Here is a 48,357-nt window from a genome sequence, read left to right as displayed (position 1 = left end):
AGCACAACGCGCACTCTCCAACCAACTCGATAGAGTTTTTTCTTTCTTTGTATGAAACCACCCTGCTCCCCGCAAGCGGGGAGGGGAGACAAAGCATAGCTTTGGCGGGGTGGGGTTCTTCGGGTTTAATAAGTAATCAAGCGGACATGATATTACTCTTATGAGCGATCGCTTTGGGACAATTAAGCAATAAAATGCTCTCCAAGAAGAGAAAATTAGGAAACAGTTATGCCACTTGATAGGTGTATGGAGTTGTATCTGTATATTACATGGTGAAATATGGTAGCTGCTGTGAGGCAAAGCCAAATGACACTTATACAATTGTGGCGATTTATCACAATAATGCTGGCTTCCTTTAGTCTAGGCTTGTCTATGGCTCATTTGCTAGAACTACCGCGAAGAATGCAATTTGACCAACAACTCTGGGTAAAAGTAACCGTTTTTGAAAATGTTTATCGGTATTTTGGCTCAGTTGGTGCCGCATTTGAAATTGGCTCAGTTCTAGCAGCAATTGTGTTGGCGTTCCTCGTCCGCAAACGCGGCTCAACATTTTATTGGACGTTAGGAGGAGCAATTTTTCTAGTCCTGGCTATTGTTAGTTGGATAATATTTGTAGCCCCCATGAACGCGGAATTTGCAACGTGGCTGACTAATCCCGTCCCGTCAAACTGGACGCGATATCGTAACCAATGGGAGTATACACATGCAGTAAATGCCTTGCTCAAAATAATTGGCTTCAGTTCACTAGTAATTTCTGTGCTGGTTGAAACAGCAAAACGAAAGGTTGCTCATTCTAATCACTTGTAGGTGACTGTAGCGATCGCAAATCCAATTGCTAAAAATAGAAAGTAAAAGCCTAGTCATTAGGTAAATCAGCGATGTTTATTTTAAAGGTACTGATCGCAATTGTTTGGAATATTGCTATCTTTGGTGGTTTACTATTCTTGCCAGCAGGAACGTTCGACTGGTGGCGTGCTTGGTTATTCCTCGGCGTTGTCGAAATTGCGACGATCGCAACGATGATTGGTGTTTTCCGAGATAATCAGGACTTGCTCGATGAACGGTTCAAGCCTCCTATCCAAAAGGAACAACCACTTCCCGACAAGATCATCACCAGTTTGTTGCTGATCGCGTTCCTCGGTTTGGTTGTCTTCATTCCTTTAGATGTGTTTCGATTTCAGCTGCTGGTGAAGCCAGGAGCGATCGCTTCGGCTGTGGGATTGATCTGTTTTATTGCAGGTTGGTGGATTATCTCTGCTTCCTTCAAAGCTAATACATTCGCGATCCCTGTGGTGAAGCATCAGGTAGATAGGCAACAAACGGTCATCGATACGGGGGTCTATAGCATTGTACGGCATCCGATGTATGCAGGAGTAACTCTGGACATGATTGGGATGTCTCTGTGGCTGGAGTCTTACGCTGCGGCATTGCTAGCGATCGTTCCCATTAGTCTACTAGTTGTGCGGATTGCCTTTGAAGAACAATTTTTGAAGCAAGAACTCAAGGACTACGACGCTTACACCGAAAAAGTTCGATACAAGCTGTTACCGTACCTCTGGTAACTCAGAATTTCAGGTGCATCGTGAGTGTAAAGTCACTGTACAAGAGGGAGCAAATTGTTGAAAGTCAGCGTCAGGAGTAGATAATTCAACTAAAGTTTTAGGTGTAAATAGATGCACAATGGTTTTAGGAGTAAACTGCCACTACTGCTGACATTCTGCTTATTTACTAGCTTTTTGCCTGCCTCTGGTTCAGTTTTATGTCCAGCCGTTGCCTCTGACGAATACTATAAAGTAGCTAGAAATTATGGCAGAGATGGACGCACAGGAACCGATGGGCGATCGGGTAGAGATGGTAGCAGCGGTGAAAACCAAAATATTTTTGTCAATGGTTCACCTGTAAATCTTGACTTGTCGGGTAAAGATGGTGAAGACGGGGAAGACGGGGAAGATGGTTATCAACCTGACTGTGGTTTCCAACGCAATCGCGTCAGCCATGATATAAACGCACCAGACGGTGGTAGTGGCGGTAATGGTGGCAAAGGAGGAGATGGGGGAAATGGTGGTTCCCTCACAGTCTATTACAACAATTTGGCAGACTTAAGGAATATTTCTGTTCGGGCAACTGGTGGGGAAGGTGGGCGCGGCGGTAGAGGTGGCAACGGTACGGAGGGTTGTAACTGTCACAGACGGAGATGGGAAGTAAAAACCTGCGAGGGAACTCCTGGTAGCCCTGATTATAAGTGTATTGAAAAGGTTTATCGATGTAGCGATGGTAGCGATGGGCGAGATGGCAGCGATGGTAGCGATGGTAGCCAAGGGCGCTTAGGAACTTTGAGTATTGTCAATAGCAAGGAACCTTTGGCAGCTGATACTCCAACTGTGCAGCTAGCAATTTCGGAACTAATAAACAAACAGTTCAAACTCTCGAAGAATAAGTGGAATCAACGCATAGGGGCAGCTTCTCTACTTGCGCCTGGTTCTGCGATCGCCGATGATTATCGAGAGTTTGAACAGCGTCTAGAAGAGGCTTTTCAAATAGTTTGGCAAGAAAGACAACCCATTACCAGCTTTGGCAATCAAGCCGTAACACTAAATTTAACTGATAACAAACAAGTAGAAATTACTTTTTCTGAGGAATTATGGGTTGACGGTAACAGCAAAAGTGAGGCTAACTTAACAACATTTACCGTTAACCATGCCATTCCCAAAAAAGATGTCACTCGGTTAGCTGTGGCAGAGTTTGCCGATGCCGGACAAAATCTCAACTTAAAAATAGTTGATTTGGCAGCCAAGTCTGATGCTATTAATACTCAGTTTCGCGTGAAATTCCGCGCCCAAGATAGCTCGCACGGTTTTTCTGCCTTCAAAACTGAATTTGAAGGGGATATTCCCACAGAACTTGTGACTCGTGACTACAACCGTTTTATTCTAGCTTTGGGCAAGCTCAAAATTCCTGACGAAGCTTTACGCCCTGGTGTCAACGTTGATATTGAAGTCGTAGCAACTCGTTCTTTAGGAACACGTTCTGCCAAGCAAACTATTAGCTGGCAGGGTGCAATCCGCAAGGCGGAATTAAAAATTAAAAATTAAAAATTAAAAATGAATACAGCATAAGCATTTCATTGATTTGGAATGGGTGGTTTATTTCTGCCGTGTTGTACTAGATAAAGAAGAATTCAGAATCAAGACGCTGCGCGATCTCCTTTTGGGAGAAGAGAAGGCTTTACGCTGCGCTACCCGCCAGTCGTACACAATTCATTCTGACTCCTGACTCCTGAATTCTGTTCGATAAAGTTTAAGAAGATTTTTTCCCATCTGAAACCATTTGTGAGAGAAGATAGGCTGCAAAATCTAGTAACTGATCCAGCAAAAAGCCAATAATACCGATGTATAAGATTTCCTGGATTATATAATCAGTATTGCCAGCTTTATAAGCATCCCACAGGGTAAATCCAAGTCCTCTTGGGCCTGTTAACATTTCTGTGGCAATAACGATAAACCAGGCTACCCAAATGCTAACTTTCAAAGCATGAAATATGTGAAAAATAGCTACTCGAAAGTTATTATTCTGTCTCTTAAAATGCTGCATCCCTATTGCGGTATTAATAATCATCGTCCAGAGAGTTCCCAGAAAAACTACTACAATAGCAGCCGAGTCGCTCTCTTGAAACGCAATTAGAGCAATAGGTAGCAAAGCGATAGGAGGGATACTATGTGGTACCTGAAATATCAGCCGAAATAGCTGATAAATCATGCTATTTATCCCGATGAAATATCCGATAAAACTACCCAATACAGCGGCTGGAATATAACCAACAAATAACCGTTGCAGGCTAGCTAAAATGTCTAAAAACATATTATTTTCTCTGCCTCAGTTCTCATGGAAAACATTCGGTAAATACTGCGGCAACAACACAAAACAGGGCTGAGAAAAATGTATTGGATTACACATTCTATTTTGTTACTAAAAGATTTTTTATATCTTCTCCTCGTTAATTTTTAATTAAACAACTTAGGTATTATTACGATGTGATAGTAGTAGTACAAAGAAGAGGTAAAGCTTGACTTTACTAAACTTTATCAGAAAAGCAAATTTTAATTAGTAAATTAAATACAATTTCTAGAATTTATCAAAGAAGGCAATTATGACTAGAGCTTATGTGCGTAGTTTACCGCCGTAGGCATCGCTCCTTAATTATCTAAGCTGATAGAACGAACCGAAAAAAGCCTTGAACGTCATGTAAAAACCAATTGGATGGGTATTCAAACCCCAACCAATTGTAGACGCTTGTAAATAATGACACAGTTCGCTAGTTATCTTTAATAAAAGACGCGATCGCCTTTTTTATCGGAGAACCGGAATCGTCTCTGGTGTAATACGTAAGACCCTGATCGATGAATGCAGAGGTAGTATCTATTAACTGCTGAAGAATCTCGGAATTAGTATTATCTATTTCTTCAGTGACTTTTTCCCCTGTAAATTTATTTTTCCGCTCTTCTGGAGGTAAAACAATGCGAGGATCTTTATAAGTCTCTTTTGGCTTAGGTTTAAATGTCTCATTTAAGTCAAATTGAAGACGTAAGTAACGTTTAGACTCATATCCACCCATAATTTGTCGGCAAATCGTACTATCAATCTCAGATGTAGGTTCCATGAAGATGTTAGTAAGATTTTTGATCCAGTCTAAGCCTCTCCATTTGCTTATTTGCTTATATTGATATGGTTGACCAGTTTGACCTGTGCCAATAGAAAGGATAGAAATATCTTCCAATCGCAGATTATGTAGTTTATATTGTTGCTTGATTTCTGGAGATACTGAAGACTGGCTAATCCTCAGCGCTAAACTCAAAGCTGCAAGAGCAGGGTTATTAGCAGAAACTCCTCCATCAATGTGTGGGAATTCCCAGTCACCAAATTTTTGTTTATCTACAGGTTCTAATTTATATGGTGGAAAAAAAGTAGGTGCTGAGGCAGAAGCGGTACATATTTCCCATAAATAACAGTCATCGTACCATCTGTCTCCTAAATCGGGATGACAATTTGTAAAAAAGGTTGTGTTGCGATATAGCGTATCGTAAGCAAGAATCAAAAGAATGGGTTTTTCGATATCCTTGATTTTTGTGGATTTATAGGCATCTTTGAGGACACTAGTAATTCCATCATGAGAATATTTAGATGGAGAAAATACCTCAATAATTGATTTGATGATGGACGGAAAGTTTTTGTAGCGCTCTTTTATCTCCAGAGGAAATATATCTTTACCTCTATTTTTATACATTTTAATGAGTTCATCACTCTCCTTTCCGATAGCAATCCCTCCTGCTAATATCGAACCAGTAGAAGTACCAGCAACCATGTCAAAATATTCGTGTAAAAACTCTCCTTTCCCCTGATTTCTAATTTCTTGTTCTACTTGTTGAAGTATTCGTGCTGCAACAATTCCACGAATACCGCCACCGTCTAAAGCCAAAATTTTGAAGGACATAGCAATTCTTTTTGATTATTTTTTTGTGGACAAGCATCATGAGATGAATCACAATACGATTCCATTAGCTTGTTTACTCTTATCCGACTTATCCGACTTATCCGACTGGAAGAATACCTAAGTTTTTTTTAACGAAGTGCCTTCTCTACGAGACACTACCTATAGCTTGCTTCTCTGTAAAACGGGTATGCGTAGCATTGGTGTCAACTTAACGTGAAAGGCCAGCCTCAAACCAGCTTTTAAATATTGTCTCGTTCCCAGACTCCGCCTCGCGCAATACTGTTTGGTTAAGGCAAGAGACGCGATGAATCGCCGTCTCTACAATCATCAGTTTTTTGTTTTGACGACAATTTATCGCGTTTTTGTAATGATTTATCACATTTTTTGCGATCTAAATAGGTAATCCGATCGCAAAAATGTAGTAGTTATTGAAGATTTAACTTGAAACACTTGGAAATACAGCAAATTTCTACGTTGTAAGGTACAGAAATACCCCACCCGCGCAACCTGGCGTGAAGCTTGAGGGAAATATACCTCATATAGTTGCTGTAAAGTTAAATAAATCTTTGCTACAAGAAAGTTAAAGCTTGACCCCGCACTTGCGTATTTACCTGGCCTTTGTCATAAACTATTTCACCGCCGACAATGGTGGTTTTAGCCCAACCGGTGAGGTTCCAGCCTTCAAAAGGACTCCAATGACATTTGGTTAAAAGTTCCTCGCGCTGGACTGGGCGGTATGTGTTTAAATCTACAAGCACCAAATCAGCATCATAACCAGGGGCGATCGCTCCCTTATTCGGAATACCATAAGCCACAGCTACAGCTTTAGACATCCAGTTCACAACTTGAGCAACAGTACACTTGCCCTCCATTGCCGCAGTTAACATCAAAGCGAGGGAAGTTTCCACCCCAGGCATTCCTGAAGGGCTATTGGGGTATTCTTGAGCTTTTTCTTCTAAGGTGTGCGGTGCGTGATCTGTAGCGATGAAATCAATCACGCCATCGCGCAAAGCTTGCCAGAGAACTTCGTTATCGTGGGGCGATCGCAAAGGTGGATTCATCTGTGCTAATGTGCCAATTGTTCCATAAGCACTAGTATTTAATAACAAATGCTGTGGTGTTACTTCTGCTGTCACCCAACTCGGTTTCTCCTGACGCAGCAAATCTGCTTCTTCGGCAGTTGACATGTGGAGAATATGCAACCGACGTTGATATTTTTGAGAAAGTTTTAATGCTAATTGGGTTGCTAGCAACGCCGCTTGATTATCTTGAATTTGCGAGTGAACTGCTGGATCGTGAATGTTGGCAAATTCTTGGCGGCGTTGATTGATTCTAGCTTGGTCTTCGGCATGAACGGCAATTAAGCGATCGCCTTTAGCAAAGATCGCCTCCAATGCTGTTTCGCCATCAACCAACAACTGACCATGCATCGAACCCATGAAAATCTTAATTCCCGGTGTTGGCTTTGCTAAAAGCAAATCTGGTAAATTCTCTGCTGTTGCCCCAATAAAAAAGCCATAATTAACTAAGGATTTGTGTGAGGCCCGTTCTAGCTTGTCGTCTAAAGCCTGTTGTGTCGTAGTTAGGGGGCGCGTATTGGGCATTTCTAAAAAAGAAGTGACTCCCCCTTTAGCACAGGCACAACTGGCAGTGAATAAATCTTCCTTGTGTTCTAGCCCAGGTTCCCGGAAATGCACCTGCGGATCGATAACTCCTGGCAACAAAGTTAAGCCTTCTGCGTCAATTTCAGTGACTAGTGCTGTTTGGGAGATTTCTGGCGCAACTTCGACTATTTGGCGATCGCGCGTCAACACATCCCCAACCATCAGTTCACCATCGGGTAAGATTATGCGAGCGCGGCGAATCAACAACATTTTTGGAGATGACATAGGGATAACCAAGTTTAAACAGCGAGCTATGTATTACAGAGAACCATGCTTTTAGGTTAAACTTATTCGCGATCGGAGTAACCAATTTTTGCTGCGCCTTAAAAAAAAGTTTATTTTTAACAACAGAGGCAGCAGGAGTTTAAGTCCCCCACAAAATCTCCGATTTGGTGGACTGCTATTAGATAAGGTTGAACGCGAGAGCGTCTCATATAGAAGCCTTATCTAAATTCAAACCTCCTGCCTTCTACCTGGTTGTTGAGCGACTTGCCCTGAGCGTAGTCGTCGTTGGCGCAGCCTCTCGTAGAGAAGAGAGTCGAAACACTGCCTCCTGCCTCCTTCTCAATCTACAATCTAAAATTGGTAGTCAAGATGCAAACATAACTAGGAAATTAAAATTTTCCCGTTAAGATTAACAGATAAAGTCTCACTAGGTGAGTTAATTACCTACATCTTTCATTAAGTTAAGTAATTTCATGCATAATCAAGTGTCTGATAACAACTCTAGTCAACAACCCGATAATTCTTGGATCGCAGAGCTAGGTAGAACAATTGTATTGAGCATTGTTCTAGCTCTGGGAATTCGTACCTTTGTTGCTGAAGCACGCTGGATTCCTTCTGGCTCAATGGAACCGACTCTGCATGGTACGCCAAACCAGTGGGAGGCAGACAAAATTATTGTCGATAAGTTGAAGTATAAATTTGCTGACCCGGAACGGGGAGACATAGTAGTATTTTCACCTACGAAAGAACTACAAAAAGAACAATATCAAGATGCTTTTATTAAACGTATAATTGGCTTACCTGGAGAGAAAATACAACTTAAGGATGGCAAAGTCTATATCAACGACAAACCTCTACCAGAATCTAATTACCTTAGTTCTGGGCAGACTACAGTTATTGATGTTTGCCAATCAGGGCCACAGCCACCTTTTTTGGCAAAACCCCAGACTATACCAGCCGATTCATATTTAGTACTGGGTGATAATCGTAACAGTAGTTATGACAGCCGTTGCTGGGGTGTTGTCCCCCGCCAGAATATCATTGGACGTGCTGTAGTTCGCTTCTGGCCTTTAAATCATGTTGGCGGAATCGGTAAATCGCCAGTATATCCATAAATTAACAAACAATATTGCTCAAATAGCTCATTAACAAAAGAATTTTAGATTTTAGATTGGGGACTACTAAATCACCAATCTAAAATCCAAAATCCGTCTTGAAAAGTTCAGTTCGCTCTTTGCGAGATACTGCGACTTTTCGCCAAATCTCAAATCCAATATTCCTATGAGGCCTTACCTAGCTAAGATTTTACTGTATCCAGTGAAATCCTTGGATGGTGTTGAAGTTGAGAACGCTAGAGTTCTTGCCAGTGGCGCACTACAGTATGACCGCGAGTTTGCCCTTTTTGACGAACAAGGTAGATTTGTCAATGGCAAGCGTCATGCTAAAATCCATTTAATAAGGGCACAATTTGCACTCTTAAATAGAACTATCTCGTTGCAAATTCCAGATAGCAACTTACAACAAATTTTTCACCTGGATGAGGAACGGCAAGCATTAGAAGCAGCTTTGAGTGATTATTTTGAGTTTGCTGTCACATTGGGACAAAACTCTTTGATGGGTTTTCCTGACGATACACACTCACTTGGCCCAACGGTAATTAGTACGGCCACATTGGCAGAGGTAGCTTCTTGGTTTCCTGGTTTAAATGTAAATGAAATGCGCCGTCGGATGCGTGCCAACATCGAGATTGGTGGTGTACCAGCATTTTGGGAAGATCGGCTATTTAGCGAACAAGGTGATTTAGTCTCTTTTCGAGTGGGAGATGTAGACTTTTTTGGGGTTAACCCATGTCAGCGTTGTATAGTCCCAACACGCAATTCTTATTTAGGGGAAGCTTACCCAAACTTTCAAAAAATCTTTACAACCCAGCGACAAGCAACTTTGCCAAATTGGGTTGCTTCATCGCCTTTTAATCACTTTTATCGATTGAGTATCAATACTCAACTACCCCCATCATCAGCCGGAAAAATTTTACAAATCGGCGATGAGGTTGACATAAATGTACAACAAACTTAACATTTAGTCACAATAAAACATACAAAGTAAATTTTTTATATTTTTTTTTGTTTGTGCTGTGTATTTGCATAACAATTCTAAAATTGCTGTAATTAAATATAAGTTCTTGTACAAGTCCAGGGGTTTCCAGACCAGACAATCAACACATCAGCAATTAAAAATTAAATTTAGGATTAGGTGCTAATGGCAACCTGAATTTTAGAATGGCATACTGGAGCTTATTGGTTAAATTTCAGTTCATCTGAGAAAATTTGTGGAAATATTACCAGATAAAACTGAGCAAATTCACGTGCGATGGCGTACCCATATAGACGATTTCTATAGTGGACTACTCCTGTGCAAAGTTTGAAAATTAGGCGTTGGAGGAAGTCAGCCAGCCAAAGAATTATAAGTATTTTGTACTATTTTATACTAAAAATATAAAATTTTCATAAAGAGCGATGTCTGCCGTAATTCTACTTATATAGAATGTAGCTAGCACGGCAAAATGCACCTAGTAGATGCTGGGGAAGAATAAAACTACAATGTTATCCAAACTTCAGCCCGTCAAATCATTTAATCGCTTAGTTGGCAAAGTTTATGCCAAGATGCCCCTGAGATATGTTCTGATTGTGCCCTTTATCTTGCAAATTTGTGGTGCAGTAGGGCTTGTGGGCTATCTTTCGTATCAAAACGGCCAAAAAGCGGTAAGGGAGCTTGCTACTCAATTAGAAAATGAAATCTGCGATCGCATTGAACAGCATCTCGATAGTTATTTAACAACTCCGAAGCAAATTAATCAAATCAACTTAGATGCGATTGAGCTAGGTTTGCTCAACCTTTCGGACTTTCAAACCACCGGTAATTACTTTTGGAAACAAATGCAGGTTTTCAATGTTGGCTATAACAGCTTTGCCAATCCCAAAGGTGAATTTATTGGTGTTGAGCGTCTAGATAATGGCCAGCTCTTAATTAATGAAGTTAGTGCCAAGCATGGTGTAGGCAAACTCTATGTTTATCCTACAGACAAGCAAGGAAATCGCCGCCATTTACAGCAAATCAAAGATTACGATCCTCGCGTAGAAGCTTGGTATACAGATCCAGTCAAGATAGGCAAACGAGTTTGGAGTCAAATTTATCAATGGGAAGATAAACCAGAAATTTTATCCATATCTTCCAGCTATCCTGTTTACGATAAAAATCGCAAATTCGTTGGGGTGATTAGTGTTGATTTGCTTTTGTCACAAATCGGCAAGTTTTTAGCTAAGTTAAAGGTCAAAGAGTCGGGTAAAACTTTTATTTTAGAGCGTTCTGGGTATATAGTGGCTTCTTCTACTAGCGAGCCACCATATACGATCGTTAATGGTAAAGGAAAACGTTTATCAGCATTAAATAGTCAAAATCCTTTAATTAAACTCACAACACAGTCTTTGATCGAACGCTTTGGCAATCTTAAGTTTGTTGTGGGGAAGCAACAGCTAAGTTTTACCGCCGATGGAATGCGTTATTTTGTACAGGTAAAAAGCTGGAAAGACGAACTGGGTTTAGATTGGCTAATTGTGGCGGTGATTCCTGAAGGCGAATTTATGGAGCAAATTAATGCCAACACCCGCATCACGATTTTGCTGTGTATAGTTGCTTTTTTAGTGGCTACAAGAATTGGGATTTTGACTGCTCGTTGGGTAATTAAGCCGATTTTACAATTAAACAGATCGGCGAAGAAAATTGCTCAAGGTGAATGGGAGGAAACACCAGATATTCAGCGTTCCGATGAATTGGGGGAACTAGCCAAATCATTTGAAACTATGGCAAAGCAACTCCAAGCATCCTTTAGTGCTTTAGAAGCAAAGAATGCCCAGATGCAAGTTTTAAATGAGGCGCTATCTCATAATCAGAGTCAGCTAACTCAATTTTTAGAAGCCATACCTGTCGGTGTATTTATCATCGATGCTGAAGGTGAACCTTATTATACAAATCAGATTGGGCAGCAAATTCTCGGTCAAGGAGCGATCGCAGAAGTTAAAGTCGAGGAATTGTCAGAGATATATCAAGCTTACCTTGCGGGCACAGATCAACTTTACCCCAGCGATCGCCTACCAGTTTTGAGAGCATTGCTTGGGGAAAGCATCAGGGTTGATGATATGGAAATTCGCTGTTGTGGCAAGATTACTCGCATTGAGGTTTTAGGAAAGCCAATTTATAATGAATCGGGGAATGTGGCTTTTGCGATCGCCACATTTTTTGATATCACCCAACGCAAACAAACAGAAAAGTTATTAGCAGAATACAATCGCACCTTAGAGGCTCAAGTAAAAAAACGTACTGAAGAATTCCAGCAAGTTATCGAGCAACTGCAAACCACCCAAGAAGAACTGATTGAATCGCAAAAAATCGCTGCACAGGAACAACAAGCAGCTATTCGTGAAGCGGCGCGAAGTGCTGCCGCCAACCTCGCCAAAAGCGAATTCCTTGCTAACATGAGCCACGAACTACGTACCCCACTCAATGCCATTCTTGGTTTTACCCAAGTCATGAGTCGAGATTATTCGTTATCTAGCGAACATCAAGAAAACTTGGCAATAATTAATCGTGCTGGCGAACATCTACTCAAATTAATTAACGACATTCTCGAAATGTCTAAAATCGAAGCTGGCAAAATCACCTTAAATTGCAGCAGCTTTGACTTAATTCATTTGTTGAAGAACTTAGAAGAGATGCTGCACTTGCGTGCTGCATCTAAAAATTTAGAATTAGTGTTTGAATATCCGCCAGATATTCCTAAATACATAGAAACGGACGAAAATAAATTGTGTCAAGTATTGCTCAACCTCTTGGGGAATGCTATTAAATTTACCGATAAAGGGAGTGTGACGCTACGGGTGAGACTGGGAGTAGGGGAGCAGGAGAGCAGGGGAGCAGGGGAGCAGGGGAGCAGAGGAGCAGAGGAGCAGGGGGAGCAAAATCTTTCTTATCCGTCTCTTCTTTTCTTTGAGGTACAAGATACTGGCTGTGGTATTGCCCCACAAGAACTTGAATTGCTGTTTGAGGCTTTTGAACAAACCGAAATCGGCAGAAAATTCCAACAAGGGACGGGATTGGGTTTAGCGATTAGCCGTAAATACGTGCAACTGATGGGAGGTGATATTAGTGTCAGCACTACGCCTGGTATCGGTAGTACATTTGCCTTTGATGTTCAGATTGCTCTAACTTGCCCCAGAGAAATCCCAATAAACCAAATTAAATCACAAATTAGAGCTTTAGCACCTAGTGAAAAAGTATACCGCATCCTAGTTGTTGACGATTCCAAAGAAAGCCGTATATTGCTAGTTAAAATTCTCACATCTCTCGGCTTTGAAGTTAATGAAGCTACAGATGGTAGTGAAGCGATCGCTAATTGGGAATCTTGGCAACCACACTTGATTTTTATGGATATGCGAATGCCAGTTATGGACGGTTACGAAGCCACAAGAATTATTAAAGCTAGAGAAATCGGACATGGGACAGCCAATACGTCGCGGAGGTTCCCAAAATTGAAACAACTGGTGTCATCGGGGAGCCAGTACCTTGCAGAGGAGTTAACCGATTCAGGCGAGGGTGAGGTTCTCAAAGTTGTATGCAAAGAGTCTTCCGCAGCAGAAACAACTGGTGTTATAGAAAATGATGCTTCTCAGTCCACTTTGCGATCGCGGCCAACAGCCTTGGCTCCCCCTTACGACTTCTCTAAAAGAATGCCGGATCGCTCCAATACAAATACAATCATTATTGCCCTAACTGCTAGCGCCTTTGAGGAAGAACGCCAGAAAATTTTGTCCATTGGCTGTGATGATTTTATTCGCAAGCCATTCAAACAGGAAGTATTATTGGAAAAACTGAGCAAACATCTGGGTTTAAAATATACCAATCAAGTAGAAACCACAAACACAGTAGTTGTCGATCGAGCTACACAGATTTTTGTAAGTGTTGCCGAACTCCTGGGTCATTTATCACAAATGTCACCTGAGTGGCTCCAACAGATTCACTATGCCGCAGCCAGCTGTAGCGATGAACTGATTTTAGAGTTACTCAAAGAAATTCCATCAGATAATGCTCAAGTTTTCCAAGTTCTCAGGGATTTAGCAAATAACTACCAGTTTGAGAAAATCATGGAATTGACTACAACAAACTTAGAATGAATTACGAGCATTTAGACCCTAATAAAAAAGATATTTTGATCGTTGATGATATGGCGGATAACCTCCGGGTTTTATCCTCTATATTGACAAGGGAAGGGTATAACGTTCGTAAAGCTTTAAACTGGCAAATGGCACTGACAGCAACTCAAACATTATTACCTGATTTGATTCTACTTGATATCATGATGCCAGAAGTAGATGGGTATGAAATTTGCCAGACCTTTAAAGCTTGGGATCTAACAGCCGATATCCCAGTAATTTTTATTAGCGCTTTAGATGATGTTTTTGACAAAGTTAAAGCCTTTAAAGTCGGCGGTGTAGACTATATCACCAAACCTTTTGAGTTTCAAGAAGTTTTAGTGCGAGTGCAAAATCAACTGGCATTGAGATCGGCGCGATTAGAAATATTGAAACTAAATGTTGAACTAGAACATCGGGTAAAACAGCGGACTGGAGAACTAGAAAAAACTCTCCAAAAACTCCAACAAGAAATACATTCCCGCCAGCAATTGCAAAGTCAACTGCTAGATATAGCACTGCATGATTCCTTGACTGGATTATCAAACCGAGTTTTATTTATTAGGCGACTAGAAAATGCTCTAAATCGCGCGAAACAAGAATCTAGTTATCAGTTTGCAGTACTTTTTTTAGACTGCGATCGCTTCAAAGTTGTCAATGATTCTCTTGGTCATCCGGTAGGAGATGAATTGCTGATAGCCATTGCTCACCGCTTACAAGCATGTATCATACCTGTTGATACTTTAGCACGATTGGGCGGGGACGAATTTGGAATTCTCTTAGAAAATATCACAGATATCAATATAGCAATCCAAGTTGCAGAAAGGATTTTGCAACAATTATCACTTGCTTTTCAACTGTCAAGATATGAAGTATTTATGAATGCCAGTATTGGCATTAGTTGGGGCAATAAAGATTACGATCGTCCAGAGTATTTGCTGCGAGATGCTGATACGGCAATGTATCGGGCTAAGGCTCAAGGAAGGGCTAACTATCACGTTTTTAATCCAGCGATGCATCAGGAAGCTATTCAGCTTTTAGAGTTAGAAAATGACCTGCGGAGGGCTGTGGAAAGGCGAGAATTCCTCGTTTACTATCAGCCAATTATTTCTCTGGTTACAGGTAGAATTTCTGGATTTGAAGCCTTGGTGCGCTGGCAACATCCGATTCGTGGTTTGATTTCTCCTATAGAATTTATTCCTGTGGCCGAAGAAACAGGTTTAATTAATGCCATCAATACTTGGGTATTACAATCAGCTTGTCATCAATTAAGCATCTGGCAACATTATCCAGTGACGCCAGAACCTCTAACTATGAGTGTCAATTTGAGTGCCAGATTATTTTTACAGCCGAATTTGGTAGAACAAATTGACCGAATAATTTATGAAAATAAAATAAATCCAGCATATTTAGAATTAGAAATTACCGAAAGTGTAATTATGGAAAATACCGATGCGATAAAAATAATTCTTGAACGACTAAAGCAGCGAAAAATCAAGTTAATTATGGATGACTTTGGTACAGGATATTCCTCTTTAAGTTACTTGCACAGCTTTCCTTTGAATGCACTCAAAATTGATAAATCTTTCGTCAAACGGATGCAGGATAACAAAGAGAATATGGGGTTAGTACCAGCAATGATTGGGATTGCCAACTCAATGGGGATGAGTGCGATCGCTGAAGGTGTCGAAACACAAGAACAGTTAGCCCAATTGAGAAGTTTAAACTGTAATTTTGCTCAAGGATATTTATTTTCTAAACCCATAGAACAACGACTGGCTCTTGAGTTGCTCACCTCAGCACCTCAATGGTAGCTATCAAGTAGCACCTGGAAAAAATTTAATTGTCGATCCTTGGCTTATTATCTGTGAGTGCTAGCTACTATAATCCTTACAGCAGTTTATCAGCTTGCCAAAGGTGATAACTGGCCAATAGCTTCGATAATTTGCAAAACTCTCCAGCCACGTGAGAGTTAAACTATAAATATAAATATTTCGGTGAAATCGGTCAACAAATTTTAAGGTGATTTCAAAAAAGGATTTACTATCCTCAATAATTATACGCATAACTTTTGATCAATAATGCATTTTAATCAAACTAACCATCAGAAAAGAAATATTTTGGTGGTCGATGATACCCCAGATAATTTGCGGCTTTTATCGGCGATGTTGACTGCACAAGGTTTTGAAGTTCGCAAAGCCTTAAACGGTAAAATGGCACTGACTGCATGTCAAATGGTTTTGCCCGATGTGATTTTGCTGGATATCAATATGCCAGGTATGGATGGCTACCAAGTTTGTCAACAACTAAAAGCTGACGATAAAACTAGTGAAGTCCCAGTAATTTTTATTAGCGCCCTGGATGATGTTGTCGATAAGGTAAAGGCATTTGATGTTGGTGGTGTAGATTATATTGCAAAACCTTTTCATGGTGCAGAAGTGGTGTTGCGAATTGAAAATCAGATTAATTTACGCTTGCTCCAAGTTAAACTGCAAGAAAAAAACTTTTTGCTCCAAGAGGCTCTTGACAACTTGAAAGCCTCTCAAGTTCAACAAATTCAGAACGAAAAGATGGTAGCACTGGGACAGTTAGTAGCTGGGCTAGCTCATGAGATTAATAACCCGATCAGTTTTATTTATGGAAATCTCCAATATGCTGGTCAATATGTGGAAGACCTAGTAAATATAATTGAGGTCTATCAGCAAGAATATCCCAAACCCACGCCAAAAATTCAGCAAATAGCCAAAGATTTAGACCTGAATTTTATAATTAAGGATCTACAAAATTTGATAGGTGCAATGTATAGAGGTTCCGATCGCATTCGGGAAATTGTACTGGCGCTACAACATTTTTCTCGACATGATGAAGCAGAGATGAAACGGGTAAATATCCATGAAGACATCGAAAATACTTTAGTGATGTTACAACATCGGCTCAGGGAAGCAGCCGATCGCCCAGCAATTGTTGTAGTGAAAGATTATGGTAACTTGCCCCTAGTCACTTGTTATGCGAGTGAACTAAATCAAGTATTTATGCATTTGTTGAATAATGCTATTGATGCAATAGAAGAGGGAGTGGGGAGTAAAAAGTGGGGAGTGGGGAATGGGGAACTCTCTGGGGATCTGGAGGAATGGGGAGTCACGAATCAATCTTCTACTCCTTACTCGCTAAAACCTACTCCCCAAATTCGGATTCATACAGAGGTGACAGACTTTAATCTAGTCAAAATTGCGATCGCTGATAATGGTCTTGGTATTGAAGAGTCGTTACGATCGCGTTTATTTGACCCATTTTTTACTACAAAACCTGTGGGCAAAGGTAGTGGACTAGGATTATCTATTAGTTATCAGATTATCGTCCAAAAACACCGAGGAAATATTAGCTGTAACTCATCTGTGGGCAAGGGAGCAGAGTTTGCGATCGAAATTCCTATAGAGCAGCCTGATATCTCATCGCAATTTTCAAAATCTTAAAAGAAGTTCTTTCCCGATAAATCTAATTAATCAACAATTCTGGTGCTACCAATCCTTTTTGGATGGCTAAGACTGCGGCTTGAGTGCGATCGCGTACTTCTAGTTTCTGTAAAATAGCATGGACATGAACCCGCACTGTACCAGGGGCAATGTAGAGAATTTCAGCAATTTCTTGATTGCTTTTGCCAGCTGCTACCAGTGCCAAAATTTCTTGCTCCCGCTTCGTTAAAGGATTTTCTAAAGATTCCTCAGTTTTTGTAGACTGCACCGCCATCGAATTACCCTCAAAAGCGGCTCTAATTTCAGTTGTTGCCGTTTGATCCCACCAAGAAGCGCCCGCAGCAACCGATCGCACTGCTAATATCAAAGACTCAGCCGGAATACCTTTAAGACAGTAACCTTGCGCCCCGGCGGCAATTAACCGCGAAATCAGTGGTTTTTCAGAACGAGAGGTTAAAACGAGAATTGGTAAATTTGGGTGCTTCTGCTTGATTTGGCGACAAGCCTCAATCCCGCCAATTCCCGGTAAACCTATATCCAGCAACACCAAATCCAGAGGATAGTGATTGGCTAATTCTACAGCTTGTTCCCCATCTTCCGCTTCTGCGACAATCTCCAAACTGGTTTCTTGTTGCAACCGCATCCGCAAACCAAGCCTAAATAATTCATCATCTTCAACTAGTAAGATTTTTGTCATTTGTTATTGGTCATTTGTCATTGGTCATTAATTCTTCTGCCTCTGCTCCCCTGCTCCCCTGCTCCCCCACTCCTCACCTCCCCGGTGGCGGACAAGCTGGGAGTCGGAAAGCAAACAATGCGCCGCGTGGTGAGCGATTCTCTGCCCAAATTGTACCCCCATGAGCAGTGATAATTTGCCTGGTCAAATAAAGTCCTAGCCCAGAACCGGAGACGTGGCGATCGCTATTTCCTTGATAAAATCTTTCAAATAAGTGAGGTAACTCTTTTTCGGTAATCCCGGAACCAGTATCGAGTATTTTTACTACTTGATCGCTAGAATAACCTTCAAATACTACTTCCACTTTACCGCCACGAGGGGTATGGTTAATGCCATTACTGAGGAGATTGCTGAAAACTCGCCCAAGTTGCAAAGAATCACCATTTACCCAGAGAAAGCTGCGAAAATCTGATTCGCCATAGTGCAGAGAAATATAAACCTGACGTGTTTTCGCTAGTTCTGTTAGGGTAGCAACGATCTCTTCCGCTACTGCCACCAAGTTAACTGGTGATATCTGTAGTTTCAGCCCTTCGGCATCATTACGGTACACATCTAAAAGTGTTTGAACTAATTGCAATGTACTCTGATGACTACGAGCCATTGTTTGTAAGACCTTTGCCTGCATGGGCGTAATTTCACCGAATTGCTCATTTTGAAAATATTTCAGCGTTTCAATTGCTCCTAATAAAGGTGTTTTCAAATCATGCGTTAGGGTAGAAACAAAATCTTCACGCATGATAGCCAGTTGTTCTTGGGAGCGTAATTGTGCTTGAGTATAAGCGATCGCTTCTTCATTGCGGTGGTTGCGATCGCTTAACCAACCTGTTACCATCAACGCCAACACTGCAATCAATCTATTTGCCAACGTTGGGGAATTAATCATTTCTCCTCCGGGAACAAACAAATTCAATAATGTTAATCCTGTTGCTGCAAGAGTGATCCCCAAAACTGCTCCCCGATTTAATCGAGAATCTGCTAACAAAATCGTCCCTGTGTAGAGGTAGCCAAATACGTACTCAGGGGGTGTCAAATATTCCAGTATTATCACGATCGTAAAGGCGATCGCTATTAGTCCATAGGTCTTTCCACGCTCATTTATTGCTTCTTTCATAGTCAATAATCGACTAAACATCGTCATTTATGATTTACTAAAAAATCATGATTATCCAATCTGTATAACTATTTAATTTACCAATTACGATCTATCTGCAATCTATATCTGCAAATGCCAACTTAAGAATTAACCCGAAAATTACGATTCTCCAAATGCAGCAAAGAAGGACTGGAGAGTGAAAACTAGGTAGTTACCCACAAAAAGCTGGGTCTTTACCACGATCTTCCCAATCTCTAATCCCATTAAGAAAATAATTTATGATATTTATATTCTTTGAAAGTAGCAAACTTGGAAAATGTATTGTATAAACAAATAGTCCTAAGTAGTGAGATAGATAAATTAAGAGTCAAAATTAAATATTCTTAACAAAAACTTTAATAAGTATCTGGAAAATAGTCATAACTGAAAATATTCAGGAGTTGTGTTAGCCGTAGCAGGACATTGATTCAGTACTGAGTAAGAAGTAGTAATTGTAAATATTTTTACTCTCAGCCGAGGCACCTACATACTCAAAACTGATTTGATGCTGAGTGCGATTATGGCTTTTTGTACTCAGTACTGTTTAGGGAAATCCCTTGAAATCAAATATTTCCACAGTTAATCTATTATTTCTCAGAATTGGCATAATACCACTTAAATTTAATTTAGCGCGAAATATATGGGACAAGGTTTTTTGCAAATTGGCTTAACGCTATGTATTGTCATAGCAATCACTCCATTATTCGGAAGATACATAGCGTCTGTCTTTTTGGGAGAAAGAACACTGCTTGATTTTTTAATGAACCCCATAGAGCGGAGTATGTTCGTATTTGCGGGTGTTCGGAGAAAAGATGATATGACGGGTGGGGAGTATATCCGGGCTGTACTCTGTTGTAACTTAATTATGGCTATTTCAGTGTATTTTCTGATATTTTTTCAGAGACTCTTACCCTGGAATCCAAACGGCTTCGGCGCGCCCAACTGGGATGTATTGCTGCATACAACGATTTCATTTGTCACCAATACTGACCAACAACACTATGTAGGTGAGACAACTTTAAGCTATTTTAGCCAGGTAGCGGCTTTAGGCTTTTTGATGTTCACCTCCGCAGCCACAGGTTTAGCTGTGGGAATTGCCTTTATTCGCGGGTTAACGGGTAGAAGACTGGGAAACTTTTACGTCGATCTAGTCCGTGGAATTACGCGAATATTGCTGCCGATTTCGATTATTGGCGCGATCGCCTTACTTGTAGCAGGTGTACCACAAACCTTAGCTGGGACTATGGATGTGCAAACCTTAGAAGGCGGGACCCAATATCTCGCCAGAGGCCCGGTAGCATCTTTTGAAACGATCAAACTTTTGGGCGAGAACGGCGGCGGCTTTTTTGGCGTCAACTCTGCACATCCCTTTGAAAATCCCAATGGCGCTTCTAACTTGATAGAAATGCTCGCCATGATTTCTATCCCAGCAGCCTTGATTTACACCTACGGAATCTTTGCCAATAACATCAAACAAGCTTGGCTACTTTTTTGGATGGTATTTGTGATTTTTGTCATTCTGGTGGGAGTGACAGCTGTGGGAGAACTGCAAGGTAATCCCCTGGTTAATACTGCCTTTGGATTAGAACAGCCCAATTTAGAAGGGAAAGAAGTTCGATTTGGTTGGGCACAAACAGCATTTTGGGCAGTGATGACTACCGCTACTATGTCTGGTGCTGTGAATGGGATGCACGATTCTTTGATGCCGCAAGGAATATTTTCGACTCTCTTCAACTTGTTTATCCAAGTTATATGGGGTGGTCAAGGAACTGGAACAGCTTACTTATTTATTTACTTAATTCTCACAGTCTTCCTAACTGGACTCATGGCAGGACGTACCCCAGAGTTTTTAGGACGCAAAATTGAAAAGCGGGAAATCGTCCTTGCCAGTGTAGTGCTGTTGATTCACCCAATACTAGTTTTGATCCCCAGTGCGATCGCTTTGGCTTATCCCATTTCCCTATCTGGAATTAGCAACGCTGGCTATCACGGTATTTCTCAAGTAGTTTATGAATATGCCTCAGCAGCAGCAAATAATGGTTCGGGCTTAGAGGGCTTGGGGGATAACACCCTGTGGTGGAACTTGAGTACTTTAGTTAGCCTAATCGGAGGACGCTACATTCCGATAATTGCCATCCTGCTGCTAGCTGACGGGATGTCTCGCAAACAACCAGTACAAGAAACCCCTGCAACCCTGAGAACCGATTCTCTGGTATTTACTGGGATCGTGGCTGGAGTAACGCTGGTTTTGGGAGTATTAACTTTCTTTCCCGTTCTGGCTTTAGGCCCCATAGCTGAGGGTTTAAAACTAGCATCTGGCAGTTAGAAAAGTTATGAGTTATAAGTTTGAAATTAAGAAAATATCAAAAAGTAATTCAGGAGGCAGGAGGAAGGAGTAACCCAGACTTAAAAGTGTGAGATTCAAGCAAGTCAAGCAAGAAAGGTTTATATAGCTGTAGTCAGATATGTTAGGACAGTGTTGATTGCTCCAAGCCCTGCTAACATCACTCAGCTATATCTTGCACTACGCGTCTCGTACCAGTATCTTATTTTTAACTGGGTAATTACTCAGAACTAAAGTTTTCATTCATACTTATTTCCTCCTGGCTCCTGCCGTTATTTTATAAATTATCCGGTTTCGTAGGATGCGTTACTAACGCATCCTACAGGTTGGATATTTTTTTATTAGAAGTTCCTATAACTCCTAACTTCTCACTGCTAACTTTATTTATGAATCCAGTGGCAACTAACTTCAAAGCTAGACGCCCAAGTTCTCGTTCTGGCGATCGCCGCCAAAAACGTAAAAAGACTAGGGCAAATAATAAGTGGCTGTACTTAAGAGCAATTAGAGATGCTTTTGTCAAGCTCAACCCTAAGTATGCAATCAAAAATCCAGTAATCTTTGTGGTTTGGGTAGGGACAATTATCATCCTATTGCTAACGATCGATCCCAACCTATTTGGCCCAGCCCTTCAAAAAAAACCACAAGTTTTCAACGCCTTGTTGTCGGGGATTTTATTCTTTACAGTTTGGTTTGCAAATTTTGCCGAAGCAGTGGCAGAAGGACGGGGTAAAGCCCAAGCCGATGCCTTGCGGTTAACAAAGTTAGAGGCGATCGCTAAAAAACTTGCTGCCGATGGCACACTTAGCGAAGTTTCATCCACCAGCCTCAAACAGGGCGATACCATCTACGTTGTTGCTGGCGATATCATCCCCGCCGATGGTGAAGTAATCATGGGTGTGGCATCAGTGGATGAATCGGCAATTACTGGGGAATCTGCACCAGTATTAAAAGAATCAGGCTCCGATGTTGCCAGTTCCGTCACTGGTGGGACGCGGATTATCTCAGATGAACTAATTATCCGTATCACTACTGACCCAGGCAAAGGTTTTATTGACCGAATGATTACCTTGGTAGAAGGGGCAGAACGCAGCAAAACACCCAATGAAATTGCCCTCACAGTACTGTTAGCAGTTCTCAGCTTAGTGTTTTTGCTAGTCGTAGTCACCTTGCCTGCACTTGCTTACTATGTCAACAGTCCAGTCAGTGTCCCAATTTTAATTGCCCTATTAGTAGCGTTAATTCCTACCACCATTGGTGGCTTACTAAGTACCATCGGTATTGCTGGTATGGATCGAGTTGCCCAATTTAACGTTATTGCCACATCAGGACGAGCAGTCGAAGCCTGTGGTGATGTCAATACTTTACTTCTCGACAAAACAGGTACAATTACTCTCGGCAACCGTCTGGCGGAAGAGTTTATTCCCCTCAACGGTCATTCAATGTCGGAAATTGCGAATGTTGCTTGGGCAGCTAGTGTTTTCGACAATACACCAGAAGGAAAATCCATTGTCCGACTAGCAGAAAAGTTGGGCGCACGGTTTGATTTTGACTTCACTCAGGCAGAAGGAGTCAGTTTTTCCGCCAAAACCCGGATGAGTGGCACGAACTTACCTGGTGGGTATGAAGCTAGAAAGGGTGCGGTAGAAGCTATTAAAGGATTCGTCCGTTCTCGCAACGGACGCGATACGCCAGAATTAGATGCTGCCTACGAACGAGTTTCCCGCTTGGGAGGTACACCCCTAGCAGTTAGCCTAGATAACGAAATCTATGGGATTATTTATCTCAAGGATATAGTTAAACCTGGTATCCGCGATCGCTTTGAGCAACTGCGAAGGATGGGAGTGCGTACCATCATGTTAACTGGAGACAACCGAATTACCGCTTCTGTGATTGCCAAAGAAGCTGGGGTTGATGACTTTATTGCCGAAGCCACACCAGAAGACAAAATCAGTATCATTAAACAGGAACAAGCAGCAGGTAAACTGGTCGCCATGACGGGAGATGGAACTAACGATGCTCCAGCATTAGCCCAAGCTAACGTCGGCGTGGCGATGAATACAGGAACGCAAGCTGCAAAAGAAGCCGCTAACATGATCGATTTGGACTCCGATCCCACAAAGCTGCTCGATATCATTGGTATTGGTAAACAATTGTTGATTACTCGCGGGGCATTGACGACATTTTCCATCGCTAATGATATTGCTAAATACTTTGCAATTATCCCAGTGATATTTGTCGCTGCTAACCTGCAAAGCTTGAATATTATGAATTTGACTAGCCCTAAATCTGCTGTACTCTCAGCATTGATTTATAATGCTTTGATTATTCCCGCTTTGATTCCCTTGGCATTAAAGGGTGTGAGGTTTAGACCACTGACAGCTAATCAGTTACTCCAACGCAATATCTTAATTTATGGCTTAGGTGGGGTGATTGCGCCGTTTATTGCAATTAAATTGATCGATGTACTAATTACACTTGTGGGCTTGGCTTAAGGATAGCAAAAGTAGAGACGTTGGGAAACAAGCATATCTTGACCAAAGTAAAATAATAAACATTTTTACTTTTACCTGTTGACAGGAGGGACAAGAAGAATATGAATAAATATCGTTTTCATTCAGCACTGCTTTGACGATATCCTTTGTTTAGTCGCAATGGCATAAACAACATCTACCACTCGCTATTTTTATCTTGCTGTGCTTGAATGTGGTAACTGACCCAGTTGTTGTTTATGCTGTTGCTAACAGTATCTTATAACCTCCTGTTAGATGGGCAAAAAAATTAAAAACTAAAAATTAAAAATTAAATTCTAGGCGCAATTGGAAAACTTTTTATGGCTATTATTCGAGAAACCATCAGAGCAATTTTTATAACACTAATGCTTTGGTTGTTGACTGCAATTATCTATCCGCTAGTAATCCTTGTAGTGGGTCAAGTTTTTTTGCCCTATCAAGCTAATGGCAGCATCATGCGGAATCTAAATAATGAACCAATTGGTTCGGCTTTGATTGGTCAGGTGTTCACATCTGAGCGATATTTCCATCCTCGTCCTAGTACTGTTAGATACAGCCAAGGAAAAAAAGCCAAGCCAACTGGCATATCTGGAGCTAGCAATCTCGCTGCCAGCAATCCAGAATTACTGAAGCGGATTTTAGAAGAGGCAGATAAATTGCGAGACGAAAATCTTCAACCGATAGCCGATATAATTTATACCTCTGGTTCTGGTTTAGACCCGCATATTTCCTTTAAAGCAGCACGGCAGCAATTGACGCGGGTTGCTGGTGCGCGGGGAGTAAAAGAAGATGAGATCCTACGTTTAATTAATAAGTATACTGATGACAGATTTTTATGGATTTTTGGCGAACCGGGAGTTAATGTTCTCCGATTGAATTATGCTCTTGACTTGCAAGACATTAATCGTCAGCAAAATTAATAAATGGGCATGGGGCATGGGTAAAGCGCTGTTTTCGTTTCCGATGAAGTAGGAGTACTAAGTAAGTGGGCGGGAATAAACCAAATTATGCTACGAAACGAAAATAGGCTTAAAATCCTTACCAATGACAAATGACCAATACTTCGGCTTCGCTCAGTACAAGTGACAAAGGACAAATGACCAATACTGGTTCGGCTGGGAATGCGCCTTTAAATTCTGCAATTTACTCGCTTTATCCAGCACGACGACGGGGTAAGCATAAAATCTTTATTGGCATGGCTCCTGGAGTAGGCAAAACCTACCGGATGCTGGAAGAGGGACACGCATTTAAACAGGAAGGAATTGATGTTGTCGTTGGGCTTTTGGAAACCCACGGACGCAAGGAGACAGCTGAAAAGGCAGAGGGACTGGAAATTATACCCCGTAAGAAATATCCTCGCGGTGAGGTGACGCTGACGGATATGGATACAGATGCTATTTTAAAGCGATCGCCCCAATTAGTTTTAATCGATGAACTTGCCCATACTAATGTCCCTGGTTCTCCACGCGAAAAGCGCTACGAAGATGTAGAAGTAGTTTTGGCAGCCGGGATTGATGTCTATTCCACAATGAATGTGCAACATTTGGAAAGTCTCAACGATCTAGTAGCCAGAATTACAGGTGTGGTAGTCCGGGAGCGGGTTCCTGACAGAATTATGGATGAAGCAGATGAAATAGTGGTAGTAGATGTCACACCGGAAACGCTGCAAGAACGGTTATTAGAAGGCAAGATTTACGCACAGCAAAAAATCCAACAATCCCTCGATAATTTTTTCCAACGCCGCAACCTGATTGCTTTGCGGGAGTTGGCTTTACGGGAAGTCGCAGACAATGTGGAAGGAAATGCGATCGCTTCTACTCCCAACGGACAATTTTGTAATATTCACGAGCGGGTTTTGGTGTGTGTATCTACTTATCCCAATTCAGTGCAGCTGTTACGCCGGGGTGCAAGATTGGCTAACTACATGAATGCGCCGCTTTATACTTTGTTCGTTGCCGATCCAGAACGCTTCCTCACCAAAGAGGAAAGCTTACACATCCATACTTGTGAGAAACTGTGTAAAGAATTTGAAGGTACTTTTCTTCGTGTTACCAACAGTAATATAGCTAATGCGATCGCTGAGGTCGCCGAAAAACATCGTATCACCCAAATTGTTATTGGAGAAAGTCAGCGATCGCGCTGGCAAATGCTCCTCAAAGGATCTTTGACGCAAAAATTGGTGCGCTTGCTCAAAAACATCGATTTGCATATTATTGCCAGCGAAAAAATGGTTTCATCCAAATAAGAAAGAGATCAAATTTCCCCAAACACCTCAGAAGTAAAACTCCCATGCAGACCATAGGGGATATGATGCTTCAGATGTAACCGTGCAATTACTCCTTTAGAGAAATAGAAATCACTAGCATCCAAAATTACCAAATCTGAGCGGTGATGGGCAGCATCATAAACCAAAGCTAATATCCAACCATCATCTTCCTTTTCGGAATCTGGGCGCGGGACAAAAATCGGTTCACCTACAAAACCACGGGGTGCAGCACTCCAAAATTGTCTTTCTCCAGACTCTAAATCAACTTTCAACAATGCTTGTAAGGGAGCATTACCAGTTTCTGCATGAGCCGCACCTATATATAGATATCGATAAGAGCGTCCGACATTCGCTGGATGTATACTGGGAAATTCACAACATCGACTCTCAATCAATTCCCGTCGTACTATCCCATTCTTTAGATTCAGATAAAATCGCCAAAGTTGCCCAGGTGAAGAAGCTTCAAAATCAACTTGTCGAAAATCGCTGTTGGGTTCCACTTCTGATAAATCTTGGTAGCAAATGGAGTCAATCAAAACTTCCTCTCCTACTTCAAAAGCATTAACATGGTGGAAGACAAAACCCGACTGAGTTTCCAGAAATTTTATCTCTTCTTCCCCTGCTTTGGGGCAGCGGGGAATAATTAGAATTTGAGTTAGCTGATTTGGTTGAAATTTGATACATTCTCCCGCCGCACGTATTCCCAAAGCGAAAGGTATGGGATTAAATTTAACAGGATTTTGAAAGAAGATGCAGTAATTGGGAGTAATGACAAAATCGTGAATGAAACAGAAACCTGGAACCTTATGAGCGTGCTGTCTGACAATTTCACCCGCTGGGTTTAGCTCAAAAATAGTAATTGTGGTAGATAATCCCGGCTTAATCGAGAAGTTGACCAGGCAAGGTGCGCCCCCATCTTGCTCACAATTATTTTCCAAGCGTGGATGTGCAGCGAAAGCTTCACCTGCTGACAAAGCACCATTAAAATATTCATTTCCTAGCGTTTCAAGAGTATAAGGATCGAGACGATATGGTTCCGCCGCTTCCCACATTGCTAGCAGTTTACCGCCCCAATAGATAACATTTGTATTGGCGATATTTTTGAGTTTAAAGTCAAAAATATTAGCTAACCAACCGCCAGGTTTTTGAGTACCAAAAGTACCGCGATAGAGAATCTTTCCCGCCTTTTGCTCTGCCAAATAGCCACTTGTGCGGACAAAGCGGTTGCGAAAATGAGCGCGACCATTGGTGAAAGTAATTTTGCTAATCATCCCATCCCCATCAAACGGGTGATGAAAAGGCTGCCCATTTACATCCAGCAAACCGGGGCCATTTCTAAACAGCGTACCTTGTAATTGTTTGGGAATTTGCCCTTCTATATCATCAATCCAATAATCAAACTCTTCGGTGAGAGATTGATATCCTCCTTGCCAGTCTGCACGGGTGTAGGATTTTTCTGTAACTAAGCTTTCTTGAATTTTCAAATGCATATACTTGGTTTTTTCTAGTTATTTTGCACGAAAAAATGTAGCCGCTAATAGTTTTTTGCGGCTTTACTATGCCAGTTGCTAACACGGCAAGGCAGCGCAATGGCTTGAATTGGCGTGAGATTTATTACACTATTCGACTATTTTCGACTCTGGTTCTCTCAGTACCAACTCAGACATCAAATCTGGCAAAAACGGTTGTTCCCCATCTTTGAGTGTCTCAGTTTGCTCTTCAGCAGCAGGTAGCCATTTGATAAATGGTAGGGGTAACAGCGTGCTGAGGTTAGTAATTAACACTAAGAGCCAAAGTGACTCAAAGTTTGTTGCGGTGATCCCCAGCCAATACGTGATTAATGCCCCGAATGCATGGGAAACTGTTCCGGCTGAATTATAGACTGACATTAACAAGGCAAATAATGTCGCTTCCACACCAGAAGGACAAAGCCTTGCTGCTAACACCATCACTTGCATAAAGGCAATTTTCCCCATCACAGTCAGAATCAGGCTATCACCCAAACTGAACCAGTGGTCATCTATACCCAATAGCCTGTTTGTGTGAGTTACCAATAACAGCATCGTCATCCCCAAAAGTGACGAAAGGACAGTACTCCAAGCAAAAATCACGCGAAAAGGAATGCTTTTGAGGAAACGTTGAAAAATCCAAACACCTGCCAAAGAAGCGAAACTTCCCACCAAGTTTACTCGCCCCAAAAATTCTGGTTCAAAGTGGAGTTCGTTGGTAGCGAAGTAGAAAAAGGCTGAGTCCGCATTTGGGGTAGCTTGCCAGATGAAGATAAATGCCGTGGGTAGCCAAATTGTTTTTTGACTAATGGCTTGGCGTAGCTGCTCCAGTTGATGTTTGATTGGCAAAGAGTTGGTTTGATTACTATCTTGAGCATCTTTGCTAACGGGGGACTCAGCAATTAACCAAGCCACCCCTGAAACGATTAGAGGAAATAAAGCGGTAATCCCAAAGACGGTACGGGTAGTAAAGTATTGGAGTAGTAAACCGCTACAGTAGGCTGTTATTAAACCTCCGATCGCAGAAGCACCCCAACACAGAGATTGTAGTGAACCGGCTTTTGCTTGCGATTCGCCTCTGGCTCGTTCTACAACCAGCGAGTCAACGATAACATCACTCATGGCGACGGAGAGAGAACCACAAGCGATCGCTAAGGTAGCTGCCCAGCTAGTATGAACTATTGTGGCCAGACTCACCCAAGAAGCAGTTCCCAGTATCCCGGATAAAATCAAGTAAGGACGGCGACGATAGCCAAATATAGGCAAGCCATCAGAGATAAAACCAAACACTGGCTTGATCATCCAAGGTAGTAAGACAATTCCCAATAGCGCCGATACCTGGACTGGACTCAGGAGTAGTTCATCTTTGAGAAAAAAGCTAATGGCTAGACGCGATAGCCCTAAAATTCCTTGGACAAAGTAAACGGTGAGAATTGCAATTAACTCAGCATTAGGTTCATTACCCAAGAAGAGTTTTTGTGTTAATGAGTCTTTGACCTTGGACAAGCCAGATGATTGATCTACCATTCGATAAATATTTTTTAAATTTTGTTTACTTGTCTATCATATCGATTCTTAAGAGGTGGGTTTTTTCTCACCTTTTTCTTTGGTTTCTTCTTTGAGTATTATTTAAGGCTTTTCTAACAACTTTTCTTTCTTCTAGCAAAATGTTCTCGTTTCTGAACGGCTATTGCCTTTGAATTTGGGACATCAAATACGGTTCTATCTACTGCGATGATTTACCCCTGTGAGTTGTCTCAAAAGACACACGTAAACTGGCGTTACTGATTTGGGAACAATAAATTTAGAAATCACCAGGGTTTAGCAGTATGGTCAGCAGCATAGTCAGTATTCCCGGATACGACATAACTGAAGAAATCTACAATGGTTCCAGAACTCTAGTTTATCGGGGGTATCGAGAAACTGACTCATTACCTGTAGTAATTAAACTGCTAAAAAATTCATATCCCAGTTTCAGCGATCTGTTGCAGTTTCGCAATCAGTACACAATTGCCAAAAATCTTAACTCATCTACGATCGTCCAAACCTACAGTTTGGAGGCGTATCAAAATGGTTATGCGTTGGTAATGGAAGATTTTGGTGGGATTTCTCTTAAAGATTTTTTTGCTTGTTACCAGACGCCAGATATGGTGTCTTTACAAGAATTTTTACTTTTAGCGATCGCTCTGTGTGATGCATTAGATATTCTAATTCATCATCGGATTATTCACAAAGATATTAAACCCGCCAATGTTTTAATTAATCCAGAAACTAAAGAAGTTAAGTTAATTGACTTTAGTATTGCATCTCTGCTGCCACGGGAAACCCAGATTCTGATGAGTCCGAATGTATTAGAAGGAACACTCGGCTATTTGTCTCCAGAGCAAACTGGACGCATGAATCGGGGGATTGATTACCGTACTGATTTTTATTCTTTAGGTGTAACTTTTTATGAGTTGCTATCAGGGGAATTACCCTTTAAATCACACGATCCGATGGAATTGGTACATTGTCATATTGCAAAACTTCCGCCAGTTTTAGGGGAAAGGGGAGAGGGGACAGGGAATAGGGAAGAGATTCCTCAAGTTCTCTGTGACATTGTGATGAAATTGATGGCGAAAAATGCTGAAGACCGCTATCAGAGTGCATTTGGGCTAAAATATGATTTAGAAAATTGTTTGGCTCAACTGAAGTCAACAGGAAAAATTGCAAGTTTCCCAATTGCTCAACGGGATGTGTGCGATCGCTTTATTATCCCAGAAAAATCAACGCAAAATGTTTTAAAATTAGCAGCTTGTATTGGTAATCAGTTTGATTTGGCGACATTGGCAATTGTTTCGGAAAATTCTGAAACCGAAACAGCAACATTTCTCTGGAAAGCATTACAAGAGGGATTAATCTTGCCCCAAAGTGAAGTTTACAAATTCTATGTTGGGCGAGAAACACAGGATTTAGTACAAAGTTCCCTAACTGTAAACTATAAATTTTTACACGATCGGATTCAACAAGCATCTTATGCGTTGATCCCAGAGTCAATAAAGCAATCCATCCATTTGCAAGTTGGCCAACTGCTATTAAGCAAAATACCGATTAAAAAGCAGGAAGAGAGAATTTTTGAGATTGTTAATCAGTTAAATATTGGTGTAAAGCTAATAACTCAACAGTCTGAGCGAGATCGATTAGCAGAGTTAAATTTGCTGGCTGGACAAAAAGCCAAACTATCCACTGCTTATACGAATGCAATAGAATATATCAGCTGTGGTATTCAACTATTGAGAAAAGATAGCTGGCAACAACAGTATTCACTCACATTAGCCTTGTATGAAGAAGCTGCTTCGGCAGCCTATCTTATGGGTCAGTTTGACCAGGTAGAAGAGTTTGTTGAGCAAGTGCAACAACATGCTAACGTCTTAATAGATCGGGTGAAATCGATTGAGATTCAAATTCAATCTTATTTAGCTCAGAGTCGTTTTGATGATTCGATTCAGACTGCGATCGGACTGCTAAATCTCTTAGGTGTTAAACTATCTCATCAAGCGAATAAAATACAAACATTACTCAATCTAGCCCAAACGAAATTACGATTTGTAGGTAAATCTCCTTTAAGTTTGATTGATTTACCTAATATGACTGGGGACAAACAACTAGCAGCAATCCGAATTTTGGCTAGTACAAATTCCACAGCTTATATTGCTCGTCCAGATTTACTACCACCAATAATCTTAAGCGAAGTCAATTTATCGATGCAGTACGGTAATGCTGCCGCATCTGCATTTGGCTATGCCTGGTATGGATTGATTGAGTGTGGCATTCTGGGAAATATTGAGACAGGTTATAAATTTGGTCAATTAGCATTACAAGTTCTGGAAAAATTCCATAGCAAGGAATTCAAAGCTAGAACTTTCTTTATTGTTCAAACATTTATTAATCACTGGCATCAACCACTGAAAGATACAATTGCACCGTTAATTGAAGCCTATCAAGTGGGTTTAGAAACCGGAGATATTGAATATGCGGCTTGGGCTAGCTATAGCTGTAGTTTTCATGGATATTTGATGGGGCAAGAATTAGCTGAGTTAGAAAAACAGATGGGTGACTATGCTGAAGTCTACAGCCATTTTAGACAAGAAAAACCCCAGACTTATATTAATTCATTTCGTCAAGCCATCTTAAATTTGTTGGGATCTACCGATCCCAGTTACTTATCAGGTGCTGTTTATGATGCCCAAACTATTCGTCCATTACAAGAGCAAGCAGGCGATCGCACTGGATTGAGCTTTAGCTATGCTAATGAACTGATACTTTGCTACCTGTTTGAACATTATACCAGAGCATCTGAGGCAGCAATTCAGGCAATAACTTATTTAGATGGGGTAACATCGGCAGCAGTTGTACCAATAGTTTATTTTTATGAAGCCTTAACCCAACTAATTCTCTATCCAACAGCAACGGCTAACAAACAAAAACAGATTCTTAAAAAAGTCACATCCCATCAGAAAAAGCTGAAAAAATGGGCGCATCATGCCCCAATGAATCATCAACACAAATTTTATTTAGTCGAAGCAGAACGGCAGCGGATTTTGCTGCACAAAAACAAAGCGATGGAATTGTACAATCGCGCCATAACTCTAGCGAAAGAAAATGCATATATCCAAGAAGAAGCCTTGAGTAATGAACTAGCGGCCAAGTTTTACCTAGACTGGGACAAAGAAAAAATCGCCCAAGTTTATATGCAAGAAGCTTATTACTGCTATGCTCGTTGGGGCGCTAAAGCTAAAACTGAGGATTTAGAAAAACGCTATCCTCAACTGCTTATTCCCATCTTACAAGGGCAAATTAATCACTTTCAACTGAGTTCAACTGTCGATGCATCATCATTTCCAAATCAAACCATCCACACAAACCTTTCTAGCAGCAGTATTTCTGAAGCACTCGATTTGTCCACCATTTTGAAAGCCTCACAAGCCCTATCCAGTGAAATTCAATTAGAGCAATTACTCACTACACTTTTGCAAGTAGTGATGGAAAATGCTGGGGCACAAAAAGCGGCGTTGCTGATACTCCAACAAGAAATTTTAGTGGTTGAAGCCATAGCCACTATTGATGAAGGAGTCACCCTACTAGCTGCACCATTGTCAACCAGTGAAGACATTCCCATTACACTTGTAAACTTTGTCAAACACAGCTTAAAAACAGTTGTACTGGATGATGCAACAGCACAAACTGATTTTATCGCCGATCCATATTTCATGCAGCAACAACCTAAGAGTGTGTTGTGTACGCCAATATTAAATCAGGGGAAAATCATCGGGCTGCTATATTTAGAAAATCCGCTGACAATTGGTGCATTTACTCGCGATCGCACCGAAGTTATCCAACTGCTATGCGCTCAAGCTGCCATCTCTCTAGAAAATGCCCGCCTTTATCAAGAATACCAGAATTATGCTCATCAACTAGAGCGATCGCTGCAAGAACTTGAGCAAGCCCAACTACAAATGGTGCAAAACGAAAAAATGGCAACCTTGGGCAATTTGGTTGCAGGTGTGGCACATGAAATTAATAATCCCATTGGATTTCTGGAAGGTAGCCTCCATAATGCCGAAGAGTATACTCAAGACTTACTCGCCCATATCCAATTGTTTAAACAACATCATCCCAATCCGGCGATCGCAGTCATTGAGCATGGCGAAGAAATTGACCTCGAATTTTTGATTGAAGATTTACCAAAGCTAGTAAGTTCGATGAAGGTGGCTTCAGAACGAATTAAAGATATTAGTATCAGTCTCCGCACATTCTCCAGAGCCGATACAGCCGAAAAAGTTGCTTGTAACCTCCATGAAGGGATTGAGAGTACTCTGTTAATTTTGAAATATCGCCTCAAAGCTAACGAAAAACGTCCAGCGATCGAAGTCATTACCAAATATGGAAAATTACCGCCTGTTAAGTGCTTTTTAGGACAGCTAAATCAAGTATTTATGAACATCCTTGCAAATGCAATTGATGTCTTTGATGCATCCATTGAGGGGCGTTCTTTTGCCCAAGTGCAAGCAGAACATCAGCAAATACTGATTCAAACTGAAGTATCCAGTAACGAACAAACGGTAATAATTCGTATGAAAGATAATGGTCAAGGGATGTCAGAGGAAATTAGATTGCGGATCTTTGATCGCTTGTTTACAACTAAAGAGGTTGGTAAAGGAACAGGATTAGGATTAGCGATCGCTCGTCAAATTGTTGAGGAAACCCATGATGGAAGCTTGAGTTGCAATTCTGTACTTGGTGAAGGAACAGAATTTTTCATTGAGATTCCAGTATTTTAACTCTACCTATAGGAATCATATTTGATTTCTGAAAAAATCTCGGTAGTCTTTTAATGCACTGTCATGGCTTTAATGTTGCAAAAAAATTGTAGGTTGGGTGGAGGCTTTGCGTAACCCAACATCCTGATATATGTTGGGTTGCGCTTCGCCCCCTTTTCCCCAAAAACCGACAAGTATTGGAATTGGTTTAAACGGACTAAGAATATTTTATTAGTCCGTTTAAACCAACTTGGGCTTTTAGCCTGAAAATAAATTTTCGGGCGATTTTTAAGCTTTTGTAACAGCTTTTAAGATGGTGGTTCTACACATATTCATATCGGGAATTAGGAATGCTTAACATCTAGAAAAGGCAGTTGCTTGGAACCATTAGCACCAATAACTTCAATGCCTTGTTTGCCACGAATACCGTCTACTGGTAGAGAAACTGTATAAGGTGCGGTAGCTGGTAGTCCGATTCCGGGCAAAGTGCCAACGACCTCAACTCCCCAATATTCAGGTTGCTGGACGTATACAAGTGGTACAAGATTCACTTCCAAATTCAAGTATGGTTTCGTCCCTCTGACAACTAAAATATAAGTGCCACTTACTATACCAGGACGAATTTCTGCTTCTTCAAAGTCAATTAATCGAGATGACTCTGGTTTTGGTAAAGCTCGAAATTGACTAAGACTTTGCTCTAATGTACTCATTTTTTCTCCTGTAGAAGAACTATGTTGTTGTTAAGTCAGCTAATTAAGGAGATAACAAGATATTTTCAATCTTGTACCTTCAACTTTTTAGCTGCTTAGTTAATTCATCAAGGTAGAAAGCAAAGTTTATGCAATGCCAACTTATTCTTTACATTTATTTATAGCAGTTCCCGTTTACGTGAGTACGCCCGTAGGGGAACCATTGATATCATGTCCCCACAGTCTTATACTACGTTAAAGTCTTATCTATATATTGATATTGCATTCTTGTTTAAATGGGCATGGTCAAAGAAATCCATTATTTAATACGCTTTCATTCCCTGGTGACTGTTATTTTGAATAAAAATCCATTTTTGTTCCAAAATCTACTAATATAGTCCAGTTTAAGATCCACCGTCCTCAGTAATTTCTGTGCGATCGCTAGGACGGACTACGCGGGTATGTTTGGGAGATAGTCATACCTAAGTAGCTCTTGATAACGTGCCAATGCTCCAATGCGTTCGCTTTCAACTCCTATAACTCGTCGTCAGAACCTCGCAGCATAACCCCAGATTCAAAAAACTCTTACAGCTTGCTTGTCTACTAGGGGGGACGACACGCTACACGAACAAATCAAACAACTGCTTAACTGCTGTTTAGCGGCTGCATTCTGAGTTATTAGTGGTTATCAAGACATGAAGAATACATAAAGATAAGTACTGACACTATACTGATCGGCAAATAATGTGAAGAGTATGCAAAGATATGTCTTTAAGTGTGGACATCTCAGTAAATATTCAGATATGGTTATCAAAGTGTTATTTAGATGTTCCTTATTTTTAAGCTACACACTCACGGGCAATAGCCCACAACAATTGCATAAAAATTCTTTCCCTATCGAAAGTGAATTATTCTCTATATTTACGACAGTAGGGCTACGCTTTGATAAGAAATATGAAGTGTGGGTTTTAGGCATTCAAGCTTGATTTTTCGGCACTTTGTCAATGATTGCTGGGTTGATCTGCGGATCAAGAATGATAAAAAAAGCGTGAAACCATCTGTTTTCCTAAATACACGCTCATAAATATGTACAATGCTTAAGACTTAGATAGTCGTAAATAGCATTATTAACGGTACACAAATAACGAATGAAAAAGGAAATAGGGAATAGATAAAGACTTTAACTTTGAACCTCCTGCCTTTTTCAAGTCAGTTAGATAAGTCCTGCTTACAAGCTTATCAATAGGGTAAATCTTCGAGAAAATGCTAACCCTCAAGGGTGACATAAAAGTATGTCGAAAGCATTAACTCTCGGCGATTTCTGTGTGTCCTTAAACAACATTAACAACAAGTTAATAGCTGAAGTTACTCAAAATATCGATTCAGGAAGGTGAGAGTTATGGTGAATATCATTGGAACCAACGGTAAGGATACTCTACTGGGTACTCAGGATGCAGATACAATTAACGCTAAAGTGGGTGATGATATCATCGATGGCAAAAATGGCAACGACCTTTTAAGCGGTGATGCCGGAAATGATACCCTCATTGGTGGTGCAGGCAATGATACTCTCCTTGGTGGTACGGATAACGACTCTCTCCGTGGTGGTACGGGTAGTGACTCTCTCCGTGGTGGTACTGGTAATAACCTGCTGCGGGGTGATGAGGGAAATGATACCCTTGATGCTTCCTATTCTTCTGGAAATAACATCCTCAGTGGAGATGCAGGGGATGACTACCTTGATATTAGCTATTCTGCTGGCAACAATACAGTTTCAGGCAAAGACGGTGATGATTCCTTTTACGCTGATGAAGTTCGGGGTAGAAATACTCTAAATGGAGGCGCTGGTAATGATGACTTCCATTTGTCCGCCTCAAAAACTGCCCCATCTTCCTTAACGACTCAAAGTGTAAATGGAGAAACAGGTCAGGATTACTTGTCTGTATATTACACCCGTGCTACTAATGCAATCACTTCGAGTTTCGATGCAGCTACTAACACTGGCTCAATTCAGGCTGGCACAAATCGGATTAACTACACCAATATCGAACAATTAGAAATTAGAGGTACAACCTACGCTGATTTTATTGTTGGGAGTAATGGCAACGATTTACTCTTCGGAGGCAGTAGTGGCAACGATTCAAATTATGGCAATGATACAATTTTTGGCGGTGAAGGTAACGATTATTTGAATGTTGATTATTCAACAAGCGATAACATCCTGAACGGTGGTGTTGGTAACGATCAATTCAGTGCTACCTCTTCAACAGGCGATAACCTGATTTCTGGTGGCGATGGCAGTGATAATCTCTCTGCGTCTAAGACAGATGGCAATAACACCCTCAACGGTGGTGCTGGTGACGATCAATTAGATGCTAACTATTCAACAGGTGATAACATCCTCAATGGAGGAGATGGCAATGATTCTCTTAGCGCCTCTCGCGAATACGACTATTCCGCCTCTTTTACCTCCGGGAATAACACTCTCAATGGTGGTGTTGGTGACGATCAATTGAGTGTTAACTATTCAACGGGCGATAACATCCTCAATGGGGGGGATGGCAATGATTCTTTCTTTGCCTCTGGCTACTACGACGACAAAAAAGCCCAGGGCAAGTTTGGTAATAACATTTTCAATGGAGAGAATGGTAATGATTCCTTCTCTTTTGTCCTACATACTTCTCCACCTTCCTTAGCGACTCAAACAGTAGATGGGGGGACAGGTGACGATTTGTTGAACGTTTCGTATATCTATCCTAGTGGGGGAATCACAACGACATTCAATGCTGCTACTAACAGTGGCTCGATTAGGGCAGGCACGGATCTGATTAACTACAAGAATATCGAAGAATTACATATCTCTGGTACAGTCTACAATGACTTGATTGTGGGGAGTAATGGCAACGATACTATCTCGCTCTACGGGAGTAGTAGTGGCAATGATACTATCGATGGCGGAAAAGGTGATGATTTATTAGAAGCCTATTATTACGGTAATTCTAACGGGGGTCAGGGAATCACTTCGACATTCAATGCTGTTACTAACACTGGCTCCATTACATCAGGCACGAATCAGGTTAGCTACAAGAATATTGAACGATTAAATATCTCAGGTACAGTCTACAATGACTTGATTGTAGGGGGCAATGGCAACGATACACTCACCGGAGGCGATCGCGGCAAAGACACCATAGATGGGGGGAAAGGTGACGATTTGTTGTCTTTCTATAACTATTCCATTAGTCAGGGAATCACTTCGACATTCAATGCTGCTACTAATGCTGGTTCGATTACAGCAGGCCCGAATCAGGTGAGCTACAAGAATATCGAACAATTAAATATCTCAGGTACAGACTACGATGATTTGATTGTGGGGAGCAATGGCAACGATACCATCGCTGGAGGACGTGGAAATAATACGATTATCGGCGGTGCAGGTAAGGATTACTTGAGTGCTGACTATTCAAATGGTAATAATTCGCTCTCTGGTGGTGATGATAATGATTCTCTTGATGTCTCTGGCTCCTACGACGACTACCGAGGCAATTTTTATCTCGATGCTATCTCTGGTAAAAACACCCTCAATGGTGGCGCTGGTGACGATAACTTAGTTACTAACTATTCATCAGGCAATAACCTACTGAATGGGGGCGATGGCAATGATACTCTGACAGCTGCTGGTTCAGCCTCCTTATATTCTTCATACGGAGCTTATACTGTCTCTGGGAATAACACGCTCAATGGTGGTGCTAATGACGATCGCTTGATTGTTGACTATTCATCAGGCAATAATCTACTGGATGGAGGCGATGGTAATGATACTCTCACAGCCTCTGGCGCTTCTGGTAAAAACACCTTCAAAGGTGGCAAAGGGAATGACAACCTTTATGGAGGATCTGGTACTGATAACTTTGTCTTCAATAGTTTCAATGAAGGCGTTGATACCATTTATAATTTCAACGCAACTAATGAACTGATTCAGGTATCGGCTGCTGGTTTTGGTGGCGGGTTATCATCAGGTTTACTCTCAGCTAGCTTTTTTACCCTTGGAACATCTGCAATAACCAGCAATCAGCGATTTATCTATAACAATACTACAGGCGCACTATATTTTGACCGAGATGGTAGTGCGGGTGGATTTGCTCAGGTACAATTTGCACAACTATCTGGTGGAGTGTCACTAAGTCAAAATAACTTGCTAGTTGTTTAATCCTCAACCCCATAGTCAAATAGAAATCTTCAGAATGCGAGGTGTTATATTAAGCACCTCGCATTTGAATAATTACTCCAATCGGTTCAAGGAGCAAGCAATTGCCTATCTCTTTTAAGAGCGATCGCTTGTAAATTATTGAGAGATCGACAAAAAGCCTTAAATTGAGTATATCTATTCAGTTTAAATATAAGCTCTAGAAGTGTGGTGTCCAGAAAAAAAGCCAGTCAGATTACTCAAGTCTTGAAGAGTCAGCAGAGAGCTAAGGAAGCTTTTAGCGTATTACCAAGACTAAGCAACCGTCGCTACGCACTCATAGCATTAATCCTCTGCTTGATAATTGTTGCTTGCACTAACATATATCAATCATCCCCTTCCCCAGTCAATAAGTTATCCAGTGAAAGTACTGATTTAAGGATTTGGTGGGATAAAGGTTTTACTCAAGAAGAGGATGAAGCTCTCAAGCAACTAGTTAGCCAGTGGGAAAAACAAACTGGCAACAAAATCAAGCTTTCTTTATATTCTACAGATGAGCTAACACGGAAGATTCAAAGAGAAATTCAGGCTGGGAACCTACCTGATATTGTTACCAGTTATACTGCCGATCGAGAAATTATTCCCCGTTTAAGTTGGGAAGGCAAACTAGCAGATGTATCAGATGTAATTGAGCCACTTAAAAGTTTTTACCCGGAAAAAATTCTCAAAACTGTTCAGTCTTATAACAATGTTACTCAAAAGCAAAGCTACTATGCTCTGCCAATGAGCCAAGCAACTATTCACATTTTTTACTGGCGAGATTTGCTAAAGCAAATAGGTCGTAAGGAAAGTGATATACCAAAGGATTGGGATGCTTTTTGGGAATTTTGGAAACAAATACAGGATGACTTGCGGACAAAAAAAATACCAGAGAACAAACAGAATATTTATGGGTTAGGGTTTACCTTCGGCATTAGTTCTGCTGATACATACTACTTGTTTGAGCAGATTTTAGAAGCATACGATGTGCAAATTTTAGATTCTAAGGATAAGCTTCTTCTTGACGATCCGAAAGTGCGTCAAGGTATTATTAACAGTTTAAAATGGTACACCAATTTTTATCAGCAAGGCTACGTCCCACCAGATGCTATAAATTGGTTGAATCCAGATAATAATCGCAGCTTACTTAATCAAAGCGTGATTATGACTCCTAATAACTCGCTTTCAATTCCTGCTGCTGTGCGGCAAAACCCGGATACATATTATCAAAAGCTTGGTATCTTAGAGTTTCCAAATAAACCGAATGGCTTGCCAATGCGCTACTTAATTACGGTTAAGGAAGCGTTTTTATTTGCCGATTCTCAGAAACAGAAACTCGCTAAGGAGTTTCTTGCATACTTAATGCAACCAGAAGTGATGGGAAATTATCTCAAAGCTTCTGGAGGTCGTCATTTACCAGTTTTAACATCAGCGTGGGAAGATCCTTTTTGGAAAAATTCCAAAGATCCCTATCTCTCGACTGCCATTAATATATTTCTCAACAGAGAAACTCGCCCATTTTATTTTGTCCAAAACCCAGCCTATAGCTTGGTTTTAAAAGATAATGTCTGGGGTAAGGCGCTCAATCGAATTGTTGTAGATAAAATTTCTCCAGAGCAAGCAGCTGATGAAGCGATCGCCCGAATTAAGCAAATTTTTGACCAATGGCAGTAAGCTTTTACAAATATGACATTTAAAACAAAAGCTAGTCAAATTGCTAGAGGCTTTCATAATCAGCCGCAATATTACCATTATCGCAGATATGTGTTAATCGTATTGACACTTAGCTTGATAATTATTGCTTGTACTAACACCCCCAAATTAAAACAATCTTCAGTCACCCATTCCCCTATTGACAACACAGTTTTAAAGATTTGGTGGGATAAAGGTTTTACTGTCGATGAGGATGAAGCAATCAAGCAGTTGGTGAGCAACTGGGAAAAACAAACTGGTAATCAAGTCAAGCTTTCCTTCTATATCGGCGATGAGTTACCGCAGAAAGCGCGTAGGGCCATTCACGCGGGTAATCCACCCGATATCATGATGAGTTACGGCGCTGAGAGAGCGTTGAATCCGTATTTGGCTTGGGAAGGGAAACTGGCGGATGTAACGGATGTAATTGAGCCAGTCAAAAATCTTTATCCTGAATATGCTCTGCAAGCTGTTAATTATTATAATAATGCTGCAAAAAAGCGAAGCTACTATGCAGTTCCAATTAATCAGGCAACGGTTCACATTTTCTACTGGCGAGACTTGCTAAACCAAATAGATCGCAGTGAAAGGGATATCCCCAAAGATTGGGATGGTTTTTGGCAGTTTTGGAAACAAGTGCAGAACAAACTGCGGGCAAAACAGCAAAAACCAAATATCTATGGGTTAGGTTTTCCTTTTTCTACTGGAGCTTCAGATACCTACATCTTTTTTGAGCATATTTTAGAAGCATACGATGTGCAAATTCTCGACTCAGAAGGTAAACTCCTGATCGACGATCCAAAGGTCAGACAAAAAATTGTCCAGGCATTAGATTGGTATACCAAATTTTACCAACAAGGTTATGTGCCACCAGATGCACTCAATTGGTTAAATCCAGATAATAATCGCAGCTTGCTCAACCGTATGGTGGTAATGACTCCTAACAATACGCTCTCGATTCCTTGCTCTGTGCGCCAAGACCCCAGCACCTATCGCAATAAGCTTGGTATTTTAAAATTTCCCAACAAACCCAACGGCAAGCCAATGCGTTATCTACTCACACTTCGGCAAGCAGTTTTGTTCGCCAATTCCCACCAACAGAAAAAAGCTTTGGATTTTCTTGCATATCTCACCCAATCACAGGTGATAGGTAAGTATCTGAAAGCTACTGGAGGCTGTAATTTACCTGTTATCAAGACACTCTGGCAAGACCCATTTTGGAAAAACCCAGCTGACCCACACGTATCAACTGCGGTCAAGACGGTGACGGAAGGTTCAACGCGGTTGTTTTATTATGTCCAAAACCCGGCATACAGCGTAGTGTTAGAGGAGAATATCTGGGGAAAAGCTCTTAATCGAATAATTGTAGATAAAATTTCTTCAGAGCAAGCAACTGATGAAGCAATTAAGCAGATAAAACAGATTTTTGCTCAATGGTAATCAATAATTATTTATATTAACTAAAGGAAAAACCTATCTGCATGAATAATAAAAAAGATAAATATCTTTAGAATAAGAAACAAGTTGTAAATATATGAACTTCTGGAATCAGCACCTAACTATTAAAGTTGCCAGTTCCTTCTTATTCCTATCCTTGGTTACAGTAGGTGTAGTAGGAGGATTTGCTTTTCTCAATGCGAAGGAAGCTTTGAAGCAAGCTGCTTTTGAACGACTCAGTGCTGCTGCCACTCTGAAAGAGGAAGAAATTACCCGTTGGTTTGAAGACCAAGAACGAGACTTTCTCTTAGTAACTCAGTTTCCAGATGTACAAAATAATTTTCAAATCCTTTTAAATTCTAAACCCGCCGACGCAAATTATCGTAAAGCTTACAAAGTTCTCTCAGATTATCTCACAAATATGGCTAGAATAAAGCCAAGTCTGGGAGAAATTTCCATTCTTGACCGGAGCAATCGGATTATTTTATCTACTAATAAACAGCGTGAAGGTCAATATGAAATTTCAGCTAATATCACTTATATTGAACAGATTCAGCCAGGAGACTCTTTTGCCCCCATCTTTTATGCCTCACCGATTACTGGTAAGCCATCAGTGACTTTTGCAACGCCTCTACGTGATGCAGCCAAGGTACGCCAAGGTGTTCTTTTAGCTGATTTGAATTTAGACAGAATAGATCAAATTGTACGAGAACGTACAGGCTTAGGTAAGAGTGGCGAAACTTATTTAGTTGGTTCTTTAGTAACTAAAAACGCTTTTATTTCTAAAGATAAAGATAAAACACCAGACTTTTCTCAAGGAGTTAGCAGCCAAGGTATTGATGCAGCAATGGGTGGAATTAGCGGTCAAGGACTTTATCCAAACTATGCTGGAGTGTTAGTAATTGGGGTATATCACTGGCTCAACGATCAAGACTTGGCCTTAATGGTGGAGATGAACCAGGAAGAAGCCTTTGCGCCGGCTCGGCGATTAGCAGGGACGATGATGCTAGTGGGATTCTTATCAATGGGATTTCTATTGATTGGAGTGTCTTGGCTAACGCGACAGTTAAAAATCTCTGGCGAACAGTTAGAGAATTACAGCCATAGATTAGAACTAAAAGCCAAAGAAGCCGAAACTGCCAACCGTGCCAAAAGCGAATTTCTCGCAAACATGAGTCACGAACTTCGTACTCCTCTTAACAGCATCCTTGGCTTTACTCAGCTAATGACCCGCGATTCTTCTATCAATGCTTCTCAGTTGGAACATTTAGAAATTATCAGTCGCAGTGGAGAACATTTGCTTACCTTGATTAATGATGTGTTGTCAATGTCCAAAATTGAGGCGGGTTTAACGACACTGAACAACAATAGCTTTGATTTGTACACTCTACTTGATTCACTTGAAGAGATGTTTCAAATTAAAGCGGAATCCAAAGGTTTACAGTTGATGTTTGAGCGTAGACCTGAAGTTCCTAGATATGTGCATACAGATGAAAGTAAATTGCGTCAAATCTTAATTAACCTCCTTGGTAATGCTATCAAATTTACTCAAGAAGGTGGCGTGAGTTTACGAGTTAGGATGAAGGAAGAAAGTAAACTACAGCAACAAGAAGGCACACAAGTAATAAAAAACTCCCACCCTTCATTCTTCTGGCTTCATTTTGAAGTTGAAGATACTGGGACAGGGATTGCATCTGCCGAAATTGAAAAGTTATTTAAGCCCTTTGTCCAAACAGAAGCAGGTCAAAAATCTCAGCAAGGAACAGGTTTGGGTCTAACTATCAGTCAGCAATTCGTGCATCTAATGGGGGGAAGTATTACTGTTAGCAGTACTTTGGGCCAAGGAACGATTTTTTCTTTTGATCTTCAAATTAGTCTCGCAGAAGTAGCTGAAGCTCCAATTCGACAGCTAAAACGACGAGTAATTGGTTTAGAGCCTAATCAACCAAAATACCGAATCTTAGTAGTTGAAGATAAATGGGAAAATCGGGAACTCCTAGTTAAGATGCTAGTATCTCTTGGCTTCGAGGTACGTCACGCTGAAAATGGTCAAGAAGGGGTAAACCTTTGGGAAACCTGGGAACCGCAACTGATTTGGATGGATATGCGGATGCCTGTAATGGATGGGTATGAAGCTACTAAACAAATTAGAGCTACTTTAAAGGGTCAAGCTACTGTCATTATTGCTCTAACTGCGAGTGCTTTTGATGAGGAACGCTTTGTGGTTTTATCGGCAGGCTGCAACGATTTTGTGCGTAAGCCGTTCCGAGAGGAAGTAATCTTGAATATGATGTCTAAATATTTAGGGGTGCGTTATGTATATGAAGATAAACCCCTTCAAAAAGACGAATTTGCCGAAAATTCCGGCCTTAAGCTTTTATCATTAGAAGAGATGCTAGCTCAAATGCCCACTGAGTGGGTAGCACAGCTACACCAAGCGGCACTATGTACTGATGAAAAGCTCATTTTTAGCTTGCTTGAGCAAATTCCTGAAGAATCTGCTCTTTTAACAAACACTCTGTCTGATTGGGTTAATAACTTTCGTATTGATAAAGTTATTGATTTAACACAACTGTAAGAAATGATTTTTGAATCAGAATTCAGAAGTCAGAATGGGCTTATGCCCTGCTGCGCTAACAGGAGTCAGAACAAGAAAGTGGAGGATTGAGACTTGCCACTAATTAGAGATCGCTAAATTTTTGTGTAGCGAATGCACTAGAAGATTTGGTGGGGATCTTAAACCGATTCATTCACCAGTCGGACTCCAATTAAATTCTGAATTCTGATTTCTGACTCCTAAATTCTTTTTTAAAAAAGTAGTTCTAATAAATATGGATAACCATCAAGTTCAGCTACCAAAAGCAAATATTCTTGTTGTTGATGATACACCCGATAATCTGCGACTTTTATCCGCTATGCTAACTCAGGTTGGCTATGAAATTCGGAGAGTTATTAACGGGCAAACAGCTTTGAAAACAGCACAAGCTGCACCGCCTGATTTAATATTGCTTGATATTATGATGCCAGAAATGAATGGATATGAAGTCTGTCAACATTTGAAAGCCTCAGAGAAAACTCGCGACATTCCGGTGATTTTTATTAGCGCCTTGGATGAAGTTTTTGACAAAGTTAAAGCTTTTGCTGTCGGGGGAGTGGATTATATTACCAAACCTTTTAGTGAAGAAGAAGTTTTTGCCCGTGTAGAAAATAACTTGACTATCCGAAGGTTGCAAAAACAACTGACCCAGCAAAATATACTTTTGCAACAGGAAATTAGCGATCGCAAAAAAGCAGAATCAGCCCTGCGCCTCAGTCAGTTTTATCTAGATAAATTTAAGGATTCTATCTTTTTTGTCAATTCGGATGCCCAGCTTGTTTACGTGAATGAAGCCGCCTGTCGTCATCTTGGCTACTCCCGCGCACAATTACTGACCATGACTGTTTATGATATCAATCCAAATTTTTCGACGGTTGCTTGGCGATCGCACTGGCAAGAAGTTAGACAGAAAGCCTCTCTCACTTTTGAGTCTACTCAACGCACTCAAGATGGTCAGGACATAGCCGTGGAAATAACTGTCAATTATTTGGAGTTAAACGGACAGGAATACCACTGTGCTAGTGTCCGCGATATCGCCTCCTACTAACATCATTTCAGCAAGCCGCTAAAGTGTTTTGTATCAAAAATTCTGTAAATGAATATGTAGTCTGAAATTGCTGGAAGATACCTTTAGTCAAGACTTCTAATCCCAAACTGCTAACACAGGTGGGAAAAGAGATTTTTTCTAACGTTACTGACATTTTTTACATAAATTAATAAAACTTTGACGGCAAAATTCCTGACGAATTATGACTTTTTCATGCTGTCAAAAAGTGAAGATTCACTTAAATTAAAGGTATGGTCAAAGTCAACTTCAATCCAGAACCTCAAGAACGTCTAATAAGTAGAAGCAAAAGGAAAACCCCAACAGCAACAGGTTCTTCTGATTTGCATTTTACATTTAATATGTCCCCCTACTGAGTTGATTATGTGGATTGAATTGAGTCGGTGAGCAAAAGGGTATTGCCCATTGCAACTATAGCGTTATTACCTCTGATATCTGACAGATAGTGACAGCATCAAAAATCAAGCAAAGAGATGCTTTGTAGTGTATCAAGCCTGCAAAGTATGCAAAATAAAGAAACTTGAGGAAAGAAAATAAGATGCGAAAAAATAGTATAAACCAAGATTTTATCCCGCCTGAAGAAACTATTCATCGCTGTATTCAGGCATCTGAGCAAGGAAATATGGATAGTATTGCTATTGAAACTGATGAGGTGAGCCAGAACTCTTTCACTGTAGAAGATGTTACTACTGATTTGGACATTCAGAGTTATTCACTACCAGTAGACCAGGAAGCCAGGCATCTGTTACTTAAAACTTCAGTTAAGAAGAATCTAAATGAACAACTAACATCCTTAGTTGTCCAAGCCCGTAGACATTCACCTGGAAGCCCTCAACGTCAGAAGCTGCTCACGCAAGTCATTCGTTTGACACAAGGTAAACTCTGGAAGGAAAATACTCCCTACTATCAAGACGCACTGCAACAAACTTGGTTGTATTTCTGCCGCAACGTTTGTGATGGTCTGACAGGTCAAGCCTATGACTCCACTCAAGGTAGTGTGATTAATTGGCTAGATGCTTACCTAAAACGCAGACTACAAGATTTTTATCTCAACCAAAACCGGGAAAAAGCCATAACAGTCTCCTTTGGGGTTCGTCAGTCTAAGTCGGGTGAGATTGGTGAAACTATTGACCCGATAGATAATATACCAGCTACCCCCCAAGCACCTCCTATTTTGGAAAACCTGGAGACATGGGTAGAGACAGACTCGGATATGGAACTACGTAGTACTCACATTAAAGGGCGTCCAGACATAAATTGTCAGGTATTAATTCTCAAACGCTTACCCCCGGAAGTTAGCTGGAAAGAATTATCTCAAGACTTTGGGCTGTCAATTGCGACATTAAGCAGTTTCTATCAACGGCAGTGTCTACCACGCTTGCGGAAATATGCTGAGGTAGAGGGTTTATTCTAAACTAGACTTTTACTACAGGCAGGTGGCTTACAAAATTTCAGATACTAGCAGCAAAGCAATATTTCAACAGATAACCTAGAGAGGCAGTCTAGGATAAATATCGATTTAGGTTTTACCTATTCACCGAAATATAATAATGTCCATGCCAAACCTGATACTTTATTAACCTACAATACTCTGAAAGAAAAAACCAATAATTAGACCAACTATTCCAGCAATCAAACCAGCGCAAAAGAAGTAAAAAAACAATTCAAAACTTGATTGAATATTTTGGGTATATCTGAAATAAAATATTGCCCAAATCGCTCCAAACATTCCTAAAATTCCTGTTGGAATCGTTACGATTGCTATGACACTTTGAGTTTTCATTTATATATGTATAGTATTATGAGCCGTAAAAGTTTCTAGTCAAACACATAACATAAACAACTAGAATTCGACAAACAATCAAAAAATACGCACGAATAGAGCTAAAAACACGTATTTATCCAGAACGGATTATGAATAAAATCTGATGAAAATTAATCCTCCTAAAACTGCTCCTTCAATAATGCCTATAATCCAGAAAAGAAAAATCCAAAAGAACCAAATTATGCCTTCACCGCCAATAAATAAACTACCTGTGGCTTCTTTATATTCCCTCGAACCAATTAAATTACCAATAAAAACACTAACTATTCCACCAAGCAATCCTCCCAAAAATGAGTATAAGAATAACTTGAGATTTATTTGAGTATTTTGGCTATACAGTAGATAAATTGTTGACCAGATAAATCCTATGATTGCTGAGATTCCTACTTGTATTGTTGTAAAAAAAAATTATCATTTTCATCTCAACACTTGCTTGAATATTTTGGGTATATCTTCTGAAATAAAGTATGAAATAAAATATTGCCCAAATCGCTCCAAGCATTCCTAAAATTACTATTGGAATCGTTAAGATTGCTATAATACTTTGAGTTTCCATTTATATATGTATAGTATTATGAACCGTAAAAGTTTCTAGTTAAACACATAACATAATTTGCAAAAGTCCTTGAATCACCCCTCCCCAACCCTCCCCTTGTAAAGGGGAGGGGGCAATATTTCAAGTTTCCCCTCAATATATCGGGGGAATAAAGGGGGTCTATTTGACTTATGCAAGAGGTCTATTGCATTATTTCTAATAACTAAAAATCCGAGTCATATCATGTCCGCATAATTAGTTATGCTAACCACAGTCATTACACCCCACCCCCAACCCCTCCCCGCAGGCGGGGAGGCAGGGTGGTTTCATACAACGAGAGAAAAATAATAATGATTTATAGAGGGTGGAGAAAAATGGATAACTAACAAGTATGAATCTCGT

29 protein-coding genes are annotated in these 48,357 nt (G+C 40.7%); 19 read left to right on the top strand and 10 right to left on the bottom strand.

Going from position 1 to position 48,357, the window contains the following annotated elements:
- Nucleotides 1-306: 306 nt before the first annotated feature.
- The 3 genes from V7K53_RS06930 (at nucleotide 307) to V7K53_RS06920 (ending at nucleotide 3,092) form a co-directional block, all read left to right on the top strand.
- Nucleotides 307-807, top strand: a complete 501-nt coding sequence (locus tag V7K53_RS06930; protein ID WP_335196874.1) for a hypothetical protein — start codon at nucleotides 307-309, stop codon at nucleotides 805-807.
- Nucleotides 808-878: 71 nt separating this feature from the next.
- Nucleotides 879-1,562 (top strand): methyltransferase family protein, encoded by a 684-nt coding sequence (locus tag V7K53_RS06925; RefSeq protein ID WP_335196873.1) that lies wholly within the window; start codon nucleotides 879-881, stop codon nucleotides 1,560-1,562.
- A gap of 111 nt (nucleotides 1,563-1,673) precedes the next feature.
- The gene (locus V7K53_RS06920; protein ID WP_335196872.1) at nucleotides 1,674-3,092 is read left to right on the top strand and encodes a collagen-like protein; all 1,419 of its coding nucleotides are present in this window, start codon (nucleotides 1,674-1,676) and stop codon (nucleotides 3,090-3,092) included.
- Nucleotides 3,093-3,297: 205 nt separating this feature from the next.
- Here the strand turns inward: V7K53_RS06920 and V7K53_RS06915 are convergent, their stop codons facing one another.
- From V7K53_RS06915 to V7K53_RS06905, 3 genes are all read right to left on the bottom strand, one after another.
- Nucleotides 3,298-3,858: a nitrate transporter gene (locus V7K53_RS06915; protein ID WP_335196871.1), complete on the bottom strand. Its 561-nt coding sequence runs from the start codon at nucleotides 3,856-3,858 to the stop codon at nucleotides 3,298-3,300.
- A gap of 454 nt (nucleotides 3,859-4,312) precedes the next feature.
- Nucleotides 4,313-5,488, bottom strand: a complete 1,176-nt coding sequence (locus V7K53_RS06910; RefSeq protein WP_335196870.1) for a patatin-like phospholipase family protein — start codon at nucleotides 5,486-5,488, stop codon at nucleotides 4,313-4,315.
- Nucleotides 5,489-6,057: 569 nt separating this feature from the next.
- Nucleotides 6,058-7,377, bottom strand: coding sequence for a dihydroorotase (locus V7K53_RS06905; protein WP_335196869.1), 1,320 nt, complete (start codon nucleotides 7,375-7,377; stop codon nucleotides 6,058-6,060).
- 473 nt (nucleotides 7,378-7,850) lie between these two features.
- Between V7K53_RS06905 and lepB the strand changes: the two genes are divergently transcribed.
- From lepB to V7K53_RS06880, 5 genes are all read left to right on the top strand, one after another.
- Nucleotides 7,851-8,492: a signal peptidase I gene (gene lepB, locus V7K53_RS06900; RefSeq protein ID WP_335196868.1), complete on the top strand. Its 642-nt coding sequence runs from the start codon at nucleotides 7,851-7,853 to the stop codon at nucleotides 8,490-8,492.
- Between the two features lie 166 nt (nucleotides 8,493-8,658).
- The gene (locus tag V7K53_RS06895) at nucleotides 8,659-9,453 is read left to right on the top strand and encodes an MOSC domain-containing protein (protein ID WP_335196867.1); all 795 of its coding nucleotides are present in this window, start codon (nucleotides 8,659-8,661) and stop codon (nucleotides 9,451-9,453) included.
- 524 nt (nucleotides 9,454-9,977) lie between these two features.
- Nucleotides 9,978-13,604, top strand: a complete 3,627-nt coding sequence (locus tag V7K53_RS06890; protein ID WP_335196866.1) for a response regulator — start codon at nucleotides 9,978-9,980, stop codon at nucleotides 13,602-13,604.
- Entirely contained in the window at nucleotides 13,601-15,436 is a 1,836-nt protein-coding gene (locus tag V7K53_RS06885) for a GGDEF/EAL domain-containing response regulator (protein ID WP_335196865.1), read from the top strand. Before V7K53_RS06890 ends, V7K53_RS06885 begins: the two co-directional genes overlap by 4 nt.
- A 267-nt stretch (nucleotides 15,437-15,703) precedes the next feature.
- Nucleotides 15,704-17,095 carry a hybrid sensor histidine kinase/response regulator gene (locus V7K53_RS06880; RefSeq protein ID WP_335196864.1) on the top strand — a complete coding sequence of 464 codons (1,392 nt, stop codon included), beginning with the start codon at nucleotides 15,704-15,706 and terminating at the stop codon, nucleotides 17,093-17,095.
- A gap of 22 nt (nucleotides 17,096-17,117) precedes the next feature.
- Here V7K53_RS06880 and V7K53_RS06875 read toward each other — a convergent pair whose 3' ends face one another.
- Together V7K53_RS06875 and V7K53_RS06870 are read right to left on the bottom strand one after the other, a co-directional pair.
- On the bottom strand, nucleotides 17,118-17,792 hold the full coding sequence (locus V7K53_RS06875; RefSeq protein WP_322731182.1) for a response regulator transcription factor: 675 nt from the start codon (nucleotides 17,790-17,792) through the stop codon (nucleotides 17,118-17,120).
- A 73-nt stretch (nucleotides 17,793-17,865) separates the two neighbouring features.
- The gene (locus V7K53_RS06870) at nucleotides 17,866-18,969 is read right to left on the bottom strand and encodes a sensor histidine kinase (RefSeq protein WP_442940474.1); all 1,104 of its coding nucleotides are present in this window, start codon (nucleotides 18,967-18,969) and stop codon (nucleotides 17,866-17,868) included.
- A 634-nt stretch (nucleotides 18,970-19,603) separates the two neighbouring features.
- On the opposite strand from V7K53_RS06870, the gene kdpA reads away from it, so the two are divergent.
- From kdpA to V7K53_RS06850, 4 genes are all read left to right on the top strand, one after another.
- Complete coding sequence (gene kdpA, locus V7K53_RS06865; protein WP_335196862.1) at nucleotides 19,604-21,289, top strand: potassium-transporting ATPase subunit KdpA; 1,686 nt, start codon at nucleotides 19,604-19,606, stop codon at nucleotides 21,287-21,289.
- A 404-nt stretch (nucleotides 21,290-21,693) separates the two neighbouring features.
- The gene (gene kdpB, locus V7K53_RS06860) at nucleotides 21,694-23,799 is read left to right on the top strand and encodes a potassium-transporting ATPase subunit KdpB (protein ID WP_335196861.1); all 2,106 of its coding nucleotides are present in this window, start codon (nucleotides 21,694-21,696) and stop codon (nucleotides 23,797-23,799) included.
- A gap of 338 nt (nucleotides 23,800-24,137) precedes the next feature.
- Entirely contained in the window at nucleotides 24,138-24,737 is a 600-nt protein-coding gene (kdpC, locus tag V7K53_RS06855) for a K(+)-transporting ATPase subunit C (protein WP_335196860.1), read from the top strand.
- Between the two features lie 176 nt (nucleotides 24,738-24,913).
- Nucleotides 24,914-26,062, top strand: a complete 1,149-nt coding sequence (locus V7K53_RS06850; RefSeq protein ID WP_335196876.1) for a universal stress protein — start codon at nucleotides 24,914-24,916, stop codon at nucleotides 26,060-26,062.
- Between the two features lie 8 nt (nucleotides 26,063-26,070).
- Here the strand turns inward: V7K53_RS06850 and V7K53_RS06845 are convergent, their stop codons facing one another.
- Both V7K53_RS06845 and V7K53_RS06840 read right to left on the bottom strand, forming a co-directional pair.
- A complete protein-coding gene (locus tag V7K53_RS06845) occupies nucleotides 26,071-27,573 on the bottom strand; it encodes a carotenoid oxygenase family protein (RefSeq protein ID WP_335196859.1) in 1,503 nt (500 codons plus the stop codon).
- 129 nt (nucleotides 27,574-27,702) lie between these two features.
- On the bottom strand, nucleotides 27,703-29,118 hold the full coding sequence (locus V7K53_RS06840) for a folate/biopterin family MFS transporter (RefSeq protein ID WP_335196858.1): 1,416 nt from the start codon (nucleotides 29,116-29,118) through the stop codon (nucleotides 27,703-27,705).
- A gap of 302 nt (nucleotides 29,119-29,420) precedes the next feature.
- On the opposite strand from V7K53_RS06840, the gene V7K53_RS06835 reads away from it, so the two are divergent.
- Nucleotides 29,421-33,911, top strand: a complete 4,491-nt coding sequence (locus tag V7K53_RS06835; protein ID WP_335196857.1) for a protein kinase domain-containing protein — start codon at nucleotides 29,421-29,423, stop codon at nucleotides 33,909-33,911.
- A gap of 323 nt (nucleotides 33,912-34,234) precedes the next feature.
- Here V7K53_RS06835 and V7K53_RS06830 read toward each other — a convergent pair whose 3' ends face one another.
- On the bottom strand, nucleotides 34,235-34,600 hold the full coding sequence (locus tag V7K53_RS06830) for a hypothetical protein (protein WP_094352314.1): 366 nt from the start codon (nucleotides 34,598-34,600) through the stop codon (nucleotides 34,235-34,237).
- 1,378 nt (nucleotides 34,601-35,978) lie between these two features.
- Here V7K53_RS06830 and V7K53_RS06825 point away from each other — a divergent pair.
- The 6 genes from V7K53_RS06825 to V7K53_RS06800 all read left to right on the top strand — a co-directional run bounded on the left by V7K53_RS06825 (nucleotide 35,979) and on the right by V7K53_RS06800 (nucleotide 47,009).
- Nucleotides 35,979-38,789 (top strand): beta strand repeat-containing protein, encoded by a 2,811-nt coding sequence (locus tag V7K53_RS06825; protein ID WP_335196856.1) that lies wholly within the window; start codon nucleotides 35,979-35,981, stop codon nucleotides 38,787-38,789.
- Between the two features lie 207 nt (nucleotides 38,790-38,996).
- Nucleotides 38,997-40,478, top strand: coding sequence for a sugar ABC transporter substrate-binding protein (locus V7K53_RS06820; RefSeq protein ID WP_335196855.1), 1,482 nt, complete (start codon nucleotides 38,997-38,999; stop codon nucleotides 40,476-40,478).
- 12 nt (nucleotides 40,479-40,490) lie between these two features.
- Nucleotides 40,491-41,936 carry a sugar ABC transporter substrate-binding protein gene (locus tag V7K53_RS06815; protein WP_335196854.1) on the top strand — a complete coding sequence of 482 codons (1,446 nt, stop codon included), beginning with the start codon at nucleotides 40,491-40,493 and terminating at the stop codon, nucleotides 41,934-41,936.
- A 94-nt stretch (nucleotides 41,937-42,030) separates the two neighbouring features.
- The gene (locus V7K53_RS06810; RefSeq protein WP_335196853.1) at nucleotides 42,031-44,511 is read left to right on the top strand and encodes a hybrid sensor histidine kinase/response regulator; all 2,481 of its coding nucleotides are present in this window, start codon (nucleotides 42,031-42,033) and stop codon (nucleotides 44,509-44,511) included.
- 253 nt (nucleotides 44,512-44,764) lie between these two features.
- Nucleotides 44,765-45,577 (top strand): response regulator, encoded by an 813-nt coding sequence (locus V7K53_RS06805; RefSeq protein WP_335196852.1) that lies wholly within the window; start codon nucleotides 44,765-44,767, stop codon nucleotides 45,575-45,577.
- A gap of 760 nt (nucleotides 45,578-46,337) precedes the next feature.
- Nucleotides 46,338-47,009, top strand: coding sequence for a sigma-70 family RNA polymerase sigma factor (locus V7K53_RS06800; RefSeq protein WP_335196875.1), 672 nt, complete (start codon nucleotides 46,338-46,340; stop codon nucleotides 47,007-47,009).
- Nucleotides 47,010-47,171: 162 nt separating this feature from the next.
- On the opposite strand, the gene V7K53_RS06795 is transcribed toward V7K53_RS06800, so the two are convergent.
- Entirely contained in the window at nucleotides 47,172-47,378 is a 207-nt protein-coding gene (locus V7K53_RS06795; protein WP_335196851.1) for a hypothetical protein, read from the bottom strand.
- A gap of 129 nt (nucleotides 47,379-47,507) precedes the next feature.
- A complete protein-coding gene (locus V7K53_RS06790; protein ID WP_335196849.1) occupies nucleotides 47,508-47,708 on the bottom strand; it encodes a hypothetical protein in 201 nt (66 codons plus the stop codon).
- Nucleotides 47,709-48,357 lie beyond the last annotated feature (649 nt).

The sequence above is a fragment of the Nostoc sp. genome, from assembly GCF_036917355.1.
Lineage (GTDB): Bacteria > Cyanobacteriota > Cyanobacteriia > Cyanobacteriales > Nostocaceae > Nostoc.
This window is presented reverse-complemented; position numbering and strand designations above follow the sequence as displayed.

Bases quoted from the DNA above. Each gene is read 5' to 3' on its own strand.
- V7K53_RS06930 (WP_335196874.1), top strand. From the start codon at position 307: ATGACACTTATACAATTGTGGCGATTTATCACAATAATGCTGGCTTCC.
- V7K53_RS06925 (WP_335196873.1), top strand. From the start codon at position 879: ATGTTTATTTTAAAGGTACTGATCGCAATTGTTTGGAATATTGCTATC.
- V7K53_RS06920 (WP_335196872.1), top strand. From the start codon at position 1,674: ATGCACAATGGTTTTAGGAGTAAACTGCCACTACTGCTGACATTCTGC.
- V7K53_RS06915 (WP_335196871.1), bottom strand. From the start codon at position 3,858: ATGTTTTTAGACATTTTAGCTAGCCTGCAACGGTTATTTGTTGGTTAT.
- V7K53_RS06910 (WP_335196870.1), bottom strand. From the start codon at position 5,488: ATGTCCTTCAAAATTTTGGCTTTAGACGGTGGCGGTATTCGTGGAATT.
- V7K53_RS06905 (WP_335196869.1), bottom strand. From the start codon at position 7,377: ATGTCATCTCCAAAAATGTTGTTGATTCGCCGCGCTCGCATAATCTTA.
- lepB (WP_335196868.1), top strand. From the start codon at position 7,851: ATGCATAATCAAGTGTCTGATAACAACTCTAGTCAACAACCCGATAAT.
- V7K53_RS06895 (WP_335196867.1), top strand. From the start codon at position 8,659: ATGAGGCCTTACCTAGCTAAGATTTTACTGTATCCAGTGAAATCCTTG.
- V7K53_RS06890 (WP_335196866.1), top strand. From the start codon at position 9,978: ATGTTATCCAAACTTCAGCCCGTCAAATCATTTAATCGCTTAGTTGGC.
- V7K53_RS06885 (WP_335196865.1), top strand. From the start codon at position 13,601: ATGAATTACGAGCATTTAGACCCTAATAAAAAAGATATTTTGATCGTT.
- V7K53_RS06880 (WP_335196864.1), top strand. From the start codon at position 15,704: ATGCATTTTAATCAAACTAACCATCAGAAAAGAAATATTTTGGTGGTC.
- V7K53_RS06875 (WP_322731182.1), bottom strand. From the start codon at position 17,792: ATGACAAAAATCTTACTAGTTGAAGATGATGAATTATTTAGGCTTGGT.
- V7K53_RS06870 (WP_442940474.1), bottom strand. From the start codon at position 18,969: ATGACGATGTTTAGTCGATTATTGACTATGAAAGAAGCAATAAATGAG.
- kdpA (WP_335196862.1), top strand. From the start codon at position 19,604: ATGGGACAAGGTTTTTTGCAAATTGGCTTAACGCTATGTATTGTCATA.
- kdpB (WP_335196861.1), top strand. From the start codon at position 21,694: ATGAATCCAGTGGCAACTAACTTCAAAGCTAGACGCCCAAGTTCTCGT.
- kdpC (WP_335196860.1), top strand. From the start codon at position 24,138: ATGGCTATTATTCGAGAAACCATCAGAGCAATTTTTATAACACTAATG.
- V7K53_RS06850 (WP_335196876.1), top strand. From the start codon at position 24,914: ATGACCAATACTGGTTCGGCTGGGAATGCGCCTTTAAATTCTGCAATT.
- V7K53_RS06845 (WP_335196859.1), bottom strand. From the start codon at position 27,573: ATGCATTTGAAAATTCAAGAAAGCTTAGTTACAGAAAAATCCTACACC.
- V7K53_RS06840 (WP_335196858.1), bottom strand. From the start codon at position 29,118: ATGGTAGATCAATCATCTGGCTTGTCCAAGGTCAAAGACTCATTAACA.
- V7K53_RS06835 (WP_335196857.1), top strand. From the start codon at position 29,421: ATGGTCAGCAGCATAGTCAGTATTCCCGGATACGACATAACTGAAGAA.
- V7K53_RS06830 (WP_094352314.1), bottom strand. From the start codon at position 34,600: ATGAGTACATTAGAGCAAAGTCTTAGTCAATTTCGAGCTTTACCAAAA.
- V7K53_RS06825 (WP_335196856.1), top strand. From the start codon at position 35,979: ATGGTGAATATCATTGGAACCAACGGTAAGGATACTCTACTGGGTACT.
- V7K53_RS06815 (WP_335196854.1), top strand. From the start codon at position 40,491: ATGACATTTAAAACAAAAGCTAGTCAAATTGCTAGAGGCTTTCATAAT.
- V7K53_RS06810 (WP_335196853.1), top strand. From the start codon at position 42,031: ATGAACTTCTGGAATCAGCACCTAACTATTAAAGTTGCCAGTTCCTTC.
- V7K53_RS06805 (WP_335196852.1), top strand. From the start codon at position 44,765: ATGGATAACCATCAAGTTCAGCTACCAAAAGCAAATATTCTTGTTGTT.
- V7K53_RS06795 (WP_335196851.1), bottom strand. From the start codon at position 47,378: ATGAAAACTCAAAGTGTCATAGCAATCGTAACGATTCCAACAGGAATT.